The 55897-nt window shown below is 62.4% G+C and carries 53 protein-coding genes and 6 pseudogenes (1 of these 59 only partly in view); 28 read left to right on the forward strand and 31 right to left on the reverse strand.

Annotation, left to right across the window (positions count from 1 at the left end; all coding sequences use genetic code 11):
- Nucleotides 1–107, forward strand: the 3' portion of a protein-coding gene (locus GPJ75_RS21040) for a fumarylacetoacetate hydrolase family protein (RefSeq protein WP_163271017.1). The gene continues 853 nt to the left of window position 1, outside the view; 107 of the gene's 960 nt are visible here — the last part of the coding sequence; its start codon lies beyond the left edge, outside the window; its stop codon occupies nt 105–107.
- A gap of 674 nt (nt 108–781) precedes the next feature.
- Here the strand turns inward: GPJ75_RS21040 and GPJ75_RS21045 are convergent.
- The 5 genes from GPJ75_RS21045 to GPJ75_RS21065 form a co-directional block, all read right to left on the reverse strand.
- Nucleotides 782–1510, reverse strand: coding sequence for an SDR family oxidoreductase (locus tag GPJ75_RS21045; RefSeq protein WP_163271019.1), 729 nt, complete (start codon nt 1508–1510; stop codon nt 782–784).
- A 27-nt stretch (nt 1511–1537) separates the two neighbouring features.
- A complete protein-coding gene (locus tag GPJ75_RS21050) occupies nt 1538–2089 on the reverse strand; it encodes an AAA family ATPase (RefSeq protein WP_163271021.1) in 552 nt (183 codons plus the stop codon).
- Entirely contained in the window at nt 2086–2991 is a 906-nt protein-coding gene (locus tag GPJ75_RS21055) for an ROK family protein (protein ID WP_163271023.1), read from the reverse strand. The genes GPJ75_RS21050 and GPJ75_RS21055 overlap by 4 nt, the downstream gene beginning before the upstream one ends.
- On the reverse strand, nt 2975–3880 hold the full coding sequence (locus GPJ75_RS21060) for a tagatose-bisphosphate aldolase (RefSeq protein ID WP_163271025.1): 906 nt from the start codon (nt 3878–3880) through the stop codon (nt 2975–2977). Before GPJ75_RS21060 ends, GPJ75_RS21055 begins: the two co-directional genes overlap by 17 nt.
- Nucleotides 3881–4000: 120 nt before the next feature.
- Nucleotides 4001–4957 (reverse strand): sugar-binding transcriptional regulator, encoded by a 957-nt coding sequence (locus tag GPJ75_RS21065; RefSeq protein WP_163271027.1) that lies wholly within the window; start codon nt 4955–4957, stop codon nt 4001–4003.
- Nucleotides 4958–5120: 163 nt separating this feature from the next.
- On the opposite strand from GPJ75_RS21065, the gene GPJ75_RS21070 reads away from it, so the two are divergent.
- The 5 genes from GPJ75_RS21070 to GPJ75_RS21090 all read left to right on the forward strand — a co-directional run bounded on the left by GPJ75_RS21070 (nt 5121) and on the right by GPJ75_RS21090 (nt 10225).
- A complete protein-coding gene (locus tag GPJ75_RS21070; protein WP_163271029.1) occupies nt 5121–6092 on the forward strand; it encodes an ABC transporter substrate-binding protein in 972 nt (323 codons plus the stop codon).
- Nucleotides 6093–6130: 38 nt separating this feature from the next.
- Nucleotides 6131–7102, forward strand: a complete 972-nt coding sequence (locus tag GPJ75_RS21075; RefSeq protein ID WP_205602597.1) for an ABC transporter permease — start codon at nt 6131–6133, stop codon at nt 7100–7102.
- Nucleotides 7099–7839, forward strand: a complete 741-nt coding sequence (locus tag GPJ75_RS21080; RefSeq protein ID WP_163271033.1) for an ATP-binding cassette domain-containing protein — start codon at nt 7099–7101, stop codon at nt 7837–7839. Before GPJ75_RS21075 ends, GPJ75_RS21080 begins: the two co-directional genes overlap by 4 nt.
- Nucleotides 7840–7967: 128 nt before the next feature.
- Nucleotides 7968–8915, forward strand: a complete 948-nt coding sequence (locus GPJ75_RS21085) for a tagatose kinase (protein ID WP_163271036.1) — start codon at nt 7968–7970, stop codon at nt 8913–8915.
- Complete coding sequence (locus tag GPJ75_RS21090; RefSeq protein ID WP_163271038.1) at nt 8912–10225, forward strand: D-tagatose-bisphosphate aldolase, class II, non-catalytic subunit; 1314 nt, start codon at nt 8912–8914, stop codon at nt 10223–10225. The genes GPJ75_RS21085 and GPJ75_RS21090 overlap by 4 nt, the downstream gene beginning before the upstream one ends.
- Nucleotides 10226–10925: 700 nt before the next feature.
- On the opposite strand, the gene GPJ75_RS21095 is transcribed toward GPJ75_RS21090, so the two are convergent.
- The 7 genes from GPJ75_RS21095 to GPJ75_RS21125 all read right to left on the reverse strand — a co-directional run bounded on the left by GPJ75_RS21095 (nt 10926) and on the right by GPJ75_RS21125 (nt 17560).
- A complete protein-coding gene (locus GPJ75_RS21095) occupies nt 10926–11918 on the reverse strand; it encodes a Gfo/Idh/MocA family protein (RefSeq protein WP_163271040.1) in 993 nt (330 codons plus the stop codon).
- Nucleotides 11915–12799, reverse strand: coding sequence for a sugar phosphate isomerase/epimerase family protein (locus GPJ75_RS21100; protein ID WP_163271043.1), 885 nt, complete (start codon nt 12797–12799; stop codon nt 11915–11917). Before GPJ75_RS21100 ends, GPJ75_RS21095 begins: the two co-directional genes overlap by 4 nt.
- A 22-nt stretch (nt 12800–12821) precedes the next feature.
- Complete coding sequence (locus GPJ75_RS21105) at nt 12822–13661, reverse strand: ABC transporter permease subunit (protein WP_163271045.1); 840 nt, start codon at nt 13659–13661, stop codon at nt 12822–12824.
- On the reverse strand, nt 13658–14485 hold the full coding sequence (locus GPJ75_RS21110) for a carbohydrate ABC transporter permease (protein ID WP_246249166.1): 828 nt from the start codon (nt 14483–14485) through the stop codon (nt 13658–13660). The genes GPJ75_RS21105 and GPJ75_RS21110 overlap by 4 nt, the downstream gene beginning before the upstream one ends.
- Before the next feature lie 147 nt (nt 14486–14632).
- A complete protein-coding gene (locus tag GPJ75_RS21115) occupies nt 14633–15862 on the reverse strand; it encodes an ABC transporter substrate-binding protein (protein ID WP_246249167.1) in 1230 nt (409 codons plus the stop codon).
- Nucleotides 15863–15950: 88 nt separating this feature from the next.
- Nucleotides 15951–16862: an alpha/beta hydrolase fold domain-containing protein gene (locus tag GPJ75_RS21120; protein WP_205602599.1), complete on the reverse strand. Its 912-nt coding sequence runs from the start codon at nt 16860–16862 to the stop codon at nt 15951–15953.
- Complete coding sequence (locus GPJ75_RS21125; protein ID WP_246249168.1) at nt 16859–17560, reverse strand: GntR family transcriptional regulator; 702 nt, start codon at nt 17558–17560, stop codon at nt 16859–16861. The genes GPJ75_RS21120 and GPJ75_RS21125 overlap by 4 nt, the downstream gene beginning before the upstream one ends.
- 92 nt (nt 17561–17652) lie before the next feature.
- On the opposite strand from GPJ75_RS21125, the gene GPJ75_RS21130 reads away from it, so the two are divergent.
- On the forward strand, nt 17653–18759 hold the full coding sequence (locus tag GPJ75_RS21130; RefSeq protein WP_163271052.1) for an ABC transporter ATP-binding protein: 1107 nt from the start codon (nt 17653–17655) through the stop codon (nt 18757–18759).
- 425 nt (nt 18760–19184) lie between these two features.
- Here the strand turns inward: GPJ75_RS21130 and GPJ75_RS21135 are convergent.
- From GPJ75_RS21135 to GPJ75_RS21160, 6 genes and pseudogenes are all read right to left on the reverse strand, one after another.
- Nucleotides 19185–19289 (reverse strand): annotated as a pseudogene (locus GPJ75_RS21135) (transposase); the annotation flags it as partial.
- A 730-nt stretch (nt 19290–20019) separates the two neighbouring features.
- Nucleotides 20020–21146, reverse strand: a pseudogene (locus GPJ75_RS27760) (cysteine desulfurase family protein).
- Between the two features lie 3 nt (nt 21147–21149).
- A complete protein-coding gene (locus tag GPJ75_RS21145; protein WP_163271054.1) occupies nt 21150–21500 on the reverse strand; it encodes a DsrE/DsrF/TusD sulfur relay family protein in 351 nt (116 codons plus the stop codon).
- Nucleotides 21501–21531: 31 nt separating this feature from the next.
- The gene (locus GPJ75_RS21150) at nt 21532–21897 is read right to left on the reverse strand and encodes an SHOCT domain-containing protein (protein ID WP_163271056.1); all 366 of its coding nucleotides are present in this window, start codon (nt 21895–21897) and stop codon (nt 21532–21534) included.
- A gap of 48 nt (nt 21898–21945) precedes the next feature.
- Nucleotides 21946–22944, reverse strand: a complete 999-nt coding sequence (locus GPJ75_RS21155) for a VTT domain-containing protein (RefSeq protein WP_163271058.1) — start codon at nt 22942–22944, stop codon at nt 21946–21948.
- Nucleotides 22941–23789 (reverse strand): sterol desaturase family protein, encoded by an 849-nt coding sequence (locus GPJ75_RS21160; RefSeq protein WP_163271060.1) that lies wholly within the window; start codon nt 23787–23789, stop codon nt 22941–22943. The genes GPJ75_RS21155 and GPJ75_RS21160 overlap by 4 nt, the downstream gene beginning before the upstream one ends.
- 78 nt (nt 23790–23867) lie before the next feature.
- Between GPJ75_RS21160 and GPJ75_RS21165 the strand changes: the two genes are divergently transcribed.
- The 3 genes and pseudogenes from GPJ75_RS21165 (at nt 23868) to GPJ75_RS27470 (ending at nt 25364) form a co-directional block, all read left to right on the forward strand.
- The gene (locus GPJ75_RS21165; RefSeq protein WP_163271062.1) at nt 23868–24530 is read left to right on the forward strand and encodes an ArsR/SmtB family transcription factor; all 663 of its coding nucleotides are present in this window, start codon (nt 23868–23870) and stop codon (nt 24528–24530) included.
- 52 nt (nt 24531–24582) lie between these two features.
- Nucleotides 24583–24999: pseudogene (locus GPJ75_RS27675) on the forward strand (nucleoside phosphorylase-I family protein); the annotation flags it as partial.
- An 80-nt stretch (nt 25000–25079) separates the two neighbouring features.
- Nucleotides 25080–25364 (forward strand): phosphorylase family protein, encoded by a 285-nt coding sequence (locus GPJ75_RS27470; protein WP_246249189.1) that lies wholly within the window; start codon nt 25080–25082, stop codon nt 25362–25364.
- Nucleotides 25365–25458: 94 nt separating this feature from the next.
- Here GPJ75_RS27470 and GPJ75_RS21175 read toward each other — a convergent pair whose 3' ends face one another.
- Together GPJ75_RS21175 and GPJ75_RS21180 are read right to left on the reverse strand one after the other, a co-directional pair.
- The gene (locus tag GPJ75_RS21175) at nt 25459–25920 is read right to left on the reverse strand and encodes a hypothetical protein (protein ID WP_163271064.1); all 462 of its coding nucleotides are present in this window, start codon (nt 25918–25920) and stop codon (nt 25459–25461) included.
- Nucleotides 25910–26296 (reverse strand): hypothetical protein, encoded by a 387-nt coding sequence (locus GPJ75_RS21180; protein WP_163271066.1) that lies wholly within the window; start codon nt 26294–26296, stop codon nt 25910–25912. The genes GPJ75_RS21175 and GPJ75_RS21180 overlap by 11 nt, the downstream gene beginning before the upstream one ends.
- A 112-nt stretch (nt 26297–26408) precedes the next feature.
- Here GPJ75_RS21180 and GPJ75_RS21185 point away from each other — a divergent pair, with 112 nt between their 5' ends.
- Both GPJ75_RS21185 and GPJ75_RS21190 read left to right on the forward strand, forming a co-directional pair.
- Complete coding sequence (locus GPJ75_RS21185; RefSeq protein WP_163271068.1) at nt 26409–26888, forward strand: MerR family transcriptional regulator; 480 nt, start codon at nt 26409–26411, stop codon at nt 26886–26888.
- Between the two features lie 69 nt (nt 26889–26957).
- Complete coding sequence (locus tag GPJ75_RS21190) at nt 26958–27923, forward strand: arsenic resistance protein (protein WP_163271070.1); 966 nt, start codon at nt 26958–26960, stop codon at nt 27921–27923.
- Nucleotides 27924–28066: 143 nt separating this feature from the next.
- Here the strand turns inward: GPJ75_RS21190 and GPJ75_RS21195 are convergent, their stop codons facing one another.
- Together GPJ75_RS21195 and GPJ75_RS21200 are read right to left on the reverse strand one after the other, a co-directional pair.
- Nucleotides 28067–29272 (reverse strand): ZIP family metal transporter, encoded by a 1206-nt coding sequence (locus GPJ75_RS21195; protein ID WP_205602600.1) that lies wholly within the window; start codon nt 29270–29272, stop codon nt 28067–28069.
- Complete coding sequence (locus GPJ75_RS21200; RefSeq protein ID WP_163271072.1) at nt 29269–30399, reverse strand: multicopper oxidase domain-containing protein; 1131 nt, start codon at nt 30397–30399, stop codon at nt 29269–29271. Before GPJ75_RS21200 ends, GPJ75_RS21195 begins: the two co-directional genes overlap by 4 nt.
- Nucleotides 30400–30930: 531 nt before the next feature.
- On the opposite strand from GPJ75_RS21200, the pseudogene GPJ75_RS21205 reads away from it, so the two are divergent.
- Nucleotides 30931–31582 (forward strand): annotated as a pseudogene (locus GPJ75_RS21205) (transposase); the annotation flags it as partial.
- 108 nt (nt 31583–31690) lie between these two features.
- Here GPJ75_RS21205 and GPJ75_RS21210 read toward each other — a convergent pair.
- The 7 genes from GPJ75_RS21210 to GPJ75_RS21240 all read right to left on the reverse strand — a co-directional run bounded on the left by GPJ75_RS21210 (nt 31691) and on the right by GPJ75_RS21240 (nt 38490).
- Entirely contained in the window at nt 31691–32143 is a 453-nt protein-coding gene (locus tag GPJ75_RS21210; protein WP_163271074.1) for a universal stress protein, read from the reverse strand.
- 19 nt (nt 32144–32162) lie between these two features.
- Nucleotides 32163–33998: a glycine betaine ABC transporter substrate-binding protein gene (locus GPJ75_RS21215; RefSeq protein ID WP_163271076.1), complete on the reverse strand. Its 1836-nt coding sequence runs from the start codon at nt 33996–33998 to the stop codon at nt 32163–32165.
- A gap of 23 nt (nt 33999–34021) precedes the next feature.
- Nucleotides 34022–35575, reverse strand: coding sequence for a BCCT family transporter (locus tag GPJ75_RS21220; RefSeq protein ID WP_246249172.1), 1554 nt, complete (start codon nt 35573–35575; stop codon nt 34022–34024).
- Nucleotides 35576–35970: 395 nt separating this feature from the next.
- Nucleotides 35971–36471 carry a peroxiredoxin family protein gene (locus GPJ75_RS21225; RefSeq protein WP_246249173.1) on the reverse strand — a complete coding sequence of 167 codons (501 nt, stop codon included), beginning with the start codon at nt 36469–36471 and terminating at the stop codon, nt 35971–35973.
- Between the two features lie 37 nt (nt 36472–36508).
- Nucleotides 36509–37021 carry a peptide-methionine (S)-S-oxide reductase MsrA gene (gene msrA, locus GPJ75_RS21230; protein WP_163271080.1) on the reverse strand — a complete coding sequence of 171 codons (513 nt, stop codon included), beginning with the start codon at nt 37019–37021 and terminating at the stop codon, nt 36509–36511.
- Nucleotides 37021–37467 carry a peptide-methionine (R)-S-oxide reductase MsrB gene (gene msrB / locus GPJ75_RS21235; protein ID WP_163271082.1) on the reverse strand — a complete coding sequence of 149 codons (447 nt, stop codon included), beginning with the start codon at nt 37465–37467 and terminating at the stop codon, nt 37021–37023. Before msrB ends, msrA begins: the two co-directional genes overlap by 1 nt.
- A gap of 147 nt (nt 37468–37614) precedes the next feature.
- Nucleotides 37615–38490 (reverse strand): LysR family transcriptional regulator, encoded by an 876-nt coding sequence (locus GPJ75_RS21240; protein ID WP_163271084.1) that lies wholly within the window; start codon nt 38488–38490, stop codon nt 37615–37617.
- 244 nt (nt 38491–38734) lie between these two features.
- On the opposite strand from GPJ75_RS21240, the gene GPJ75_RS21245 reads away from it, so the two are divergent.
- The 3 genes from GPJ75_RS21245 to GPJ75_RS21255 all read left to right on the forward strand — a co-directional run bounded on the left by GPJ75_RS21245 (nt 38735) and on the right by GPJ75_RS21255 (nt 43346).
- Entirely contained in the window at nt 38735–39652 is a 918-nt protein-coding gene (locus GPJ75_RS21245) for an NADP-dependent oxidoreductase (protein ID WP_163271086.1), read from the forward strand.
- A gap of 1030 nt (nt 39653–40682) precedes the next feature.
- Complete coding sequence (locus tag GPJ75_RS21250; protein WP_163271211.1) at nt 40683–41756, forward strand: phenylacetaldoxime dehydratase family protein; 1074 nt, start codon at nt 40683–40685, stop codon at nt 41754–41756.
- A 69-nt stretch (nt 41757–41825) separates the two neighbouring features.
- Entirely contained in the window at nt 41826–43346 is a 1521-nt protein-coding gene (locus GPJ75_RS21255; RefSeq protein ID WP_163271088.1) for an FAD/NAD(P)-binding protein, read from the forward strand.
- A gap of 362 nt (nt 43347–43708) precedes the next feature.
- On the opposite strand, the gene GPJ75_RS21260 is transcribed toward GPJ75_RS21255, so the two are convergent.
- Complete coding sequence (locus GPJ75_RS21260) at nt 43709–44521, reverse strand: class I SAM-dependent methyltransferase (protein WP_163271090.1); 813 nt, start codon at nt 44519–44521, stop codon at nt 43709–43711.
- Between the two features lie 234 nt (nt 44522–44755).
- On the opposite strand from GPJ75_RS21260, the pseudogene GPJ75_RS21265 reads away from it, so the two are divergent.
- A pseudogene (locus tag GPJ75_RS21265) lies at nt 44756–45950 on the forward strand (IS256 family transposase).
- Between the two features lie 242 nt (nt 45951–46192).
- Here GPJ75_RS21265 and GPJ75_RS21270 read toward each other — a convergent pair.
- Nucleotides 46193–46351 (reverse strand): LysR family transcriptional regulator, encoded by a 159-nt coding sequence (locus GPJ75_RS21270; protein WP_163271092.1) that lies wholly within the window; start codon nt 46349–46351, stop codon nt 46193–46195.
- Between the two features lie 46 nt (nt 46352–46397).
- Between GPJ75_RS21270 and GPJ75_RS21275 the strand changes: the two are divergent.
- The 11 genes and pseudogenes from GPJ75_RS21275 to GPJ75_RS21325 form a co-directional block, all read left to right on the forward strand.
- Nucleotides 46398–46616 (forward strand): annotated as a pseudogene (locus tag GPJ75_RS21275) (response regulator transcription factor); the annotation flags it as partial.
- Between the two features lie 279 nt (nt 46617–46895).
- Nucleotides 46896–48641 carry a type I secretion system permease/ATPase gene (locus GPJ75_RS21280; protein ID WP_163271094.1) on the forward strand — a complete coding sequence of 582 codons (1746 nt, stop codon included), beginning with the start codon at nt 46896–46898 and terminating at the stop codon, nt 48639–48641.
- 26 nt (nt 48642–48667) lie between these two features.
- The gene (locus GPJ75_RS21285) at nt 48668–49969 is read left to right on the forward strand and encodes an HlyD family type I secretion periplasmic adaptor subunit (protein WP_163271097.1); all 1302 of its coding nucleotides are present in this window, start codon (nt 48668–48670) and stop codon (nt 49967–49969) included.
- Nucleotides 49970–50040: 71 nt separating this feature from the next.
- Nucleotides 50041–52230, forward strand: coding sequence for a M10 family metallopeptidase (locus GPJ75_RS21290; RefSeq protein ID WP_163271099.1), 2190 nt, complete (start codon nt 50041–50043; stop codon nt 52228–52230).
- Between the two features lie 17 nt (nt 52231–52247).
- Nucleotides 52248–52475, forward strand: a complete 228-nt coding sequence (locus GPJ75_RS21295) for a hypothetical protein (protein WP_163271101.1) — start codon at nt 52248–52250, stop codon at nt 52473–52475.
- A gap of 346 nt (nt 52476–52821) precedes the next feature.
- Nucleotides 52822–53247, forward strand: coding sequence for a MerR family transcriptional regulator (locus GPJ75_RS21300; RefSeq protein ID WP_163271103.1), 426 nt, complete (start codon nt 52822–52824; stop codon nt 53245–53247).
- Nucleotides 53186–53602: a carboxymuconolactone decarboxylase family protein gene (locus GPJ75_RS21305; protein ID WP_163271105.1), complete on the forward strand. Its 417-nt coding sequence runs from the start codon at nt 53186–53188 to the stop codon at nt 53600–53602. The genes GPJ75_RS21300 and GPJ75_RS21305 overlap by 62 nt, the downstream gene beginning before the upstream one ends.
- The gene (locus GPJ75_RS21310) at nt 53599–53868 is read left to right on the forward strand and encodes an SMP-30/gluconolactonase/LRE family protein (protein ID WP_163271107.1); all 270 of its coding nucleotides are present in this window, start codon (nt 53599–53601) and stop codon (nt 53866–53868) included. The genes GPJ75_RS21305 and GPJ75_RS21310 overlap by 4 nt, the downstream gene beginning before the upstream one ends.
- 188 nt (nt 53869–54056) lie before the next feature.
- Nucleotides 54057–54425: an SMP-30/gluconolactonase/LRE family protein gene (locus GPJ75_RS21315; protein ID WP_163271109.1), complete on the forward strand. Its 369-nt coding sequence runs from the start codon at nt 54057–54059 to the stop codon at nt 54423–54425.
- A 261-nt stretch (nt 54426–54686) separates the two neighbouring features.
- Nucleotides 54687–55310 (forward strand): hypothetical protein, encoded by a 624-nt coding sequence (locus GPJ75_RS21320; protein WP_163271111.1) that lies wholly within the window; start codon nt 54687–54689, stop codon nt 55308–55310.
- Nucleotides 55311–55339: 29 nt separating this feature from the next.
- Nucleotides 55340–55633 carry a hypothetical protein gene (locus tag GPJ75_RS21325; RefSeq protein WP_163271113.1) on the forward strand — a complete coding sequence of 98 codons (294 nt, stop codon included), beginning with the start codon at nt 55340–55342 and terminating at the stop codon, nt 55631–55633.
- Nucleotides 55634–55897 lie beyond the last annotated feature (264 nt).

Consider the following 55897-nt stretch of genomic DNA (forward strand, 5'->3'; position numbering starts at 1 on the left):
CGATCGGCAACGCTTGCGGCCTCGAACATGCCCGCTTTTTTGAGAAGGGCGATGTGGTCGAGATCGAATGTGAACCTGTCGGAGTGCTCAGAAACACCTTTGGGTGAGTGATAGCGGGTCCAGACCCTATAGAGGTGGACCCGCTTGGTGAGACAGTTTGGCGGCCTGGCTAAGGTGGATCGAGTTGACGGCGATACTGTAGGGCGGCAAGAAGATGAGCCAGCCCCGTCGCCCTGCTGACGGCTTCGCCCTTGAGGCTCCTTGGGGGTGGTCCCGGTTTCGTCGGCGAATACCAGCCTATGCAACTCACGCATCCGAAGATTGTGCTTCGGTTGCCACTCGCGGCGTTGTAGGTGCGAAGTGTGCAAAGTCGCGTACTCGAACCCGAACGACGAGTCTCGGTCGGCGTGACCCTGGCTAGCCTCGTCGCACAGGGTAGGGGACGCCAAGGGTCACACAGGAACTGCAAGCGAATGCCGGTATCGGTAGTTGCGAGCCTTGGCGACGACCGAGGCCGACATTCCCGAGCGATCCGTTGCGGTCCTGCCGAGCTTCGAGTTTGCGCAGGAGCTCCGTCAGCATACGCGTGTAGCCGCCGTCCTCGATGGCTTGAACGATCTCCCGCATGGCCTTTCGATTCTTCCCAGTTCGGCGCGGTCGGCTTCTCCGATGGAGCGGCGCTCGCGATTGAGCCGGTTGGTCTCCTCGGCATACGCTTTCGGGCAGGTTGGCGAGCGAGCCGGCGCTGAGGCGAAGAGCCTCCTTAGTTCCTCTCATCGGCTCAACAGGCGGTGAAGCCACCATCGATGGGCAACGATACGCCAGAGATCATCGAGGCGCCGTCGCTCAGCAGGAAGGCGATAGGCGCCGCTATCTCTTCTTCCGTCGCCCAGCGGCCGAGGGGCATCTGCTTCAGGAACGGTTCGCCGATCTCGGGGCGACCCCAGTAGAACGCCGACATCTCGGTCATCACCACCGTGGGATGCACGCCGTTCACCCGAATACCATGAGGCCCGAGCTCCAGCGCCGAAACGCGCGTAATGTTGTCCAGTGCCGCCTTGGACGAGCCATAGGAAATATGGCCCTTCAACGCGACCAGAGAGGCCTGACTGGACACGTTGACGATCGCGCCGCCCTTGCCGAGCCGGATCATCGTGCGTGAGGCGTATTTGGTGACCAGAAGAGCGCCACGGGTGTTGACCGAAATCACCTTGTCGAACACGTCGATATCGGTCTCCATCGGCGTTGCGATCTCGCCGCCGAAACCGCCGCAATTGACCACGCCCCACAGATCCAGGTCGCCTATCGCGTCCCGCACACTGTCCTCGGAAGTCAGATCGAAGGCTACCGTCCGGCAGCCGGTTTCGTCGGCAAGCGCCTTGAGCTTTGTTTCATCGCGGCCGCTGGCGATTACATCGGCGCCCTTGGCGACCAGATGCCTGACCGTTGCCGCTCCGATGCCGCCGGTGGCTCCCGTCAACAGAATGGGGCCTTTGTCGTACGATGCCATCTACGCTCCTCCTCCAGGTGGAATTTGCTAGGTGGGCGAGCTCAACAGGTCGCGGACCTCGCCAAGCACCCGCGGATCGACGGGCTTTTCCGTGTCGATCTCCACGACGGGGCCGATGGCGAAGGGCTTTGCGCGCTTGGTGAGTTCGAACAGTTCATCGGCGTAGGATGCAGGCAGATGCCCCGTGTGCCGGCCGGCAGTCCGGGCACGATAACGCGCGGCGGCGGTTTGCGGGGTCACCCGGCACCAGAGTTCGATCACCCGTTCGATCCGCGCGCACGCGATGTGATCGCGCAGAACGCTTTCGGGCTGAAACCCGTGCCACGCGTCGATCACCGGCACCAGTCCGTCGGGAAAAGCTGCCACCGTATTGAAGATGGCGTGATAGCTGGCCCGGCCCAGCATCCGGTTATGCTCGCGGTCGCCGGTTCCCACATGAACGAAGAGCCCCTCCTTGACCGTATCGAGGCTTAGAGGCACCGCGGCGATGCCCGCGTCATGAAGTGCCTGGGTCAAACGCGCGCTAACGGTCGATTTGCCGCTGGCTGGCACGCCGTTGACGATGATCGCCTGCCTCATGCCGCCGGTCCTCCTTCCGCACCGCGCACCGTTTGAAGAGCGCGAAAACCCGCTCCGATGACGCCCGCGTCGTCGCCCAGCGATGCCGCCTCGACAGGCATTTCGAACCATTTGCTCCGCCGGGGCAACCGTTCGAGCGCACGTGTCATCTCGGCACCAAGCCCGCCGCCGATGAGAACGAGGCGCGGATCAGCCACGGCGACAAGGGATTCGATCGCTCGCCGTAACGGGCTGGCCCACTGGTCGAGCACGACTGCCGCCAAGCGATCCCCCGTCCTGGAACGTGCGAGAAGATCGTCCGCGCGGATTCCTTCAGGCAGACCGGTCTCCGTGATCAGGCGGCCAAGCGCCGTGCCTGAACTGAAAGTTTCGACACAGCCGGTCCGCCCGCAATTGCACCGAGGCCCATCGCTGGCGACGACGATATGCCCGAATTGACCCGAAAAACCGCCCCCATACCACGGGGTGCCGTCCTTCAGCGCCGCGCCGCCGATCCCGGTGCCCACGGTTATCATGAAGATCAGGCCCTGCGCGCCTTCGGGGCGTGCTTGTCCTTCGGCGATCAACGCCATGGTTGCATCGTTCTCGATCCGGCAGGGCAGGCCCGTCCTGCGCGTGATCAGGTCAACCAGATCCAATCCTGCAATATCGAGGTAGCCTGCGGATCTGATCTTGCCCGAGTTGCCGTCCACCCTGCCTGGAATGCCGATACCCACGGCGGTGTCGCCGTCGGTTCGCAGGTCATCCACCAAGCGCAGCAACTGATCCGCAAAACCCTCCCGGTCCTGTCTGACAGGCTCGATGACGCGCTCCAGCAGCTTGCCCGCCTGGCTTATCCGGGCGACGCGGATGCGGGTTCCCCCCACATCCACACCGATGGTCGTTTCAGCCCCGGACCGCATGAGCGTCCAGAATCTTCTGGATCTGGCGAAGTCGATCGCTTGCGATCTGTTCAAGACGTGTTTCATGCGTCTTCGCGTCGAGCGAGATGCAGTCCTTCCACAAGGCACGACCTGCGATCACACCCGATGCCCCGTTGTTCATGGCGGTCTCCACCTGTCCGATAAAGGTTTCGTGGTCGACGCCGGCTGAAAGTACCGCCCAGGGCACGCCGTTGCAAAGCGCGGTGATCCGGCTGCATGCTTCGGCGGTGCCCGGATAAGGCAGTTTGAGAACCTTGGACCCCAGCTCCAGCGAGATGCGGGCGCAATCGACGATGAGATCCGGGAAGGCCTTTGCGTAGTCCGCGTCCGATTCACCGTCAAGCTGGTAGGTCAGGATTTCGACCACCAGCAGCACGTCTTCGCGCGCAAAATCGGCGATGCATTCGCGGATAATCCGGATGTTGACTTCATTGGCATCCGGGCGATCGGGGCGTAGGTACACCATCAGTTTGGCACCGGTGCCGCCTAGCACGCGCACGCGGCGGGCGTTGATACCTGGCACCAGCTTGGAGATCCGATAGCCGTTCGCGTCGGTATCCCAACCCGAGGCATCGAGTCCGATCAGAAGCCCGGTGTCACGGGCAAGAACGCCCTCATCGACGACCTTCGGCACGGCACATACCGCGTCGAGCAGTACGCAGGACGCCTTGTTCGCGAGGTGGCGGACGATGCCGGCCTTGATCACACCCAGGGTGGCCTCGTCGATCTTGGCCTGTGCCTCGGGTGTATCGGCCAGAACCTTGCGCATGCCTCCGCGTTGATCGCAGGCGACGACCATCATCAGACCACTGTCGCCGCAAATCTGCTGATAGCCGCGAAGCTCCGCAGTCGTCATTTTCGTATTCATACGGATGATCCTCTTTCAGAGTCTTGGCATGCCAACGGCCGATACCAAGGGAGATAACTTCCTCAGCACTTCCATTCAACAATAATTTACTGAAATATATTTCAGAAGTGGGCATTGATTTCACCTCCTGATGGCGGGATCCTTGCCGGTGCCTTCCAGATGGTCCAGCATCAGGCGGGCCACTCGTGTGTCGGTCACGAGCGCATTGATCATGCCGGACCGTGCCGCGCCGAGGATGGCGCGGACCTTTTCCTTGCCGATGGCCACGCCGATGCTCAGAGGGATCCGTCGCAACTGATCGCGGCTGATCGCCATGAGATTATCCTGGCCGCGCCACCGGATTTCCTGTCCGTTTTCATCGAAATAGTGCCGTACCACATCGCCCACCACGCGATGGGCGTCGTCGCTCTCGAAAGCGACATCGCGATTACTGGTTGCCCGCTGGAAATCGCCAATACCAAGGATCGCTGCATCGACACTTGACCAGTATTTCAGGATTCGCGCGATGTCGGGATCCTTCTTCAGCACTGCGCGCAGTTCCGCCGAGGCCAGCGAGGGCGCATGGAGAAAGTAGGCGTCGCCCTGCATCCGCTCGGCGGCGGTGCGCACGAACTCGTTGATCTGAAAATGCGAGGCGGTTTCGTGTATTCCTCCCATCGCCGGTACCACAATGACGTCCGGTATCCGGGGAAGCCCAGCGGCGATGACGCTCTGGACTGTGCGCCCCCACCCAATGGCGACGATCGATCCCACCGGCAGTTCAGCATCGCTCAAAAGAGCGCCCACGCTCGACGCCAACACGGCGACCTTGTCGCTTTCAACGACCCGGACGGCGCGCAGCTTCAATGCGGCACAAAGCTGATCGCCGATCTCGTCCGCCTCGTCCAGATCGGCGACATGGATCCGCACGATCCCGTCTTCGCGGGCTTGTGCCAGAAGCCGGGATACCGTTGCGGTCGAGACTCGCATCCGGCGCGAAACCTCCAATTGCGATGCGCCCTCCAGGTAATGTAGCCTTGCAGCTGTGTGCATCAGGCTTCGGTTCAAAAGCCGAGCGCCCCTGGAGCGTCTGGTCATCGTTGCCCTCCATGAAATATATTTCTGGAACTTAATTCTTGCGTCATAACTCGCGGTTGGGCAATATCAAACTCGTCGAACTTATTTGGTTCGCGGCGGGTGATGTTCCCCCGCCATCGATATTCCGGTTCGGAGGAGCCGGTTTCAAAGGGAGGAAATCTTTATGCTAAATCTCATCAGATCGACCGTGTTCGCTGCCGCGCTTGGCGTGGCTGGCGTGGCGCAGGCCCAGGAAGATATAACGATCACGCTCGTTCCGGGCCTGACGACGGATGCCTTCTACATCACAATGAACCGCGGCGCCCAGGCGGCGGCCGAGGCACTTGGTATCACGGTCGATTTCCAGGGCGCGGAAGAATTCGATCCCGTTCTGCAAACGCCGGTTCTCGACGCGGTCATCGCCCGCCAACCCGATGCGATCCTTATCGCGCCGACAGACAGCGTGCAGATGATCGAGCCGCTGCGCCGTGCGAACGATGCCGGCATCCCGGTCATCACCGTGGACACCTTCATCGAAGATGGAAAATATCAGGACGGTGCGGGAGACGGCGACTTCCCGATGTCCTACATCGCGTCGGACAATATTGGCGGCGGTCGGATGGCGGCACGCTTCATGGCCGAGCGGATCGGCGGAAAGGGCAAGGTCTACGTCTCAAACGTGCGTCCGGGCATCTCGACGACCGACCAGCGCGAGGAAGGGTTCAAGGCGGAGATGGCTGAGAACTACCCCGATGTCGAAGTCCTCGAGACCCAGTATAACGAGAACGATGCATCGCTGGCGGCATCGCAGTTCCAGGCCGTTCTGGCCCGCAACCCCGACATCGCGGGTGTGTTCGGTGCGAACCTGTTCTCGGCGCTCGGGGCAGGCAATGGCGTGGATGGCGCGCAGAAGTCCGAAGACGTGACGGTGATCGCCTTCGACGCACCTAAGAGCATCGTCGACAACATCTCGTCCGGCCTCGTCGACGCGGCTATCGCGCAGCATCCGGCGGAGATCGGCTACTATGGCGTGATGACCGCCTATGCCGTTCTGACCGGCCAGTCGGTGCCGACCTCGATCGGGACCGGGTTCACCGTCATCGACGCCGACAACGTGAACGACGAAAACATCGCCAAGTTCATCTATTCCGAATGAGGCCGAATTTGATGTTGGAGAATAATGGGACTTCATTCTTGAAGTCCCTACTCAACGCATGGTCGTGGTTGTTCCTGATCCTCATCCTCGGCTTCTTCGAACTCTATGCGCAGTTGGAAACGGGGGGCACGTTCCTTTTCCGTCTCTACACGCTTCAATCGATTGCCGTCGCTGCGTCGCAGATCCTGCTGCTGGCGCTTGGCCTGACGCTGGTCATCGTGGCGGGTCATATCGATCTTTCCATCGCGTTCACCACCGGGTTCTCCGCTGTCGTCATGGCGCTGGTCATTCGCTTCTTCGGGCCGGAGGGCGGCTGGTTGACGGTGATCCTTGCGCTTGGCGTCGGGCTCCTGGCGGCAATCGTGGTGGGGCTTATCAACGGCTGGCTTGTCGCTTTCATCAGCGTGCCGAGTTTCATCGGCACCCTCGGTACCTACGGTATCGCCCGTGGTGTCGCGCTGATCGTGGCGGGCGGCGCGACCGTGTCGATCCGTAGCGACGAGGCGCGCGAGATCGGCAACGGCATAATTCTGGGCTTCCCGGTCCCGGTATTGGTGGCGGCAGTGGTAGCGATCGTTTTCAGCTACCTGCTGACCCACACGAAGTTCGGCGTGCACACCTATGCTCTCGGCGCAAACAGGGCGTCGGTCGAACGGGCCGGAGTGGACGTCAAGAAGCATCTGGTCATCCTCTTCGTTCTTTCGGCACTCACCGCCGGCATCGGCGGGCTGATCTACACGGGCCGGTTCTCGGCCGGTGCAGCCAATGCGGGCGAGCCGATCCTGCTTTATGCCGTCGCGGCCGTGTTTATCGGCGGCGCATCCCTGACCGGTGGGCAGGGCACGGTGGTCGGCACGGTAATTGGTGCGATCATTATCGCGGTGATCCAGTTCGGCCTCGTCTTCTCCGGCCTGCCGCCCTACTGGCAGTTCGTCGCCGTGGGGCTGGTGATCATCGTCGCCGTGATTGTCGATCAGTCCAGAGACCGGCTGACGGGGGTGAGTTCATGACGGCACTCCTCAGCGCAAAGGGCCTGAAGAAACGGTTCGGAGGTAACGAGGCGGTCAAGGACGTCAGCTTCGACGTCAATGAAGGCGAATGTGTCGTGCTTGCCGGCGACAACGGCGCCGGGAAGTCCACCGTCATCAAGATGATCTCGGGCGTCTACACGCCGACCGAAGGGGAGGTGCACTTCGACGGCGTGCGCCTGACCGGCAAGTCGGCCGAAGCAATTCGGACCGCCGGGATCGAGACGATCTATCAGGATCTGGCCCTGGCGGATAATCTCGATCCTGGACTGAACCTCTATCTGGGACGGGAAAAAACCCGCCGGATTCTTGGGCTGCCGTTCCTTGCGCGGGACGAGATGCGGCGCGACGCGGTCGATGTGCTCCAGAGTCTTGGAATAGTCGTGCCGGACCCGACGGCGCCGGTTCGCGAAATGTCCGGCGGGCAGCGCCAGGCGATCGCCATTGCACGCGCGATCCATTGGCAGGCAAAGCTTGTCATCATGGACGAACCGACGGCGGCGCTGGGCGTGCCCGAGCAGCGCGAGGTTATGGCGCTGATCGAGCGGCTGAAGTTGAAGGGCGTGGGGATCATCCTGATCTCGCACAACCTGCCGGACATCTTCGCCGCCGCCGATCGCATCATCGTGCTCGCCCGTGGCGTCGTCGCCGGAGAACGCCGCCCATCCGAGACGAATGACGAAGAGATCGTGCGGATGATGATGGGCGCCACGTTGTGATGCTTCCTCCCGCATGAGGGCTGGACGCACTCGCGCCTTCGGTCGCCGAAGGCGCGGGGGCTTTTCCGAAGGCATGCTCCGCAGATGTTCGGGGCGTGCCGTGACATTCTGAACAGGCCAACGCTCCCATGACCAAGATTCTGACAGTCGGAGAAATCCTCGTCGAGATAGTCGCTGCCACTAGGGGTGACGGGTTTCGGGAAGTTCAACCGCTGACAGGCCCATATCCTTCCGGCGCACCGGCGATCTTCATCAATCAGGTCGGTCGCCTAGGGTTCGACGCCGCGATTATCGGTCGTGTGGGCGATGACGATTTCGGCCGTCTCAACATCGCGCGGCTGGCGGCAGATGGAATTGATGTCTCCGGGATAGACGTGGCTACGGGCGAGGCGACGGGCTGCGCCTTCGTCCGCTACCGTCCCGATGGATCGCGCGCTTTCGTCTATACGCTCGACGGGAGCGCCACAGCGACGCTGGCTCTGACCGATGCGGGCGAAGCCCTGATGGATAGCTGCGGGCATATCCACATCATGGGCACCGCCCTGTCGGTCCCGGGTATGGCCGGAATTGCGCTTCAGGCCGTCGATCGGGTGAAAGCGCGGGGCGGCACGCTGAGCTTCGACCCGAATATCCGCGCGGAAATGCTGAATAAGCCGGGCCTGCGCGAAAAGCTCGCGGGCCTGATCGACCGCACAGACATCTTTCTGCCTTCAGGGGACGAGATCTTCCACTTCACCGAAGCGACCGACGAAGAGGGGGCAATACACGATCTGCTATCTCGAGGGGTTGGCGAGATCGTGATCAAAAGGGGCGACAAGGGCGCGTCCTACGTCGCCCCCGGCGCACGGTTTGACGTGGCGGCCCATACGGTCGAGGAGCGCGACCCCACCGGGGCCGGCGACTGCTTTGGCGGAACCTTAGTCGCGCTGCGACTGGCAGGCGAGACGCCCGAAACGGCTCTGCGCTATGCCAACGCCGCGGGCGCGCGGGCCGTGACCGAGATCGGGCCGATGGAGGGAGCGTCCACCCGAGCCGAACTTGAAAGGTTTCTGGAAGACGCGGAGGCCCGGCGATGAGCCTGCATCCTCTTTCCGATATCGCTCGCTGGCGCGCGCGTCCCGGCCCATCCGGCCTGCCGTCGGTATGCTCGGCCCATCCGCTGGTGCTGGAAGCGGCGATGCGCGCGACCCTGCCGACCGACCTGCCGCTTCTGATCGAAGCGACCTGCAACCAAGTCAACCAGGATGGCGGCTACACCGGCATGACCCCTGCCGATTTCCGCGCGCGTGTCGAGGACATCGCGCGGGTGGCGGGCTTTCCGGCGGAACGGATCATCCTGGGCGGTGATCACTTGGGTCCAAACCCATGGAAGTCGCTGCCGGCGGCGGAGGCAATGGACAAGGCCGATGTCTTGGTTCGCGCCTATGCCGCCGCGGGATTCACCAAATTGCACCTCGATTGTTCGATGGGTTGCGCGGGGGAGCCGGTGGCGCTCGACAATGCCATGACGGCGCGCAGGGCGGCGCGGCTGGCGGCTGCGGCGGAAGAAGTGGCGCCAGGCGGCGGCATGGCCGCTCCTGTCTATGTCATCGGAACCGAAGTGCCGATCCCCGGCGGCGCGATGGAGGAACTGGGTGCCCTGGAAGTCACCACCGCTGCCGCTGCGACCGAAACGGTATCCGCCCACAGGAAGGTCTTCGAGGAGGCGGGGCTGGATGACGCCTTCACAAGGGTGATCGGTCTGGTCGTTCAGCCAGGTGTCGAGTTCGGCAATCACAACGTGATCGACTATGACCCCGCCGCTGCGCGGGAACTGAGCGCGGTTCTGGGCGATCTGCCCGGTCTGGTGTTCGAGGCGCACTCCACCGACTACCAGACCCGAGAGAACCTAGCCGCGCTGGTCTCCGACGGTTTTGCGATCCTCAAGGTCGGCCCCGGCCTGACCTTTGCGCTGCGCGAGGCGCTTTACGGTCTCGATTCAATCGCGACCGAACTTGTGCCGGAGGGCAGGGATCGGACGCTTCGGCAGGTGATGGAAACGGTCATGCTGGCCGATCCGTCGCATTGGGGGAAATACTACGAGGGCGACGCGGAGGCGCGGCGCCGTCTGCGGCATTTCTCTTACAGCGACCGCATTCGGTATTATTGGCCGAACGCCGAAGCCGAAGCTGCTGTCGCGCGGCTTTTCGATCTTCTGGAAGACCGGGGCATCCCGGAGCCGCTGATCGGCCAATATCTGGGCCGCCTGTTCCCCGCCGTCCGATCTGGCGAGGTTCTTTGCCATGCGCGGCCGCTCGTTTTGGCTTCTATCGAGTCGGTGATGCAGGGCTATATTGCGGCGTCGTTCGGACTCCATCGCGAGACGGGATCGCTCCGTCGAGGCTAGGCGCAATGAGAGCTGACGTGGACCGAGGACTCTCATATCTGGCGTTCTGCGGCACAGTGTTTGAACCAGCGGAACGCGCGAGTTGCGGATATCCCTTTCCGTTTGGATTCCGCCGTTTATACCGTGCCGGCCCGGTGGCTGACGAAATGCTTCTACGCCCTCATTGCGTCTATGTCCGCTCACGTGCGATCGCGCAGATCGTCCTCATCGGTCCGCGTCAGCTCTTATGACAGACGATGATGGCGATCTTTTCAGAGTTCGACCGGGACCACCGCGCAGCCGGCGAGGAAGTGCAAGTTAGGCGCACCGTCGTTCCACCGCAGGTGGAAGTCGCGGGCGCAAGGCGGCGACGATCCACGTCGCGTCCGCGGGCCGGCCGGAAGAGAAAGCGGCCGCTTCAACGCCCGCGGCCGCGGCGCCAAGCTTGTGGCGTCCCTCCCAAGGAAAGCCGCGCTGGAAGCTGTACGAAGAGGGTGTGCGCTATCGCTCGCGCCGGGTGATCGTGAAGGCCCGTGTCGTGAAGCTCAACACGCAGCGCGGTGGCCGCGGGGTTGTGACCAGCGCGAAAGCGGTCGGCGCGCATCTGCACTATCGCGACGCGACGGCGTCGCCAGGGACGGCGAGAAGGGCCGTGTGGCTCTCGAGGACGCTGCCGACGGCAAGGCGGCTCTTTAACCTTGTGGTGCCTTCGGCACTCATCTTAGGCCGGAAGGCTGGTGCGAACGGTTTCCAGCCAGCGCATCGCCGTGGCGCCGTCCTCGATCAGGGGCGCTGAGTTGCGCTCGCCACGGAAGGCGGAGAGCGTTTCCTTTAGAAGCGCATGGTATCCTTTGAAGTCTTCGTTCGCCGCGGCCGTGAAGTTCGGACGCCAGGTCAGGGTGTCCTCGCCATCGATCAGGCTCGCTTCCGGGTTATCGGACTTGAACGGCGGATCGCGATGGTAGGAGACCCCGATTATGTTGTCGATCTCGATGCGGCGGTGATCGCCCATCACCTGCACGAACTCCATGGGCGTGCCGCGGGACTGGACCGTTCCCATGATCAGCGTGCCGATCGCTCCGTTCTCGAACTCCATGGCGATGTGAAGCAGGATCTTGCCCGGCTCCTTTTCTATGACGCGGGGTTCCATCGCCGCGATGGGGCCGACGAGATGGGCCGGAAGATCCATGTAGTGCACGCAATGGTGCAGCAGGAAGTCGGTGTAGTCGGCACTCCCTTTGAAATAGGTGGGCGCCGTCATGTACGAGCCGTAGAAGCCGAGGGGGGAGCCGAAATCCCGGTCGATGACTGTCCTGGCGATCTTGTTGCCGACGGAGAAGCGCTTCATGAAACCGACCACGAGGGGCTTTCCGGCCTTCTCAGAGGCCTCCTGCAGGCGCAGCGCATCCTCATGGGAAGCGCCGGGCGGCTTTTCCATGAAGACGGGCAGACCGCGCTGCAGCGCCGCCCTGCCGATCTCGAGATGGGCGGCGGGGCCGATGGCAAGGCCTATGGCATCGAGCCCGGGATGGGCGAGCAGGTCACGGGCGTCGGAAAAGATCTCGCTCACCCCGTATTGCCGGGCGACGTCCGCCGCGCGGCTTGGATTGATATCGCAGACAGCGGCGATCCGCACGTCCTCACGAACGAGTTGAGGCAAAAGCATTTGCGAGGCGTGGCGCCCGCAGCCAATCCAGCCGATATTCAGCGTCATCTACGATAACATCCCATGGTTATTGCGTTCTTCAAAAAAGCGAGGCTTGCGGAAAGTCTTTCGGTTTCGTCTTCGTGAGGCGGCCGCCATTGGGCGATCGGCACGGCGATGCGGTCGTCGTTGCGGCGGAAGGGTTCGAGCGAGATGGGGCCTGTATAGCCGACGGCATTGAGCGCCCTGGCGACGGCAACCCAGTCCGTTGCGCCCGTGCCGAGGAAGCCGCGATGGTTCTCGTTCGCCTGGAAATGCGCGATGCGGGGACCCGCTTCGACGATCGCTTCGGGAATGCTCGCATCCTCCATGTGCATATGGAACGTGTCGAGCATGAGCCCCATGGACGGCTCGTCGACGAGATCAATGAGCGCTATCCCCTGCCGGGTCGTGCACAGGATGTCGGTCTCGAAACGGTTGAGGGGCTCCACGGCGAGGGTGATGCCTGCCTGTGCGGCGAGCGGGGCGACGGCCTTGAGGCCTTCCACGCACCAGCGCTCGCGTGCAGAACGCAGGTCCTCGTCGACCGGCTGTGGCGGGCGCCCCGCGAAGACAAGAGGATTGCCGTAGAGCGGGCCGCCGACGATGCGCGCGCCGAGTTCATGCGCGCAGTCGATGGCGTATTTCAGGTAATCCCGGCCCTGCTGGCGGCAATTCGCGTCGCTGCTGGTCAGGTTGCGCTCCATGTTGACGCGGGCGGCGAGCACGACGTCAAGGCCGGCCTCGGTGAGCGCCTTGCGCAGTTTTCCGAGTTCGATATCGCCCGGCTCCGGCACAAGCAGTTCGATGAAGTCGTAGCCCAGTTCCTTGAGCCGGCTCAGCCATGGAAAGTGATCTTCGGTGAAGGGGCGGGCGATCTGCATGGATATCAGCCCAACAGGATTGGTCATTGATGCGTTCTCCATGGTTCGGTCAGCCTTTGACGGCGCCCTGGGTGAGGCCCGAGATCAGGCGTTTCTGAATGAGCAGGAAGAGCAGGGTTGCGGGCATGGCGCCCAGGACGCCGCCTGCCGTCAGCAGGCCCCATTCGATCTGGTACTCGCCGATCAGCGTTTGGATGGCGACGGTGATGGTGCGCACGTTGCGGCCGCCGAGCGTCAGCGCGTAGAGGTACTCGTTCCAGGAGGTGATGAAGATGTAGATGCCGGTGGCGATGATACCCGGCAGGATGAGGGGGAGGATCACCTTCCTGAGCGCCCCCAGCCGCGAGCAGCCATCGATCATGGCGGCCTCATCGAGACTCCTGGGAATGGAGTTGATGTAGCTGGTCATCATCCAGACGGAGAATGGGATCGCTACGGTGGCGTTGGCGATGATGAGTGCTGCGTGCGTGTCGAGGAGACCGAGCCGGCGCATGATCACGAATAAGGGCAGAATCAGCAGGACGACGGGAAACATGTTGATGACGAGGAATTTGATCATCAGTACGCGCCGGCCGGGGAAGCGGAAGCGCGAGAATGCGTAGGCCGCGGTAACGCTCAGGCTCAGCCCAAGGACGACCGTTCCGATGGCGACGATGAAGCTGTGCACCATGTTGATGGGGAAGTCCGTGCGGCCCACCAGACGCTCGTAATTCGCCGCGGTCCAGTTCTGCGGATCGAGCGCGACGCCGGTCTGTAGCAGGTGGTCCTGCGGGGTGAAGGAAGTCAGCGCCATCCAGATATACGGACCGAGGGCGAAGAAGACGATCGCCAGGACCGGCAGGTGGGTGCCAAAGATCGAACGGAAGGTGGATTGGCGGCGTACCATCAATCCAGTGTCCTGTTCACGCGGGAGAGATAGACGAGGACGAGCCCGGTCAGCATGAGAGTGAAGATGACCGCAAGCGCCGAGCCGTAGCCGAAGTTCAGGCTGGAGCGGGCTTCGATGAAGGCGTAGAGCGGCAGCGTGTGGGTGGCGTAGCCCGGCCCTCCGCCGGTCATCACGTAGATGACGTCGATGGAGTTGGCGACCCAGATCGTGCGCAACAGGATCGCCGTGCCGAGAACGCCGGCGATGCCGGGCAGCGTGATGTTTCGGAATTGCTGCCAGTTGCTGGCGCCATCGATCGCGGCTGCCTCGTAGTAGCTTTTGGGGATGGATTGCAGGCCCGCCAGGATCATCACAGCAAAGAACGGAAACCCCTGCCAGGTGAGCGTTAGGATGATTGCGTAGAGCGCCGTGTCGGGATCGGCCAGCCAGGGAAAGGAAGACTGCATGATCCCGAGCCGGAAGAGGATGTCGTTCAGCACACCGTAATTGGCGTCATAGATCCAGCGCCACATCAGGGCGATGACGACACTCGGCAGGGCCCAGGGAATGATGATCAGGGCGCGCGCCAGCGGTCGCCAGAAGAAATCGCGGTTGAGCAGAATGGCGGTGATGAGCCCGAGCAGGGCCTGTGCCGGAATGGTGATGCCGATCCACAGCAGGGTGTTCCAGAACGATATCCAGAAAACCTCGTCCTGAAATGCGGCGATGAAGTTGCCGAACCAGATGAACGCACGATCCGCCGGGCGCCAGACAACGTAGTCGTGGAAGCTCAGGAAGATCGCTTCCGCCATGGGCAGGAAGACGATCAGCAAGGTAACCAGCACTGCCGGCGTCAAGAGGACGTAAGGGAATATGGAGAAACCCTCCCGGGATCTCCTGCGGCCGTGCGGTATTGTGCTGGCTGCTGAGGACATGATTGAAACCAATTTGCGGAGGGGCAGCCGGACCATTGCCCGGCTGCTGATGGGCCTTTATTCGGACGTGTAGAGTTCCTCGAACTGACGCATCATCTCTTCGGAGGTGATTTCGCTCAGAAGGGCTCGCTGCATGGCGCGCGGCCAGACATTGTCCACGAAATCCGAGGTCGCGCCCGTTGCCGGAAGGGTCTCTGCGAAGGGCAGAGAGTTCATGGTCGCATCCACGAAGCGCTGCTCGTGGTTTTGCCAGTTCTCCGCATCCGATTTGGTCACGGGCAGCTGGCCGGTCGCTTCGTTGAAGAGCGCATTGTTCTCGCTGGAGGATAGGAAGGAGATCCACTTCCAGGCCGCTTCCTTGTCTTCGGCCGAGGAAAACACAGCCAGGGACTCGTCGCCAAAGGCGGTCCAGCGCCCGCCGCCGCATTCGGGTACCGGTGCTGCGGACACCTTATCGCCAAGCGCCTCGACCATGGCATTGGAGGAGCCTATATGATGGATCGTCATCGCCGTACGGCCCTGCTGAAAGGCGGCGATGGTCTCCTGGAACCCGTCATTCGGAGCCGAAGGCGGGAACACGCCGTGCTCACGGTGCAGGTCGATGACCCACTGATTGGCCTCGATGGCGGTCTCGTTGGTCAAGCCGCCGTCACCGTCGAGCGAAACGGCCTCGTGGGACAATACCAGGCTCGCCCAATGGTCCTGGCCGCCCGGGCCGCCGCGGAAGCCGAAGCCGTAGACGTCGTTATTGCCGTCACCGTTGGTGTCTTGGGTCAGAGTCTTCGCAGCGGTAAGGAAGTCTTCGCAGGTCCGAGGCGGTTCGAGACCGGCCTCCTCGAGCATGTCGGCGCGGTAGTAGAGATAGAGCACCACATATTGCACCGGCAGGTAATACTGGTTGCCGTCCGGGCCCGCATTGACGTCCAGAATGTTGTCGAGCAGGTCGTCCTTGCCGTCCCATTCGGCCAGCCAACTGTCGAGCGGCTCAAGGGCGCCCATTTCGACAAGGCGCGGCTGTGCGAAGAGCTTGACCATGGCGGCATCCGGCGCACCGCCACCGACGATCGCCGTATACAGATTGTCGTAATAGCTGTTCCACGGCACGTTCTCGGCTTCGACGGTAATGTCCGGGTTCTCTTCCTCGAACTTGGCGATGAGCTCATCCATCGGGTTGTCCGGATTGTCGAAGTGGTACCAGAACCGGACGGTCGAATCCGCGTGGGCGAGACCCGCCATCGCCAATACCGACGCCGCCAGCGCCAGGGTTTTCAGGGTTCCTCTCATCATTTCCTCCCTTGGTTTGATAAATATCTGGCTGTTTCGAGCCAGTTTGAGGCCAGAGCAAAGGCTGTGCGCGCCTCCTCAAGCGCCACGGTCATCTGCATAAAGCCGTGCACGACGCCGCGATGCAGGTGGCAAGCGTCGTCACGCCCCAAGGCCTGAGACGTTCGTGCAGGCGGAGTGTGTCGTCCCGAAGCGGGTCGAGTTCGGCTGTGTTGAGATAGAGGGGCGGAAGGGCTGCCAGTTCCTCGTCCGGAGCGTTGAGCGGGGCGGCCAGGGGATCGCTGCGCATGGTGGGATCCGGAGCGTAACGATCCCAGTAGGTCTTCATGCGCTCGGCTGTGAGCCCATAGAGCGGATCCGGCATGCTGTAGGATGGTGTCGTGAAATTGACGCCGTAGACGCCATAAAACAGCATTGCGAAGTCGGGCAGAGGCCCGCTGTCCCGCCGGGCGCTCAGCATGGTCGCCATGCGAGGTTGGCGCCGGCCGAGTCTCCTGAAATGCCGGTCGGGCCCGCTTCGATGCCGCGTTCGGTGTAGGCTGCGTGCGCGGCGCGCCATGCCGCCTTGCGGTCCTCCAGTCCGGCGGGAAAGGGTGCTTCGGGCGAGTGGCGGTAGTAGGGGGACGATCACCGCCATCCGGCACGTCTTCACCAGATATCGGATGGCGCGTTCATGGGTGTGCGGCGAGCCGAACATCCAGCCGCCGCTGTGGAGATAAAGGATGAAGCCGGGCCGGGGATAGAAAGGAACGCGCAGAGTGGCCTTTATCTCGTCGGAGCCCGGGACGGCCGGCAGCGCAATTTCCTCCGCCGTTGCAATTCCCGGCAGTTCGAAGTTCCAGCGGCGGTTGTTCCGCTCGAATTGCGCGCGCGCCTGATTGAGTGGCAGCGTGAAAGGGTCCGGCAGGCCCTCGTCCTGCGCCTTGAGGCGCTCGATGAGGGCTTGCATCTGTGCCGTCGGCTCGGGGAGATGCGCACCCAATGGATCGGCCGGCCCGGTCATGCCTTTTCCTCGTCGGAAGGTTGCTCGAAAAGGGCGGGGCCGAAATCGACGATGGTCGCGACGTGATGGCCGATGGCCCGCACGGCGGCTTCTTCGTCACGGGATTCGAGCGCCTCGATGATCGTCTCGTGACGGCGCGCGGTGACGTTGAGGTCCCGCTGCTCGCCGCTGTGCAGGATCTTGAAGCGCTGGTTGTGCAGAATGCAGCGCGAAAGCAGCGGCTCGACCGCCGGCAGGCCGGCGGCCCGGAATAGAGACATATGAAAACTGCGGTCGAAATCGGCGAGGGCGTATTCGTCCTTCGCGTGGGCGGCTTTGATCATCGCCGCGAGGTAACGGCGCAGCTCCTCAAGCTCCCTGTCGTTGATTCGCCGAACAGCCCGGCAAATGCCGCGCGTTTCGATTCCATGGCGCAGGCGGAACATCTCCACGGCCTCGTCCCTCGTGCAGTCGGACACGCGTGTGCCCCTGTGCCCCATGCGGACCACGAATCCTTCGTCCTGGAGGTTCAGGAGGGCCTCGCGCACCGGCCCCTGGCTGCATCCGAAATATTCGGCGAGTTCCAGTTCTAAGAGAGTCTCCCCCGGCGCGATTTCACCGAGCATGATAGCCCGCTTTATACCCTCAAAGACCTCGGCGCTTTTCGACACCCGCGCGGTCGCCTCACGTCCCTTTTTGCCGATCATGGCAAGTGCCATTGGCCCGCCTATTGTCGCTTGCATCTCATTCCTTTATCATTATCAATAACGATAACGATAAAGCAAGTGCCAATGGAGGGAATGCGGCGCGCATGGCCACGATTGAGCTGAAAGACCTGATCAAGAGCTATGGAGGCGTGGAGGTTATCCATGGCGTGTCGCTTGAGATCGCTGACCACGAATTCATGGTGTTCGTGGGACCGTCGGGCTGTGGCAAGAGCACCTTGCTTCGCATGGTGGCCGGTCTGGAGACAGTCACCGACGGGGAAGTCCTGATTGGCAACAAGCTGATGAACGCGCTCGAGCCGCGCTACCGGGACATCGCCATGGTCTTTCAGGATTATGCGCTTTACCCGCACATGACCGTACGTGAAAACATGGCGTTTGGGCTGAGAATGCGGAAGGCGCCGGATGCGGAGGTCGAGGAAAAGCTGGCTGAGGCGGCGGATATCCTGCAGATCGCGCCGCTTCTCGATCGCAAGCCCGGCCAGCTCTCAGGCGGGCAGCGCCAGCGGGTGGCAATGGGGCGAGCAATCGTCCGGCGGCCTTCAGCCTTTCTCTTCGACGAACCGCTGTCCAACCTGGACGCGAAACTGCGTGTCGACATGCGCACACAGATCAAACGGCTGCATGCGCTTCTAAAAACCACGACCATCTACGTCACGCACGACCAGGTGGAGGCGATGACGCTGGCGGACCGGATCACGGTTCTGCGCAACGGCTATATCGAGCAGGTGGGCACACCCTTCGAGCTTTACGAGCGTCCGGCCAATCTCTTCGTCGCCGAGTTCATCGGCTCGCCGGCCATGAATATGGTCAAGGCCCGCTATGTGGTCGAAGGCGACAAGGCCAAAGCCGTCATCCACGGAGATTTACGCATCGCGCTGCCGCAATATCGGGTGCAGAATGGCGCCGATGTGGTTCTCGGTATCCGCCCCGAGCATCTAGAGCCGTCCCAGTTTCGTGCGCATGGAGACTCGATGACGTTTCCGGCGACGACCAAAATCCTGGAGCCACTGGGGTCGGACGTGATGGCGCTATGCGATCTTGCCGGTGTGGAACTAACGGCACGGCTCACGCCAGGACGGGTATCCCGGACGGGTGAAAGCGTTGACCTGGTGTTCGATACCGCGCATATCCATCTCTTTGAAGCACAAGGCGGGCGGCGAATAGAAGCTCTTGCGTACGAGGCCGTATAGCTCAGAACTTCAAGGCGCTGCAGTTTGGGGGCAAGGCGGGCATAGCCGAGTTCACGGAACTGCGTCGGGTCACGGTCCAGGACGGCCCTCTGCATTTTCCGGTCTGAGCACGAGGAAAACGAAGAACGGACCGGTGAGACTCGACATATAGGACGATGCCGGAGCCAAATACCGCCCGGGCTACTTAAGACTCGTCATCACGAACGAACTCCGTGATCGGCTTCCCGGAAGGAAGTCGCTTACCAAAGCTGCACGTTAGAGATAGCTGCTGTCGCCCACAGCGTCGCTTCTTCGCCGCTCCTACGGCAAATGCAAGCAGACGAGCGGAACGACAACAGATCGTGCCCACTGAGGTGGTGTAGCTGACGGCCTTGGTCGCCGTGCTCTCCGGCAGGGCCGGAATGATCAGCGTGCCACTGCTGGCAGGCTGAATTCGGGAAGATGCCGACGACGACGGTTCGCCGCTTGATCTCGCCATTGAGGCGCTCGATCGGGTTCGTCGAGTGCAGCTTCGCCCGGTGCTCCCCAGGGTGGGATCGAGCGCGGGCGCTTTGACGACGGGCGGATTGCCGTTGTCGAGCATGCCTATGGCGGGCCGTACCTTGCTCGTCGACACCATCCGGGCGTCGGCTATTTCAAGACGATAGGTGAGGCAAACCGGCGCTACTTCGCTAAGGCCTTTTCATGGACCGGAAAAACGCAGCATGTGCGTCTGTCGAATCCGTCCATTCAGGCACGGTTGCATGCGAGCGAGAATAGGAGGGCACTCTGGGTGGTCAACCCGACACGCGAACCCCAACGCGCAACAGTGGAGCTTGCGCACCAGCATGGACCGCTTGTTTTAGGTTGGGAGGGATTGATCGCAGTCGGGAGCGCTGGAGCGTATGTGGTTGCGGGCCCCGCAACCAGCTCGAGCCAGAAACTCCAGTAAACTCAATGGGTTGCTGGGGTTTTTGGCCGCGTTACTCGCCGCAAAACAAACATCAAAAAAATCAATCACTTAGCATTTAGGTTCAAATCAACCCGCAACCAACCACGAACACGCGCTTGGTTGGGCTCTGCCGCTGGAGTGACGGCCCGCGCGCCATCGCCGCATCCGACATCGAGGACATCCAACTGATCGACATCGCCCCAGCAGTCCCTGAAGGAGGCTCTCCTCAAGCCGGTCGGTAATCTGGCCGAGCGGGCTGCTTCGCCAGCGCGCATAGGAGCCGGCGAGAGAAGCGCTGTCCACCAATGCCTTTGGTTCCGCCACGCGCTTCAGGCTGACAATGCGGGTGCCCGCGCGAGCTGCGCGACGACGGTGTCGATCTCTGTATCCGTCGTTTGCCGACCGAGACTAAAACGCACGACGCCCATCCCGACCTTCTCCGGCACAGCCATGGCCGCAAGCACCGGCGAAAGCTCGATCCGCCCCGAATGGCACGCCGAACCGGTCGATGCCGCCACCCCATCGAGCCCCGCGAGCACGTCGGCCCCGATCACGCCGACGAAGGAGACGTTGAGCGTGTTCGGCAGGCGATGCTCAGAAGGGCCGTTCAGCACCACGCGATCGCCGAAGCGGTCCTGCAGCGCGCCCCAGAAGCGATCACGCAGCGCGCGAGCCCGCTCCATCGGCGCCAGGTCCTGCACCAATGCACAGGCCGCGCCCAAACCGGCGGCGAGCAATGCGCTTTCGGTGCCGGCGCGCCTGCCGCCCTCATGGCCGGCGCCGTGAATCAGGGGCTCCAATTCGACACCGCTGCGGACATAGAGCGCTCCGACACCCTTCGGCGCATAGAGCTTATGACCGGCGATCGTGAGCAGGTCGACGCCGAGCGTATCCACTCTGGTCGGGATCTTGCCCACCGATTGCGCCGCGTCTGTGTGAAAACAGGTGCCATGCTCTTGAGCAATGGCGCCGATCTCCTCGATCGGCTGGATCGTGCCGACCTCGTTGTTGGCATGCATGACGCTGATCAGGACGGTGTGCGGAGTAATGGCCCGTTGCACGTCATCGGGTCGACACGGCCCGTCGAGTCCACCGGCAGATAGGTGACCGTCGCGCCGAGCCGCTCGAGAAACCGGCAGGGGGCAAGGACGGCCGGATGCTCGACCGCGGTCGTGATCATGTGATCGCCCTTCTTGCGGAGCGCGAAGAACGTGCCCTTGATCGCCAGGTTGTTGGCTTCACTGCCACCGCTCGTGAACACGATTTCTCCGGGTGCTGAGCCGAGCAACGCGGCGACTTGAGAACGGGCCTGCTCCAACGCGGCCTTGGCCGGCGTGCTCGCCCAATGGCCGCTGGAGGGATTGCCGAAGGCTTCCTCAAGGAACGGCCGCATGGCGTTGGCGACCGCCGGATCGATTGGCGTGCTGGCGTTATAATCGAGATAGATTTTCCGCATAGCTCAGAACACCAGAACCTTGTCGGCGGCGAACGTCGCGTCCCCGAGTTCATCCATGGTGCTGTGCCTGGCGCCATCCATGACATCGTCGTCGGTCATGGCGCGCGCGTCCATGCAGGTGCCGCACAGCAACACGGCGCCTTTCGCGAGCACGCGCTTCGGTATGCGTTCCATGTCGTAATAGCCATCGGGCGTTTTCTGGCCCTTGCGCGCGGCGATCGCCGCATCGGCCATCAGGAACACCGAGACCTCCGCTTCCGGATCTTTCTTGAGCAGCGTATGGGCAAGGCGTAGCGCGTTGTAGCAGCGCTCGGTGCCGTAGGGCGGGTCGTTGAGGATGAACAGGGTCTTCATGCGCGTTTTCTCCGGTTTTGGGCGCAGGGGGTCATTCGCCGAGGGTGCGGCGGCGCTCCTCGAACTCCTCCCTGTCGATTTCGCCGCGCGCGAAGCGCTCCTTGAGGATGTCGAGCGGCGTGCGCGTGGGCGGCGGCTGGTGTGGCGCGGCGGCGGTATTCCCTGGTCCGCCGAGCCAGCGCACGAGGAGAACCGCGACCGCGATCACCAGGGCGAGCACAAGGATCATGAAGATCGGCCCGAAGATCATTCCGAACCATCCGCCGCCCCATCCCATCATGTGCGGTCCCCAGCCATAGCGGTCGAAATCGGGGGATCCTTGTGCCCACGCCGCACTTGGCAGAAGGGCAATGGCGGTGTCTGTGAGGGCTGCAATCGAAAGCGGAATTCGTGTCATGTTCCTGCTCTTTCGGGTGTTGTACCGGGCGGCGGCGACGGACAGATGCTACCGGGCCGGTTCGACTGCGCCGCCTTTCCCCACCGGCCTGCCGTCACGGTTCCACTGCTCCATTCCGCCGCGCAGGACGCTGACATCGCGGAAACCGGCGTCGCCGAGCATCACCGTGGCGGCCGCGGAACGCTTGTCCGTCTTGCACACCACAATGACAGGCCGGTCCCGAAATGCTCTGATCTCGGTCAAACGATCGGGCAGTTCGCCGAGCGGAATGTTGAGCGCGGTGTCGATATGACCGAGGGAGCCTATGAACTCCTCGGGCGAACGGACATCGATGATAGTGACGCCGTCGCCTCCAAGCCTGCGCGCCAGTTCATCCGTTACGATCCACCCGGGTCTTTCGCCGCGTAATCGACGGACCAGCCGTGGCAGGAACGCGATTGCCGCGAGCAGCCCGAGTGCCAGCAGACCGTAACGGATCGCCGAGGCGTCGCCGATAATCGCTTCGCGTCCGGCATGGCCGAGCCAGGTATAGGCAATTGCGCCCGGCGCCATGCAGATGAAGGACGTCATGACATAGGCAGTGAATCGGACGCGCGTGAGACCGAGCGCGTAGTTCGTCAAGTTGAAGGGGAACAGCGGCACGAGCCGCACGAAGGCGACGAAACGCCAGCCCTCAGCTTCCACACCTTCGGTCAGCCGCTTCAGCCGCCCGCCGGTCCGCGCCGCCACCCAATGGCCGGCGAGATAGCGGGCGATGAGGAAGGCAAGGCTCGCCCCGATCGTCGCACCCACCAGATTGAGGAGCGAGCCCCAGACCGGGCCGAACAGGGCGCCGCCCGCCAGCGCAAACAGGGCGCCCGGCAGGAAGGCGACCGTTCCGACAGCAAAGAGAGCGAGATAGGCCAGCGGGGCTAGGAGTCCGAGTCCGGAAAGCCAAGTGTCGAGCGCGGCAAGGTCAAGCCGATCGCGGTTCAACGCCGCCCAGATGATGACCGCCGCCAAACCGGCAAGAAGGACGAGACGCGGAAGAAGGCGCCGGGCGTTCACTGGTCCCCCTTTCTTCTCTCACGGTTGATCGGATAGCCGCTGGCCGGACCGATGAGCGGCTGGATCAACATCCGGTCGAGCCACAGGTCGCGGCGGGCGCGGAATTGCTCGATCCCGATGGTCATGGCCTCGTGGCCCTCCCGCGGCTGCGGCCGGTACGTGCCCAGCAGCCGGTCCCACCAGGGCAGGTTGAAGCCGAAATTGCTGTTCGTCTCACTCGGATGAATCGAGTGGTGAACCCGGTGCATGTCTGGCGTCACCACGATCAGTCGCAGGATGCGGTCGATCGCGGGTGGGATATTGATGTTCGAATGATTGAACATTGAGGTGGCGTTTAGCAGCACCTCGAAGATCAACACCGCGACCGCTGGCGGCCCGAGGGCAGCGACGACCGCGAGCTTGATGCCCATCGACAGCAGGATCTCCACGGGATGGAAACGCAGCCCGGTGGAAACGTCGAATTCTAGGTCGGCGTGATGCATGCGGTGCAGCCTCCACAGGGCCGGCACTGCATGGAGCATTACATGCTGTAGATAGATGGCGAGATCGAGCGCCAACATCGAAACGATGAAGGCGATCCAGGCGGGCGCTTCAAAGACATTGAACAGCCCCCAGCCGCGTTCCTGGGCGATGACGGCGAGCCCGACTGCGACGATGGGGAAGGTAAGCCGCACAAGGAGCGTGTCGACGACAACGATGCCGAGATTATTGCTCCAGCGGATGAGTCGGGGGATTTCCCGTCGGCGGCGCGGTGCTGCCACCTCCCACAGCACCATGGCCAGAAGGATGCCGAGAAACAGCCCCAAGCGGATCAGCGGTTCGTTGGCCAGGATGAGTTCGGTCATTGCGGCGCCTTGCGGGATACGGTACTCTATTTCATATTCAAATGATTATTTGAATGAACTATCGCAGGAACCATGGGAATGTCAATCGGCCCGAAACAGGCGCTTTACGAAGAATTCGCATCGGTCGCCCGCGCGCTCGGGTCGCAGCACCGGCTGGAAATACTGGAACATTTGGCACAGGGCGAACGTGCGGTGGAGACGTTGGCCGAACGCGTCGGCCTGTCGGTTGCCAACACCTCACATCACCTCCAGCAGCTCAGAAGGGCGGGGCTGGCCTCTTCGCGCCGGGACGGCAAATTCGTGCTCTACCGTCTTGCTGACGACGGTGTGCTTGCCCTGGTGGCGGCACTGTCGGGCGTTGCAACGCGCAACCTTGCGGAGGTCGATCGCATCCGGCAGATCTATTTCGATGAACGCGACAGTATGGAGCCCGTCTCGCGCGACGAGTTGCTGGAGAGAACGCGCGATGATCTGGTCACGGTGCTCGATGTTCGCCCGCCCGATGAATTTGCGGTTGGGCATCTGCCAGGCGCCGTCAACATTCCCCTGAGCGAATTGGAAGCGCGGCTCGCCGAGCTCGATTCGGATCACGAGATCGTTGCGTATTGCCGCGGTCCGTGGTGCGTGCTGTCGTTCGAGGCTGTCGCGGCGCTGCGTGCCCGCGGCTTCAAGGTGCGGCGCTTGGAGGACGGTCTGCCCGAATGGCGGGCGGCGGGCCTGCCGGTCGAAGCGGTCGGCTGAGGGGGAACAGGCGGTGAGCTCAACGGATCGGAAGTCGTCCGAATGGCCGATCGTGAACGGCAAGGACCACACCGCAGCCTCGGTATTCCGGCCGGAAGCGCTGCTGCGCGAGGCGCGGCGGCAGAAGGGGCCGCCGCTCGCAGCCGTTCCCGAAGTCTGCATCTTGGATCCCGATGGCGATGTAGCGCGGTACCTGACAAAAACTGGCAACGGGCGAGTCCACGAAGGGTGGGCCTGCTATCACACCGAGTTGCTGACGTTCGATCTCGATGGCGTCGGTGAGACCAGTGTCATCGGGTGCGCCGTCGGTGCGCCCTTCGCGGTGCTCGTGGCCGAACAGCTCATTGCGTCGGGCTGCCGGCTGCTGATCAGCGTTACGTCAGCCGGGCAGATCATCGACAACGGGCCAACGCCCTATTTCGTGCTGATCGACCGCGCCCTGCGCGACGAGGGGACGAGCTATCATTATCATCCGGCGGCCAAATTCGCCGAGGCTCCCGACGCAGGACTACTGGCACGCGTTGAGGTAGCCTCTCGGAGCTTTCGGACATTGCGGCTCATCGCGGCGCCACCTGGACGACGGATGCGCCTTATCGGGAAACAGAGGCCGCGATCGCAACCGCCCGTGCGGCGGGTGTGTTCGCCGTGGAGATGGAAGCCGCCGCGCTCTACGCCTTCGCCACGGCGATGAACCGCTCGGTCATCTGCTTTGCCCATGTGACGAACACCATGGCGCAGACGGAAGGAGATTTCGAAAAGGGTGAGGCGGACGGAACGACCGCCACGCTCGCCGTCGCGGCCGCCACCGCACGCGCTTGGTCGTCGTCAGAATAGGGGTGCGTCCGAGCGGGCTGGCTTGTTGCCCAGAAGGCTGACATCCGGGCATTGCTCGTGTTGTCATCAAATGGCGTTCTCTATCGATGGCCGGTCAGGACCGGTGTGAGTGCGCTGCGGCTTTTTTCGGTAGGTACCTATACAGTCCCCACAGGAGAAGCCCGAAGAGCAGATGGGGCAGGAAGGACGCCACGATCAGTTTCGGGCTGACTGACAGGCCGGCGAGGCCCCATCCGACGATGGGGAAGAACACCGCAAGGATTACAATCCAAAGAACCGCAGCAAGACCCAGCGCGGTCCAGATATCCCGTCGCGAAAAATATCGCACATAGACCACCGACCAGAAGGTCACGTAGACGGTGTGAAACAACAGCCCGACCGGCAAGGGCAAGGTTCGCCCGAGAATTGCCTCAGCGAAGGCGAGCGAAGGCGGCTTAGGGAACGGCGACACGCCCGTGGAAGCGAGTGCGAGCATGACCGCCGCGGTGATGATGGAGACCGCAACGCCGATCCCCACGGCTCGCAACCAGGATCTGCCCTCGGGTTCAACAGCCACGGCCTTCTCCTCGCGGACCCGAGGTTTCAGTGCATCCGCAGCCGCCGCTCCGAGCTGTGTTGATCAGGAACGGTTCGAAGATCGCATCGACGGCGTTGGCCATGCCTCGCGGGGCCTTGATGGTGAGCCTCACGCTCTCTTTTTCTTCCTTTAAGTCGAAGCCGAGAAAGGCGCAGCACTGCCGTTCCCGGCGGACCATCTCGCGGACGCGTTCAGCGTAATCAGGATGGTATGTCAGGACGAGCTGCGGCCCTTCCCGCCGACAGTCCAGCAATGCCGCCTGGTTCAGCTCCGCGATCCAGTCGAGCCGCTCCCTGAATTCGCCCGTCTCCAAGGTGCAGGCGATCACGGCTGCTTCAGAAATTGTTGCATCCATGGCTTCACTCCAGTGGTTGGCCGGGGCGCATCGGGCACGCCTCGGCAGTTGCTAGCGTAAAAATAGGACTTCAAGTAACTTGAAGTTCAAGGGGGTCGTGAGGAGATTGGCCATGCCCGCGTTGAAGATCGGAGACCTTGCCGAGCGTACCGGCACGAACACGCCGACCATCCGCTACTACGAGGAGATCGGGCTGCTGCCGCGCGCCGATCGCCAGGACGGTGGTCAGCGACGCTACGACGACGAGGACGTCAAGCGACTGACCCTGATCCGGCGTTGCCGAGAGTTCGGCTTTTCCATCGAGCAGGTGCGTTCGCTGACGGCGCTTGTCGAGGATCCGAACCGCTCCTGTCTGGAAGCGCGCGACCTGGCGCAAGAGCATCTCATGGCGGTGCGGGCCAAACTGTGCGAACTGAGGGCACTGGAACGGAGCATGGAAAGCTTCATCGCGAGTTGCGAGACGGTCTGTGCCGGCGGTCCGGGCCCGGAATGCACGATTCTGCAAGACCTCGCGAAGCCGACAGTCGGAGCGAAGGCCGCCGCTGCCAGGATGAAGCATGGGAGAAGCCCGCGCCGTGTACGCGGATCCTGATCCGGTTGGTAGGAGCGGTGTATGACAGCAGGCGTCGGCAGTATCGAGGCGGCGAGAAAGGAGGCGTGAGTGGAGCAGGTTCGGGCTAGTCTGGACAAACGGCAGGTCGCGATCTATCTGGGGGCGATCCTCATCGGGGTATTTGCCAGCTTCGGCGTGCCGAACGCAGGCACGCTCGAGGTCGCGATCAACCCGGCGCTGGCGTTCATGCTGTTCGTCACCTTCCTTCAGGTGCCTCTGGCGGAGCTCGGATCGGCGCTGCGCAACACCCGTTTCCTCGGCGCGCTCCTTGCGACCAACTTCCTGGTCATGCCGGTGCTGACGGCGATCCTGGTGCAGTTTCTGCCCGACGAGCCGATGCTGCGGCTGGCAGTCCTGTTCGTGCTACTCACCCCGTGCGTCGACTATGTGGTGACGTTCACCCATCTCAGGCGCGGGGATGCCAGGCTGCTGCTGGCGGCGACGCCGGCGCTCCTGCTGTTGCAGATGGTTCTGCTGCCGGTCTACCTGCGTATGCTGCTCGGCGGTGACGCGTCCGGTCTCGTCCATCCAGAGCCCTTCATCCACGCGTTCCTGTGGCTGATCGCCGTGCCACTGCTGCTTGCCGCGGGCTTGCAGCTCTGGGCGGCCCGAAGCCCAGCCGGCAAGCGCATCTCGACGGCGCTCGGCCTGCTGCCGGTGCCGGCGACGGCCCTTGTCCTTTTCCTCGTCCTGGCGGCCGTCATGCCGCAGATCGGAGATGCTGCGGGCGCGGCGCTGACCGCAGCGCCGATCTACATGGCCTATGCTGTCGTCGCGCCGATGTTCGGTTGGCTCGTCGCGCGTGCCGCCGGCCTCGACGACGGCGGCACGCCGGCCGTGGCATTCAGCGCCGCCACGCGCAATTCGCTCGTAATCCTCCCGCTGGCCTTCGCGGTACCGGGCGGGGTGCCGTTTGTTCCCGCGGTCGTGGTTACTCAGACCATCATCGAACTGGTCAGCGAGCTTGTCTATGTGCGGTGGATACCCCGTCTGCCCTTCAGGCCGTCGGCGTGACTTGGTCCTCAACTGAGGGAGACACATTACTCGTGGTTGCTCGCGCGAGCGGGATTGTCAACGAGACTGGTAGTCCTGGTCGAACGAGACGCCAGGCGACATTACTGCTCGCAGCACCTTCGCCCGTGTCGCGCGATGGCACCCTACACCTTCACGAGCATTGCCGTCACGTACATGAACGCCACGCCGAACGCGGCTCCCGACAGCGCAGGCCACGAGGATAAGGCTGCGACACCGCGCCCGTCCGATTTCATGAGGTAAACGGTGACCTCTACGACAACCTGGAGGATGGCGCCCGCGCCGATCGCAAGCGCCAACGCTGACCATTGCGGCGCATAGGCGAGGCTTCCGATCCAAAGCCCAAGCACAGCCGGGCCGCCGGCGAGCAGCGTCAGGGAGGGGAAGGTCCACAGCGCCGGGCGGACCTTCAGCATCGGTGCCGCGATGCCGATGCCCTCGGTGATGTTGTGGAAAGTGAAGCCGAGCACCAGAAAGGTGCCGAGACCCGCCGCACCCGACGCGAAGGCGGCGCCGATGGCCAGCCCCTCGCCGAGATTGTGCAGGCCGATGCCAAGCGCGATGAATGTCGCAAGTGTCAATCCGGCCGGTGTGCCGTCACGGCGGCCAATTACCATGAGCAGCAGAAAGCTTGCCGCAGCCGCCAGAACCACCATGGCCTGGCCCTGGAAGATAGCGGCCGCCTCACCCGCAAGTTCGAATGCCTCGCCTGCCGCGTCGATCATCAGGAAGGCGAGCAGGCCCACCGTCATGGCGAGAAGGAAATTCATGCCGCCGCGCCCGACGCCTCGCAGCGCCGGATAGAACATCAATCCAATGGCGATGGGCACGATGCCGACGAAGACGCCCAGAAGCGCCTGGCCGCCGAGGCTTGCCGCATTGGCAACCGGCGTCGGCACGGCAACGGCAATCTCATGCTCGAAGGTGGCGCCGGTATTGGTGATGACCTTCACCGCATGTGCCTCGCCGGGAACCCAGGGGTAGGATAGATGGATCCAGGCGGTCTCTCTCCGCGCGAGCGGGCCGGAGGGGCTCTGGGTGAACTGCCAGTAGGCGTCGTCAACCTGCACCTGGGCGATGGTCATCGGTTCCGATCCGCCAGCGCGGACGAGAATGTCGATGCCGTTGGACGACAGAACCGTCCGCTCGAATGTCAGGTTCTCCACCTGCGGCGCGCCGTTGTCGAAGTAGCGCAACGGATCGGCCGCAACGAGCCAGGCAACCGCAAGCGCCAGAACGGCGAGCGGCAGAAGAAGCCAGATGAGGGCTGCGCGGGATCGCGGTGCTTCGACCGGAACTGCCCCGGCCGTAAGCGGACGTGCCTCGTTCATGCCACCGTCTCCCGGACATCGAAGAAGCTCATCCAGCCCAGTTCGGCGAACTCCGACTGGTGTGCGTGGAACATGTAGAGCCCCGGCTCGTGGTCCTTGAAGGAAAACTCGAGAATGCCGCGCTGCGCCTGGCACAGCATGACCGTATCGACCGTGCGAAGCGTCGGTGTCAGCGTCGTGCCGTGGTCGTAGTAGTCGAAGAAATTGGCGTGCAGGTGGAAGGAATTGACCGGATCGAACTCGACGGCGTTGGTGAGGTAGACGCGCACCGGCTTGTCACGCTGTATCGGGATCGGCCGCTTCATATAGGCATGCGCGACCGTGTTGACCGCATAGACTTCGTTCTCGTCGTCGAAATTGGTGTCGAAGCCGTTCATCACCATCGCCAGTTCCTGCCACTCGGCGTTCTCCGGCGTGCCCAGCAGGCGGGAGAGGGCGACTTGCGTGTGCTCGGGGTGAAGCGCGGAATCGGGATCGACCACGAACAGCCCGTAGAGCCCCTTGTGGATGTGCCGCTTCAGGGGCAGCGCGTGGCAGTGGTAAATGTGGCAGCCGAAGGGCCTGGCGTCGAACTCATAGGCGAACTCCTCACCCGGCGCGATCACACCGGCGCCGGGGATTCCGTCCATGCGCGCCGAATGGATGCCGTGGAAGTGGATCGAGTGGGGGTGCGAGCCGTGGTTGCGGAAGACGACCTTCAGCCTCTCGCCCTCGGTCGCCCGCAGTGCCGGGCCCGGCACCCTGCCATTGTAGGTCCAGGCCGGAAACATGATACCGGGTGCGATCTCGATCTCCTTGTCGACGGCCTCGATCTCGAAGGTGCGCAGAACCCGCCCATCGGACAGGCGCGAGGCGGTCCCTCTCTCCCATTCGGTCAGTATGTTCGCCGTATCGAAGCCGTTTCGCTCTTCGTCGACTTCCCCTACGGTCATCATCGCGCCGTGGCTGGAGCCATGGCTGGCACCACTCATCTCGCCGTGCCGGTTGGCGCCGGCATGTTCGGCCCGCGCAGGTTGCCGTGCGGTGCCTGCGGCTGCAATGGCGGATCCACCCGCTGCCGCAATCCCCGCGCCCAAGATGCTGCGCCTGCTCAGTCGTGCTCGAAGCCAATCGGGAATCTCAAGCATCTATGGTTCCTGCAAATGAGAATGAATTGCAATATAGCATTAAACGGGGCGGGCTTCAACAGCGACGCCTCGTCATTCATTTACGGTCCTGAAAAGCACGCACGTCCAGTTTGACCTGGACATGGCCGGCGCCAATCTCGTCCGCAGCGACGAACCGGCGGGATTTGGCATCATATCGTTCGGGAGGAATAGCGTTGTAGTGAACTATCAAGATTTCATCGGCGGTGGGTTCAAAGAACTATAAGTAGCAGATCGGCCAATGGACGACTTCTACAGGACAACAGGACATTAGCTTGTGTGCTGTCTGCAATCCCCGTCCGCCCCAACTGCGGTGGCTATGACAGATCGGATGGACGACTGCTTCGGGGCTGATTCCGTTGCCCATCTGTCTTCCAGAAGATGGGGTATTCGGCTTGAGCCTCATCTTCTGTGAGCGTGGATGGTGGCTATGTTGAAGGTGCTGCGCTTCGAGCTGATGGTAAAACGTGGTCTGCGTGGAGCAGCCACAAGCATCAGAGGGAGAAGCGCAGCATGAAACATTATGCCGGATTGGATATCGCGTTGAAAGAGACCGCGGTCTGCATTGTCGACGAAACAGGTCAGATTTGCCGCGAGTTGAAAGTGCCAAGCCACCCGCAGGATCTGGCGCGAGTGCTCAAGGATCCGGCCTTGCGGCTTGAGCGCATCGGGCTTGAAGCCGGGCCGTTGTCGCAATGGTTGTTCGAAGGCCTGGCCCGGGCCGGCTTGCTAGTGATCTGCATCGAGACCCGCCATACCAAGGCGTTCCTAGCGCCGAGCGCTGCTGACCGCCCGCAAGCTCTTGCAGGAAAAGGCCATTGCCGTTGAGAACGACATCCGCGGCCTGCTGCGCAACTTCGGGCTCAAGGTCGGCCCTGTTGGTGCGGTCAATTTCGAGGCGCGCGTCCGCGAGCTCATCGAAGGCATGCCCGATTTGGTCGAGATCGTTGAGCCGCTGCTGGGGGCGCGCGGCAAGCTGCGGCAGAATTTTGCCGTCCTTCACCGCAAGCTGCTGGCCATCGTCCGTGACGATGCGGTCTGTCGGCGGCTGATGACGATACCCGGCGTCGGTGCGGTGGTGGCGCTGGCCTATACCGCAACGATCGACATCCCGCAGCGGTTCAAGAGCGCGAAGGCGGTCGGGCCAGCGCTGGGATTGACGCCGACACATTGCCTGCTCCCGCTCTGTCGTTTCGCTCTCTCACCTGGGCCGGTCATCCTTCGAGATCAACCCGCGCTCGCTCCGTGTGCGGCTTCCCCGAGCGGCCCCCTGTCATATCCGCACCACATTGACCGAACATTTGGCGTGGCGGACCACCCGGGCGGTGTTCGGACCCAGAAGATAGTCCGATATCTGCGGCCGGTGGGCGCCTATGACGATTTGATCGGCTCCGATCTCCTCGGCGACCTGCAGGATTTGCTCGTAGACCGTTCCGTGGCGCGCGATCGTGTCCACCGACATGCCCTCAGGCGTGGCGTCGCTGACCACCTGGTTCAACCGTCCGAGCGCCTCGCTGACGATCTCCTTGATATCATAGTCGGCCGAACCGCCGGTCTCGCCCCGGATTGCATATCGGTAGTCGAGGCCGGTCATGAGATCGGGCACGACGGTCATCACGGTCAGCCTGGCGTTCGAATTGCGTGCCTGGTCTACGGCCGTGCCGAGCACCTCCATCGACGTTTCGAGGTCGGCAAGGTCGACCGGAACAAGGATGCTGTTGGTCATTGGACGGTCCTCCCGGCAATCAGCGACGTTCGGGGCGTATGTAGAGCCAACCTAGCCACAGCATCAGCAGGACGAGCGCCAGATTGAGCAGAGAGACATCCATGGCCGGATTGATCGACGCGGGCAGTTTCGGCTCGGGCGGCGCCAGCGCCGCAGCCTGCTTCAGCGTCGGGTCGATCAACGTCGTGCCGGGGATCGCCTCGACGAGCGCGGTCACCGCCGAGCCGGGCAGGGGCGACACGGACTCCGCCGCCGCCCCGGGTCCCTGATTGCCCACCATGTCCGAGGTGTCGGGGGCGACGCTTGCCAGCACAACCTGCTCGCCGATGGTGTCGGCGGTAGCGAATTGCCGGGGATAGGTGTTGGAAGGCACCCGAACCTCGCGCAGGAACGGGTAGCGCACGAGATTGGCCTCCTCCTTCCAGCCTTCAAGGGTGCGCAAGGTGAGACCGGCCTGCCCGGCAAGCCCGGCGACCGTCTCGTGCCCGATCGGGGCGACGACGAGGACGGCATCGGCGCCGGCAGCTTCCAACGTCGCGAGCATCGCCTCGGCAGTCTCGGCGTCGGCGGCCTCGATCGTCGCCTCGAGCCCCAGTCCCCTGGCCATCACCGGTCCCAGCCGATTGCTTGCCGAGCCGGACGGGCCGACGACGATCGACCCGATATCCTTGATCGATGTGCGGCTCAGGAGATGCACGATCGACTGGCCGACGGCGGCGACCGCCTCGAAACGTTCGCTGCGGGCAGGCTCTGCGCCCGAAAGATCGAAGAAGGCGTCCGCCTCGACAAGCGCCATGCGCGCCTCTCCGGCGCCGACACGTGCCAACGGATCGTCGCTCGGGACAAGCTCTGTCTCGCGGCCCGTGAAGGCACGGCGTGCCGCCCGCAGGGCCGCGTTGCCGAGACCCGTCTCAGTCAGCAATGGAGAAGCCGATATGGCCAGCGGCGCCTCGTCGGAGACATTCCCGCCCGTTACGAGGCCCATTTCCGCGAGCGCTGCGCGCGCCACGGTTTCGGCCGACCGACCGTCGATGTCGACGCGGCTGTTGAGCGCGGCCATGGTTTCGGCGTCGATCCGCCCGCCCAGTGCTGTAATGGCCTCGCGCATCTCCGGCAGCCGCTCGAGGCTCTCCGTGCGGGCCAGCGGCGCCGCCTGGTAGACGGGGAAGAAGGACAGGTCGTCCTCCAGGAGGACCATGCCGTAGTCGGCGATCTGGCCGTCCGTCGTGTACACTTCGCCGACGTCGGCATCGCCGTCGAGCAGCTTGTCGTAGATGATGCCGCGGTCGTCGAGCGGGACGACGTCCAGCGCGCCGAATTCCATTCCGTAGCGGGCGCTCAGCGGCTGCAGCCCGTCAAGCGGCCGGGTCTGGAAATCGGCCTCGATGCCGAGCGTCAGGTCGCCCGCGATTCCGGCCAGTTCGGAAATGCTGGTCACGCCGAGTTCCTCGGCGCGGTCGGCGCGCATGGCCAGGCCGAAATTGTTGGCGAAGCCGAGACGTGGCAGCCAGGTCAGGCCGAGCGGCGCGTAGAGTTCCTTCACCCTGGCCGTGGCCGCATCGCCGTCCGATAGCGGGTTCTGGCCGATCATCACCAGTCCGGTGCCGTTGTAGTCGGGATAGATGTCCACGTCGCCGCGTTTGAGGGCTTCGAGGATCGATTGTGTGTTTGGATACTCGATCGGCCCGGCGGCAGGGATGCCCTGCTCGCGAATGAGAATCGTGAACATATGGGCCAGGATGTTGCTTTCGCCGAAATTCTTGGAGCCGACGGTGATCGTGTCACGGCTTTCGCTGCAGGCGGCTGCAAACAGGCAGGCCAGCGAGACGAGGATTGCTGACAGGCGGTTGGACATATCCGTTCCTCCCTGTGCCGTCGTCAGGCCCTGGCGCGGCCGACCGTTGTGCCGCGCGCCTCGATCGGTCGCGGACGATCCTTGCGCTCATGGCGTATCTCGCGCAGGAAGCCGACGATCTGGATCAGAAGAATGACCGAGAACGGCAGGGCGCCGGCAATCGCCATCGCCTTGGCCACCGGCACCGACTGGGTGAAGATCGTGCCCACGGTGATGGCAGCGATCAGCGTGCCCCAGACCATCTTGTGGCTGACCGGCGGGTTGAGGTTCCCCTCCGACGTCATCATCGACAGAACGAATGTGCCCGAATCGGCCGATGTCACCAGGAAGATGAAGACCAGGGTCACGGCAAGCGTGTTCAGCACGATCGTGCCGGGGAAGAAGTCGAAGAAGATGAACAGCGCTTTCGAGACATTCTCGAAAACCACGTCGGACAGGCCGCCGGCACCGTAAAGCTCGGTATAGATGCCCGCGCCACCGAAGACGGCAAACCACAGCATCGAGAACAGGGTCGGCACGATGATGACGCCGAAGCAGAATTCACGGATGGTACGGCCGCGCGAGATGCGCGCAACGAAGATGCCGATGAACGGCCCCCAGGCGATCCACCAGATCAGGTAGGTCAGCGTCCAGCCGGTCATCCAGGTGGTCAGCCCCTCATAGGGAAACAAGCGGAAGGACAGCGCGACGATGCGGGTGAAATATTCGCCGATCGTGTTGAGGAAGGTCTCGAAGATGAATGCGGTCGGACCGGCGAACATGACCATGACCATCAACGCGATGGCGATGACCATGTTGAGATTGGACAGGATCTTGATGCCCTTGTCGACGCCGGTAGTCGCCGACAGCATGTAGCAAATATAGAGCACCGCCATGATGCTGAACGACGTAGTCAGCGTTTCCGGAACGCCGTAGGCGAAATTGAGCCCCGAGCGCACCGACAGCGTGCCCATGGCCAGCGATCCGGCCAGGCCGAACACCACGGCGAGCACGCCGAGGATGTCGGCGACATGGCCGATCGCATTGCCCGACGGGCCCGTGAACACCGCCTTGATCGGCGTTGAGATCATCGATTTTTCGCCGCGGCGGAAGGTGAAATAGGCGATCACCATGGCGCACACGCCATAGATCGCCCAGGCGTGCAGACCCCAGTGAAGATTGGTGATGACCATCGCCTCGCGCGCGGCAAGCGCGGTGCCGCCTTCCATTCCTGGGGGCGCCTCGAAATGGTAAACGGGTTCGGCAACGCCCCAGAAGAGAAGGCCCGACCCCATGCCGCCGGCAAACAGCATGGCGATCCACGAGGCGGTCGAGAATTCCGGCTCCTCGTCGTCGCGCCCGAGCCGGATATGGGCATAGGGGCCGAAGGCCAGATAGACGCTGAGCACGAGGAAAGCGGTGCAAATCAGCAGCCAGTACCAGGCCGCGCCGTTAAGCAGGTAATTGGTGAAACCCAGCATGGTGCCGGTCATGCTGTCGGGATCGATCAGGCCCCAGGTGCCGATGATGAGGCAGAACATCATGGAGACCCAAAAGACGACATTCATCTTGCCGCCGGATTGCACGTGTGCTGACATCACAGCCCCTCCTGCTATGAATGGTCGGGCGCAGTGTCCGTCACATACGCTGCCGGCGCAACCCTTGGCCGGTGATTTCCGCGATACACCACAGCAGCCCTGAAGAGCCCGGCGCGGGTCCCTTGCAAATAGCCCCTTTCGAAACGGGCGTTGAAATTGAAAGTCAGGGAACGGCACCTTTGGGTTGGCGGCTCTCGCCAGTCACAGGCTGAAACCGGACCTTCCGGAAACGGCCCCGATTCGGAAATTGATCTCCGGAAAAACCGCATTGGCGCGCGTGCTGGTTCAAGGCGCGGCATTGGGTGGGACGCCGGCAGTCTGGTTGTGCGGTGACTTCCCAGAAAGCCGACACACGGCTACGGCGAGCCGGCAAGCTGCGTATCCAGGCTCTTTTGTTAGGCGGCAAGCGGCCGAAGTGTCTGGATGAGACTTTTCGCGTCGAGCCGAAACCCGTCGTACACGACGCGGCCATCGGGCGCGATCACGACGAACCAGGGGGTTCCACCGGAGCGGTATGCCTCCATTATCGCAGGCACGGCGTCCGCTGAGGCCGGGTCAGCGACAGCATGCCCAAAGGGAACACGCAGTCCATATCGTCGTTGATTTTCCCGTAGACGGTCGAAGGTGTTAACGTCCGAACCCTCGAACACAGTCTGGATGGCTGCCAGGCCAACTCCCTTATCGCGAAGGTCCTCGGCAAGGACCACGAATGTGGGAAAGCCTTGCGCGTGACAACCCGCACACCAATCCTGAAAGAAGTACAGGATATTGAAGCCCGTCCCCAGTTCGGCCAAGGTCAACGGGCCACGCTCATCGCCATCTTCATTGATCCACCGGACGTTCTCCAGCGGCGGGGCCGGCAAGCCCACAATTCCCGGTTCCATGAGTTTCTCCATTCCCGGCTCGCGGCGCTATACCGCGAGCCGCTTGCTTCTAGGCGGCAGCACCTGTCCTGCGCGGCAACACCCAGTTGGGACGTGGAAAATGGCAGGTATATCCCTGCGGATACCGCTCGAGATAGTCCTGGTGTTCGGGCTCTGCCTCCCAGAAATTGCTGACCGGCTCGACTTCGGTGACCACCTTGCCGGGCCACAATCCCGACGCATCGATGTCCGTGATCGTATCCAGCGCAACGGCCTTCTGTTCGTCGCTGGTGAAATAGATCGCCGAGCGGTAGCTCGTGCCTAGATCGTTCCCCTGACGATTGAGCGTCGTCGGATCATGAATCTGGAAAAAGAACTCGAGCAAACGGCGATAGGTGGTCTGCGAGGGATCGAAGATGATCTCGATCGCCTCGGCATGGGTGCCGTGATTGCGATATGTCGCATTCGGCACGTCGCCACCTGTATACCCGACCCGGGTCGAGATCACACCGGGCAGCTTGCGGATGAGATCCTGCATGCCCCAGAAGCAGCCGCCAGCGAGAACAGTGCGTTCAGTCGTCATCAGATGTCCTCCACCTGGTTGAGAAATTCACCGTAACCCTGCTCCACCATCTCGTCGCGTGGCACGAAGCGCAGCGAAGCCGAATTGATGCAGTAACGCAGGCCGCCACGATCGGTCGGTCCGTCCGGGAAAACGTGGCCGAGATGACTGTGGCCATGCGTCGAACGCACTTCCGTCCGGATCATGCCGTGGCTGGTGTCGCGCAGCTCGTTTACGTTTGCGGATTCGATCGGCTTGGCGAAGCTCGGCCATCCGCAGCCCGACTCGTATTTGTCCGACGATGCGAACAGCGGTTCACCTGAGACGATATCGACATAAATGCCGGGTTCCTTGTTGTAGAGAAGCGCCCCGGTTCCAGGCCGCTCGGTCGCACTCTGCTGCGTCACCCGATATTCCTCAGGCGACAGCTTGGCGATCGCAGCTTCCGTTTTCTTGTAGGCAGCCATGGTTTTCTCCTTCGAATTCCTGCGATTGAAGATGGATATTCGATCGGAAGGTGTCCAATACGCCGCAACTATAGTTTCGATGCTACCACCGACATGTGATAGGAATGCTTGTGCGGCGACCGCATCATAGGTCGGCTCTCCCGGAGTTCACAACCACACATAACGCTCGATCAGCACGCGAAGCTGCCGCAGCGCCGCTGCCGTTCCAGATCCCGAAATCGATTGGAATGCGACCGTGCGCGACAGGTCCAGCGTATCGACCGGGCGCAACGTCAATCCCTCTACGATTGCCGAGCGCTCAGGCAGCATGCAAACGCCGGCGCCCGCTGCCACGGCCTGTTGAATCAGATCCTCCCGTTCGGATCTGAGCCGTGGAATCATGATCACCGCACGCTCATGCAGATGGTTTTGCACGCGCGTGCGGAATTCGCACTGAAGCCGATCGAGGTACGGTTGCTCCGACAGGTCCGAAAGAGACACCGAGGCCTGGCTTGCCAAGCTGTGTCCGTGCGCCATCGCCAGTAACAGTCGCTCGCGAAACATTTCGATGGTGGCGATCTTTGAGTTTCCGGCTGCTGGATCCGTGCAGAAGCACCCATCAATTTGGCCGCTGAGGAGCAGCTCCATTCCTTGGTCGCGCGTGATTGGCTGAAGAACCAGTTCGAGCATCGGCATCTGTCGAAGGGCGTGCGTAACGAACCCGGTAATCAGCGCCGGCGCGATGGTATTCACGACGCCCAGCGTCAAAGTCTCGCGGCGACCGCGAACCCGATTGAGGGATATCGCCCGAACCCGCTGCTCACGGTCCGCGATCGCCGTGAATTCGGATCGGATGTCGCGGCCGAGCGCTGTCAGGCGACTATCTTTTCCATCGCGATAGACCAACGTTCCGCCCAGTTCTTGTTCGAGCCGCTGTATCGCGCGGGTGAGCGTGGGCTGAGACACCCCGCTCCGCATGGCTGCTTCGGTGAAGCTGAGGGTGTCCGCCAGGTTCAGGAAATATCGAATCTGGTTGAGTTCCATTGTTCTTCCTTCGTCGCTTCCTCAAGCATCGATTTCAGACCGGGCAAGCGCTGTCGGCCGGAGCAATTGCCGTTGTATGGAAACTATACACGCCAGCTATTGGAAAACTTCGTTCCGCGCTGCCACAACTGAGATCATCAACGAACGCTACGGCTCGCTCCCATGCCCGGCATGAGATGCCGAACGGACGTTCCATCCATGCAACATTTCGACCAAACGGAAAATGACCAAGGAGATAATTATCATGAAAGCAATCGTTGTGACGGACCAGGCTGCGGGAACGGCCGGGATGAAGCTGGTGGAGCGTCCCGAGCCGCAGGCGGCGATAAACGACGTCGTCGTTCAGGTTCATGCGTCGGGATTCGTCCCGACGGAACTGGCGTGGCCCTCGACCTGGACCGATCGCCGCGACAGTGACCGAACACCGTCCATCCCTGGGCACGAGCTGGCCGGAGTGGTCACCGCTCTCGGCTATGGCACGACGGGGCTGTCGGTGGGACAGCGGGTGTTCGGCCTCGCAGACTGGCATCGCGACGGCACGCTCGCGGAGTATGTAGCCATGGAGGCACGCAACCTCGTGCCACTGCCGGGCGACGTCGACTTCACGGTGGGCGCGAGCTTGCCAATCTCGGGCCTGACCGCGTGGCAGGGACTGTTTCAGCACGGCCGCCTTCAGGCGGGGCAGAGCGTCCTCGCGCACGGCGCGGCCGGCGCAGTCGGTTCGATGGTGACGCAGCTCGCACGAGAGGCTGGCGCCTATGTCATCGGCACCGGGCGTGCCGCCGACCGTCAGAAGGCGCTCGACTTCGGCGCAAATGAATTCGTCGACCTCGAGAACGACGCCCTGGAAGACGTCGGCGCAGTCGATCTGGTGTTCGATGTCATCGGCGGCGACATCCAGAAGCGGTCCGCAGCCCTGATTCGGGCCGGCGGAAAGCTGGTGACCGTCGTCGGACCGGCCGAGGCGCGGCCCGCAGATGGCCTGGCGGTCGACTTCGTCGTCGAGTCCGATCGTGCCCAACTGAGTGAGATCGTCCAGCGGGTGCGGGACGGACGACTGCGGACGAACATCGGCAAAGTCTCGACCCTCGACGATGCCGTCGCCACCTTCAACGCGACCGAGCGACGCGCGGGGAAGACGGTTATCCGCGTTCGTCCGTGAGGACTTGGGGGAGAATGAGGGTATTCGCAGTCTCGCACCTGCAACGCATCTGCTTGCCAGATTGGCCCCGCGCGCGGGCCTTGGATGAAGCGCTTCATCCAAGGACCGCGCCGATACGGTCATTTCGGCCTGCTAGGAGCGTCTTATCGTCTGGCCGAACGGCAGTTTCCCGCGATCAGACACCAAAACCGGACAGTCTGGTTTCGCGAAGAGTTTCGGGCGCCGGCAGGCGTACGAAAGTCCCCGAGGAAGGAACCCGCGGGCCACAGGCGATGGCTATGGGGATTTCGATTTTCGGCAGATGTTGGCGATGGCGCGACCGGTGTCGGGAAGTTCTGGGGTGAATGCGGACAGACTGCTTCATTGCGCCTGCACGCGGTGTTGTCGGGACGGTTGGCGGCTGGGCGCGGCTCTGTCGGCGTTGATGATCACCATGGACACGCGTGGATCCGGTGCCGGAGGCTGTGCGCCTACGGCTTGGGACTGGATCATGCCATGCCGGGTCATGGGGCGTTCTCCGGGTTCGGTGTCGTTTTGTCCGGGGGGCCGCGCGGCTGCCTCCATCGTTCGAAGGTCTCGATGATGATCATGCGGCCGCCACAGACCTCGCGCCAAAGATGCGCTCTGCGTAGCTCGATTGTCGAGGGGCGCGGAAATATTGCAACAACATCTCGATTAGCCAGCCGCGCTCCGTGATTTCCTGACATACACAGCAATATCCTGAAATACTCCATCTGAAGGCTGTGTTTAAATCACTGTTACAATTCTTCGATACATAACGGGACGTAAGGGGTTGTGCGGGGATTCACTGTAGCGGGTGTGTAACGCATCGAGCGGAAGCGGATTGACCACTCATGATTATGAAACCAGAGGTCATCGATGCACGATCTTGCTGCGCTGTCGATTGCGGTGATTGGTGGCGGACCGACGGCCGTCGCCTGCTCGAAAGTCTCATCCGATCGCGTAACGCCATCGGCCCCGATGTGCCGCTGGACGTCACCGTTTCCGATGATCAAGAGGGGGCGGCATGATGGAACCGGCAATCCCCGGCCACCTCGTCACCGCGCGCACGCGCCATCCTCGCGTAGGAGCCGACTACGAGCCGCCATACCCGTCTTACGTCGCGCGGCACCGGCCCTCGGTCAAAAGCGTGGTGATGGCCTATTTCGGCTTGCAGTTCCGCCCCGAGAACGCGGCTGCCTCCGTCGCACCGCTTGCAGCCATTGCCGAAGCCTTCGCGGCTGAAAACGGACCCGGCCACTGGGACCGCGCCCGCTGCGACGACGCGGAAGGTTTCATCAACGTCCTCTCCATCGCTTATTGGGACGATCCGGCACGCTTCGAGCCCTGGTTCGCCGCCCGCGGAGCAAATTGGACGGGCGAGGAACCGGCCGGTGAAAGGCTCGGCTTCTTTACCGAAATCCTGAAGCCCGCTGTCGAACGCTACGAGACACTGTTCTCGGCCTCCGACCGGGCAGAGGGCGTGGCGGTGGTCGCCGACGGCATGAGTGGCACCATACGCGAACACGCTTATTGGGGTGGCATGCGCGATCGCATCCCGCTCTCGCAGACCGACGCGATGGACTCCGCAGGCGGGCCGCGCATCTTCGCGGAGGGCGGCCGTCTTCGCGTTATCCCGCATGAGAATATCTGCCTCATCCGCTCCGGCCAGGACTGGACAGACATGGAACCGGAGGAGAGGCGCATGTATCTGGAGGAGGTCGAGCCGGTGCTTAGGGCTGGAATGGACTTCTTGAGCGACGAGGGGCTCTCCTGCGGCTGCTTTGCAAACCGCTACATGCAGGTGATCGACGCTGAAGGCCGGCTGGTCGAGAAATCCTTCGGCATGAGCTGGTGGAAGAGCCTCGCGGCGCTGGAGCGATGGGCCGAATCCCATCCTAGCCATGTCGCGATCTTCGGAGCGGCAATGCAGTACCTGTCCAAGCTTGGGCCGGCCGCCAAACTGCGCCTCTATCACGAGGTAACGGTCGCGACCGCCGATCAGCAGTTTTTCGAGTATAGAAACTGTCACCCAAAAACTGGCCTGCTAAGAACCGAGAGAGGCGTGATCGCGGATCAGGCCACCGCACGGGAGCCAAAATAGAGCCCGCCTAAGGCGGCACCCCGGTGGCGCTTTTTGGGCAGCCTAGTTCATCAAACTGAGGGGTCTTCGATGGACGATCTTGCTTCCCTATCGATCGCAGTAGTAGGGGGTGGGCCGACGGCCGTCGCCTTGCTCGAAAGCCTTATCCACTCGCGCAACACCATCGGGCCCGACGTGTCACTGGAGGTGAGCGTGTTCGATCCCACGTCAAACCCCTGGTGCGGCCGCAGCTTTGCCCCCGATCGACCTGAGGCTCTAACGAATACCTACACGAACACCATGTCGGTTCGTCATTGGCAGCCTGAGCATGTTGGCATCTGGCTCAAGACCCACGGCTACGCTGAGTTCGCAGGCAACAATTTCGCGCCGCGCGCACTCATCGGCCGATATTTCAAGGAATCCGCCCGGCAAGCGGCTTCGATAATGGAAGATTTCACGTTCATTCGCGAGCAGGTCACGGGCTTGACGGTCGTCGACGATCGCGTGCGTGTCTACACACAGAATGGAAGCCATGCCTTCGATTACGCAATCCTGTCCGTTGGCAGTTCGGACAGGTTCGATCCCTACGGATTGGAGGGTCAGGAGAGCTTCTGCATCCGGCCCTATCCCCTGAAGGATGCCCTGGCCGGTGTGGATCTCGACGAACACATAGGGATCATCGGCACCGGACTGACCGCGGTTGATTTGGTCATGGCCTTGAAGGCGGACAAGCATCGCGGCCGCATTACACTCTTCTCCAGAAACGGTCTGCTGCCTGCGGTGCGTCCGCCGTCGCTCAATTACGAACTGCAGCGTTTCACGGTTAAGGCCATCGAGGAGAGGGCCGCTGTCAAGGGCGGGCTCACTTTGGCGGACCTCGTACACCTCGTCCACGAGGAACTCGACCAGGCTTGCACGTCCCCGGAACCAATCAAAGATGAGATTTTTTCGACACGCTACGGGATCGACCGGTTGCGGCATCAGTTGATGCATATCGACGATGGCAGGGTAGCCTATGCAATTTTGATCAAGACGCTCCTGGTCCTCCAGGACGCATGGTATTTCCTTAACCCGGCAGACAAGGCGCGCGTGGCTGGCTTTCGGCACATCTACTGCAGCTTATGCTGTCCCATGCCACGGACTCGTGCGGCACAGATACTCGACCTCGCCGAGGCGGGCCAACTTGAAGTTGTCCGTGGAGTAAGCTCGGTGACCAAGGATGAGGGCGGTCAATTCGTCGCTGTCGCAGCAGACCATCCGCCGTTCCACTTCGACAGGGTTTTCTCCGCCGGTTCCAGCGGGAATGAGCCCGACCGCAAGGCAATCCCACTCGTCGACACCCTGCTGCGGTCTGGAGAGGGGCGTGCCCACCCCTTCGGCGGCCTCGACATCGAACGCACCACCAGTCGGCTCCTGGATGTAAACGGTCGCCCACAGCCGCGCCTCTATGCAGTCGGCACGATGACGAGCGGAGCGTTTCAGGTCCTGAACGGCTACATCGTGCTAATGCGCCGCACTGCCCATATCGCCGACACCATACTCCAGCATCATCAGGAGAGGCGCAATCGCAGTTCAGGTCACCGCGCCGGAGACGTGGTAGAGAACGCCTAGGGTGGTGGCGCCCTGATGACGCTTTCGGGTATCCAAACGGCTCGAGAAAGGCGGCTTGGCGTCGACTCAAGCCATAGCGCCAATGCCGGCTCTCAAGAAATCCAGCGAGTGTCGGTCAGCCAGCGCGGAGCGGCTGTTCCGCGCGTTCGCGTTGAACTTCCTGCTTCCACCCGGTCCAGACGTTCACGCCACACCTTAGGAACGACCGCTGTGCGCCCCCAATTCAGCCGTTCGTACTGTCTATGCCACCGCCCAATAGGCGCCATTGCCGACGGTGAAGCGTAGGTCGCGGTTGCGGAACTTTCGCGACGTTGGCCCAACCGACGCTGCCGCACCCGAGTGGAAGTTCACCCGCGAAACTTCTACGGCAACTCTGCGAGCCGGACCGGGCGTTCCGCCATTACCAGCAAGAGGAACGCCGCGAGGTCTCGCCAGCGAGCAAATCGAGGAACTGCTTCGCATGCTTCGGGCGACGGCTGCGGCTCTTCAATGCGGCTGATCCGAAAACCAGCCGCAGCGACAGCATTGAGGTAGTCGCTGAGCGTCCGCGGAAAGCGCGGCACGGCGAAGGGAGACACTTCCTCTTCTTTGGGGCGATTTCCAAAGCGCCAATGCTCGGTGAATCCGATCCGATCAAAGTAACGCGCCACGCATAATGCGGTCGTGTGTCCTTGCTCATCCTTCTCCCACCGCAGGCCCGGCGTGATGAAGCAAGGATGGAGGATACTGAAAACCAAGAAACCACCGGGGCGCAGCAGCCGATAAGCCTCTCGCATAGCGGCATCAAAGTCGGGACCATCCATCAATGCCATTGTGGAAATGACGGCATCGAACGAGGCGTCGGGAAACCCAGTATCGCCGCTATAACACGACACCTTGTACGTGACGCCGAGGGGGTCTTCCTGCTCAGCCTTGCGCGCGTGATCGATAAATCTCCCGGAAATGTCTATGCCCGTCACCCGTGCACCCATTTTCGCCAGTTGCCGCGTGTTCGTCCCCTCGCCGCACCCGAAGTCTATGACCTTGAGGCCATCTAATGGCGGCACGAATTCTTGAAAGGCAGGGAAAGTGAAGAGGTCACGATAGACGTCGTAACCACTCCGGACATCGCGGGTCCACTGATCTGCGTTCTGGTTCCAACGTGCTGCTACTTCGTCGTGAGATACGTCAGTCATAGAGTTTCCAGGCCTCCCACATCATCCAAAACAGAATTCGTGCAATATCGACGTTGTTTCGTCTGATAACATAAAAGGGTCGTGCCCCGCTGAGTGGTGTAGCTCGGCGGCGACGAAGCCGCTCGCGAGCGCGCTCTCAACAGCGCTGTAGCGAGCGAGCGGTGTAGCGGCGGTCATCGATGTTCTCCGGTAGGGTTGGGTTGCTCACACCAACTTGATTCGAAGGAACCACCGATGACCAACGACATGATGAACCTGCGCACGCTCGTAGAGAAGACCCCTGACGCCGATATCCTGCGCGAGATGATCGGCTTTGCCGCCGAACGGCTGATGGAGATGGAGGTTGGCGCTGCCACCGGCGCTGGCTATCGCGAGAAGAACCCGCTGCGCACGGCTCAGCGCAACGGCTATCGCGACCTGGGAGACACGGGCCGGCACGGTCGAGCTGCGCATCCCCAAGCTCAGGATGGGGTCCTATTTCCCCTCGTTTCTGGAGCCGCGGCGAATGGCCGAGAAGGCGCTGACGGCGGTGATTCAAGAGGCCTATATCCAGGGCATCTCGACGCGCTCGGTCGACGACCTGGTCAAGGCGATGGGCATGAGCGGTGTCTCCAAAAGCCAGGTCAGCCGGCTGTGCGAGGAGATCGACGGCAAGGTGAAGGCTTTCCTCGACCGGCCGATCGAGGGCGACTGGCCGTATCTCTGGGTCGATGCCACCTATCTGAAGGTGCGCCGTGGTGGGCGCATCGTCTCCGTCGCCGTCATCATCGCCGTCGGCGTCAACAGTGATGGCCGCCGCGAGGTGCTCGGCATGGAGGTCGGCACGTCGGAAGCCGAGCCGATCTGGACGGAGTTCCTGCGCAAGCTCACCCGGCGCGGCCTGCGCGGCGTCAAGCTGGTCGTCTCCGACGCTCACGAAGGCATCAAGGCGGCGGTTTCCAAGGTTCTGTGCGCCACCTGGCAACGCTGCAGGGTTCATTTCGCCCGCAACGTGCTCGCCCATGCCGGGAAGAGCGGCCGCCGCGTCGTCTCGGCCTTCATCGCCACCGCCTTCGCCCAGGAGACAGCCGAGGCGGCAAGCCTGCAGTGGCGCGCCGTCGCCGACCAGATCCGCCCGAAGGTGCCGAAGCTCGCCGCCATCATGGACGAGGCCGAGCACGACGTGCTGGCCTACATGAGCTTCCCCAAGGAGCACCGCGTCAAGCTGCACTCGATCAATCCGATCGAGCGGCTCAACGGCGAGATCAAGCGGCGCACCGAGGTCGTCGGCATCTTCCCCAATGACGACGCCATCGTCCGCCTCGTCGGCGCCTTGCTGCTTGAACAGAATGATGAATGGGCCGTGCAGCGGGCCCGATACATGACGCTTGAGACCATCAGCCAGATGAGTGATGATCCGCTCATCAGCCTGCCGGCAGTGGCACGCTGATCATTCCGGCCCTGCCGGAGAGCACGGCGACCAAGGCCGTCAGTTACACCACCTCAGTGGGCACGATCCATAAAAGAGCGCAAACTTAGGAGACGAGTCTGTGGCCAAAGCAGACCCTTCGATACCCTAGAAGTTGACGAATCAGAGCCGTTTCGGCAGCATTGGTTCTGGCGCGGCCTACCGCCGAACCTCCCAAGACCCTCCCCAGCACGGTCTTAAACGGAGGCAAAGGGACTCAGGTCTCAGGTCGCTGTCTTGGTCCGATCGTTTCGGATGTGGTTGCTGGGGAACTCCGTCCGAGACGTGAAAGGCTTATCCGTCAGTGCCTTGATGTGCGCCGAGACGACCGGCTGCGTGATGTTCAGCTTCTGCGCGGGGCGGGCGTCGTCCGCGACGGACATAGAGGTGGTGTCCTCAGGAAACGAGTAGCCCGGCGAACCCGACAGCAAGGCGATCGATTTCCTCACTCCCCGACAGCGCGAGGTGCTCGTGCTCCTGGTCGAGGACCTCTCGAACAAGGAGATCGCGCGCAGGCTCCACCTCGGCGAGGGAACGGTGAAAATCCACATGGCCGCCCTCTTTCGTGGCCTCGGAATGAGGAACCGGCAATCCGCCGCCGCAGCCGGGGCAAGACTGTTGCCGGATCTCAAGAAAGAACAGGATTGATGGTTCTAGTCCGCCTCACGCTCGCCTGACCGGAATCGGAAACTCGCCGCCGGCCAGAAAGGTCGCAGTTTCCCACAGGCAATCCCGTGAAGATTTGTTGGCGTCCCTGCATCTGCCAACCGACATAGACCGTCAGGCCGAATGGATTTGCGGGGCCGGAGAATTCATATATCGCGCGAGAGGCAGGACCGGGGCGCTCGGGCAATTAGCCCTTAATTGACGCTTTTGCAGCAACACTTCGCGACGGAACCGGGCCGGTCTGCAGAACGGAGCTTTTCAGTGCCACGCCACAACAGCCTTTCGCCTGCCATCCGTGCCTGCGGCCGGGGCGTTCTGGTCGCCGCATCCTTTTCGCTCGCGCTCAATCTGCTGATGCTGAGCGTGCCGCTCTACATGATGTCGGTCTATGACCGCGTACTGACAAGCAGGAGCGTTGAGACCCTCCTCATGCTCACGGTCATCGTTGTTGGTGCCCTGGCGGTGGTCGGCGTGCTCGAGGCCGTGCGGCAGCTCGCGCTCACGCGCGCCGGTGCACGGCTGGAAACGGTTCTCGGCGCGCCGATCCTGGCCGCGTCGCTGCAAAGCAGCCGGCGCGCAGGCACCGATATCCAAGGCCTGCGCGACCTCGCCCAGTTGCGCCAGTTCATCGCCTCGCCTCTCGCGAGCGCGCTCTTCGATGTGCCGGTTACGCCGCTCTACCTGGCGCTCGTCTATCTGATACACCCTCAACTCGGCTGGGTCGCGCTCGCGGCAGCTCTGCTAATCCTGCTTGTCGCTGGCATCAATCAGATGCTCACGGAAAATCCGCTCGCGGAGGCTTCCCGGCACGGCGCGGCCGCCTTCCAGAAGGCGCAGGCCCATGCGCGCAATGCGGAGGTGATCCGTGCAATGGGCATGTTTCCGCAAAGTGTGGAATCCTGGGGCGGCGAAAACGCCAGGGCGATGGCCGCTTCCGACAGGGCGGCGCGGCGCAACGCGGTCGCCAACGGCATCAGCCATTTCCTGCGCCTCTTCCTGCAGGTCGCCATCCTCGGCTACGGCGCCTATCTCGTTCTGTCGGACCACAGCTTGAGCGCCGGCATCATCTTTGCCGCCTCGATAATCTCCGCGCGCGCCCTCGCGCCGCTCAATCATGCGATCGGTGGCTGGAAGGCCGTCGCCTCGGCCCGTCAGGCCTGGCGACGCATAGGCACTCTCCTGACGGCCGAGCCTGCGCTGCCGATGGCGCTTCCCGCTCCCGTGGCCACGCTTGCGGCCGAGCAGTTGGTCTTCCAGATCGATGCCGGCACGGAGCCGATCCTGAAGGGGCTTACCTTTGCAATAGAGCCCGGCGAGATTGTCGGCATCATCGGCCCGAGCGGTGCCGGAAAGTCGACGCTTGCGCGGCTGCTCGTCGGGGCAGTATCCCCGACGGGGGGCGTCGTGCGCATCGGCGGAGGCGATCTCGCCAATTGGCAGGCGGAGGCGCTTGGCCCTTTCATCGGCTATGTGCCGCAGGACGTCGAGCTGCTCCCCGGTACGGTAGCCCAGAATATCGCCCGCATGAGTGGCGCGCCGGACCCCGAGAAGGTCGTTGCCGCGGCGCGCCTTGCCAACTGCCACGACCTCATCCAGCGGTTCCCCCAAGGCTACGACACGCTCCTCGGTACGGACGGGCATATGCTTTCGGGTGGCGAGCGCCAGCGCGTGGCACTCGCCCGCGCCTTCTATGGAGATCCGAAAGTGGTCGTGCTCGACGAGCCGAACGCTTCTCTCGACAGCGAGGGCGAGCAGGCACTTATTGCGGCGCTGCACGAGGCGCGTGCGGCCGGTATTACCTGCGTGGTCATCACACAGCGGACCAGCGTCTTGCCGGCGCTGACCAAGATGATGATGCTGCGCGACGGGAAGATCGAGGCTTTCGCCCCGAAGGAAGAGATCCTGCATCGGCAGATCCGCCCGGCGCAGCAGGCTGAGACCGCAGCGCCGCCGCCCGCCGACAACCAGGCACGCGAAATTCCCGCGGTCACCGCGCGGTTCGGCTGAACAAGGCGACGAGGGAGGCAAAAGAGATGGCATGGCATGATGGCGTCAGGACCGGTCTTGCTGGACCGATGGTAGCCGGTCTGATCACGCTGGTGGGCGGCTTCGGTGGCTTTGCCGCTTGGGCTGCGCTTGCGCCGATGTCGGGCGCGGTGATCGCGCCGGCAAAGGTCACCGTCGAAGGCCGCAACAAGATCGTCCAGCATCTGGAGGGCGGTATCGTGAAGGAGATCCTTGCCGGTGACGGGCAGAAAGTCAAGGCGGGGGAACCGGTGCTCGTGCTCGACGGCACGGCGGCGCGATCGGAGGCGGCCCGCCTCAATGCGCAGCTCGCCGCCATAAAAGCGGTCGAGGCACGCACCCTCGCTGAGCGCGACGGTGCTGCCGAGCCAAGCTTTCCCGCCGGGCTTCTCAGTGCTGAGGATGCGGAGACCGTGCGCCTGCTGGACGACCAGCGGGCGGAGTTCCGGGTGCGCCTGCGCAAGCACCAGGCTGAAATCGCTGTTCTCGAGCAGCAGATCGCCGCACTTCGCGAGCAGATCGCCGGCCATGAGCTCCAGGAGGGCGAAACTGCACGGCAGATAGTCTTCCTCGTCGAGGAGCGCCAGGACTTCGAGGCCCTGCTTGCAAAGGGGCTGACCCGCAAGAGCCAAGTGCTGGCGCTGAAGCGGGCCGAAGCCGAGCTGAAGGGTCGGCAGGGGCAGCTTTCGGCAGCGATCGCCGAGGCCAGGCAGTCGATCGCGGAAATCCGCGAGCGCATCGAGCAGGCGCGCTCGGTCCGCATCAGCGAGGCCTCGGCCCAGCTAGCCGAGTTGCGCTTCAAGCGCACGGAAATCCTCGAGAAGCTGCGCACGGCCGAGGATGTGAGCGGACGCCTGATCGTGCGGGCGCCTGCTTCCGGAACGGTCATCAACCTTTCCAAGCACAATACCGGTGCTGTGATCACGCCCGGCCAGGAGCTGATGACCATTGTGCCTGAAGGGGCCAGCCTTCTGGTCGAGGCGCGCGTGAGGCCACAGGATGTCGACGAGGTGCGGATGGGGCAGGAGGCTTGGCTTAACTTTTCGGCCTTCGATGCACGCCAGACGCCGCCTGTCACCGCGCGTGTCGTCTATGTGTCGGCTGATCGTCTGGAGAACGAGCGGACCGGTGAACCCTACTATCTCACACGGCTCAAAATCCGGGCCGATCCGGCCTTGGGCTTCGATCTCTCGCGCATTGGCCCCGGCCATGACGTCGAGGTCTTTATCACGACCGGCGAGCGCACCTTCTTTGAATATCTGGCGGCGCCGCTGACGAAAACCCTCGCCCGCTCGTTCCGCGAAAGTTAACAGATCGGCGGCTTTGCCGCCCAGGCAACACCGACGCTACAGCGTCAACAGCAGAATGGATTGGAAAGCCGATGCCCGCAACGACGACCTACACCTTGAGCGGGGACGCCTATATCGACAGCCTTCTCGGCGGCGTCAAATGGGCGACCCTCGAGCTGACCTACAGCTTCCCCGCCAGTGCCTCTTATTACGGCGCGGGCTACGGCTATGGCGAGCCGGGCGACAATTTCGGGGCCTTGAATGTGGCCCAGCAGACCGCTGCGCGCGCCACCTTCGATCTTTTCTCTTCGGTTTCCAACGTAATCTTTACCGAGATCGCGGAGACCGTCACACAACACGGGGATCTACGGCTTGCCATGTCGGATAAGCCGAGTACTGCCTGGGCTTACTTCCCCACCACGCTCGCCGAGGGCGGTGACATGTGGTTCAACAAGTCCCGGGGCTATTACGACAATTCACAGAAGGGCAACTACGCCTTCACCACCTTCCTGCATGAAGCCGGCCACGCGGTGGGCTTGGAGCACGCGCATGAAGACAACGTCATGCCGGTGGAGCGGGATTCCATGGAATATACCGTGATGAGCTACCGTTCCTATGTCGGAGCCTCGACCACGGGTGGCTACACAAACGAGCAATGGGGGTATGCCCAGTCGCTGATGATGTACGACATCGCCGCGCTGCAGCACCTCTACGGCGCCGACTACAGCACCAATAGCGGCAGTACCGTCTATTCCTGGAGCCCGACCACCGGCGAGATGTTCATCAACGGCACGGGCCAAGGCGCGCCGGGCGCAAATCGCATCTTCCTCACAGTTTGGGACGGTGGCGGAAAGGACACCTATGACTTTTCCAAATATTCAACGGATCTCGCGGTTGACCTGAGGCCAGGCAAATGGACGACTACCTCTTCCGAGCAGCTTGCCAAGCTACACTATGACGGTTCGAAGATTGCTGCCGGGAACATCGCCAACGCGCTGCTCTACGGCAACGATACGCGATCACTGATCGAGAATGCCAAGGGCGGGCCGGGCAACGACAAGATCGTCGGCAACGGCGCAGCAAATAAATTGTGGGGCGGCGCCGGCAACGACGTTCTTTCGGGCGGCAGTGGTGAGGATGTGCTGGTTGGCGGTGCCGGCGCCGACAAGCTCTATGGCGGCGCAGATAACGACACGCTCTACGGTGGCGGCGGCAATGACGCGCTGATCGGCGGTGCCGGAAGAGACCGCCTCTATGGCAGTGCCGGCAAGGACAGCCTCTCCGGCGGCGGCGGCAACGATGTGCTTGTCGGTGGGGCAGGGGCGGACAAGCTCGACGGCGGCACTGGCTTCGACTACGGCAGCTATGCCGGCGCCACAGCTGGCGTGACGGCGCGGCTTAACAAGCCGTCGCTGAACAGCGGCGACGCATTGGGCGACAGCTACGCCTCCATCGAAGGCCTGATCGGCAGCAGCCACGCCGACTTGCTGGTGGGCGATGCGGCGGCCAACCGCATCAATGGCGGTGCCGGCAATGACCGGCTCTACGGTGCTGGCGGCAACGATACGCTGATCGGCGGTCTGGGACATGATCGGCTTTATGGTGGCGGCGGCAATGACAGCCTCTCCGGCGGCGGCGGCAACGATGTGCTTGTCGGTGGGGCAGGGGCGGACAAGCTCGACGGCGGCACTGGCTTCGACTACGGCAGCTATGCCGGCGCCACAGCTGGCGTGACGGCGCGGCTTAACAAGCCATCGCTGAACAGCGGCGACGCATTGGGCGACAGCTACGCCTCCATCGAAGGCCTGATCGGTAGCAGCCACGCCGACTTGCTGGTGGGCGATGCGGCGGCCAACCGCATCAATGGCGGCGCGGGCAACGATCGGCTCTACGGCGGTAGCGGCAATGACCGACTCTACGGTTCCGGCGGCAATGACACCCTGATCGGCGGTGCTGGTTCAGAACTTCTGGTTGGCGGCGCCGGCGCCGATATCTATGTCTTTCGGAAGGAAAGCAACTCGCTGCCCTCCGCCCACGACAGGATCAACGACTTCGTCTCAGGTGGAGATACGATTGACCTGAGGGGCATGGATGCGGACAGCACCGCCAGTGGCAATCAGGCCTTCTCCTTTATCGGGGGGAAGGCATTCACTGGCAAGGCCGGCGAACTCAATTTCGTCAATGGCGTTTTATCAGGCGACACCGATGGCAACAGCACCGCTGACTTTCAGGTCGAGATCCTCAACGTCTCGGTCCTTGTCGACAGCGATTTCCACCTCTGAGGTGGGGGAGCAAAGTCATGGGTGAATGGATCGATTTCGACCGCTGGCCTGAATGTGCCAGCATGGAACGGCCGGGCATCGTGTTCGAAGTTCAGAACGCAGAGGGGCAAACGATGGCGACCGGTTGTGTCGCCCCCCTGCCGCTTCCCTTCGACTGGACATCAGATCCGGTGCGTTTCCGCATCGTCGAGCAGGAAAAGCCGCGTCACTCGGAGCCGCTGCCGCAGCCGGGGTCTCCCCAGTAACAAGCCTGGTCGTGTATGGCTTCCAACAGTTTCGTTGCGTCGATCTCGTCGAGCACAATCCTTTGGACAGCCCATAGGCCGTAAACTCATAAACGGGTGACATGGTTGCGTGTTTTGATTCAAGGCTCCTGGTTGAGAAGGAGCCTTGGGATGCGGCGCCGCCCTTGACCGATTTTGAATGTCGCAGAAGTCTCGCGCGAACGCGATTTTTGCGCCTGACTTTTGCGACAGGGTGTCCCCCGAAATCAGCGCTTCCCTAGTTTCGAATTTCCGCGATATCACCTCTTGATTTAGAGTGCACTCTAAGTTGTAGCTTCCTGTGCGTCGTGACGAAAGAAGGGCGTTCATGAAGATTGGCGAACTGGCGAAGCGTTCGGGACTGTCAGCCCATACCATCCGTTACTATGAGCGGATCGGGCTGCTTCCCCATGCCGACAGGGACCAATCGGGCCAACGTGACTACGACGCATCAATCCTGATCTGGATAGAATTTCTCGACCGTCTCAAAACGACCGGAATGCCTATTCGGGAGATGCTGCGCTACGCGGCTTTGCGGGAGCGCGGCGTCGGCACGGAAGCGGAACGCAGCGCGTTGCTTGAACAGCACCGCGAGCGTGTCCGCGCCCATGTGGTCGAACTGCAAACCTGTCTTCTCGTCCTCGACACCAAGATTGCCGGATATGCCGGCAAGGATCAGAGGATGAAAGACTATGACGCACCAATCCCCCAACGTCGGAAGCCGGCTGGAGCGCGGCAAGCGGGCGCTCGCTGAAATCGACGGCGAGGCAGGCAATAACGTCATTGCCGCTCTGGCCGACATCGCCCCAGACTTCGCAAGCTACCCATTCGAATTTCCATTTGGCGACATTTACAGCCGTCCCGGCCTTGATCTGCGTGCCTGCGAAATCGCCACAATCGCGGCGCTGACCGCGATGGGAACCGCAACCCCGCAATTGAAGGTCCACATAGAAGCGGCCCTGAATGTTGGGCTGACGAAGGACGAAATCACCGAAATCATCATGCAGATGGCGGTTTATGCGGGCTTTCCTGCGGCGCTCAACGGACTGTTCGCGGCCAAGGAAGTATTCACCGCCCGGTTTCCCGCCCAGCAGCAGGGAGCGGCATGATGAACTTTCTTCGCACCTTGACCGCCACCGGCGCTCTCGCACTCGTCGCGATTTCCGGCTTGCCGGTTGCAGCTCCGACCGCTGCATGCGCAAACCCCGCCACACCTGAAAAGCTCTGGGACGGGTTTAGCTCGCCGGTCGGCATGACCTTCGACGCTGCGGGGAACTTATTCGTGGCGGAATGGGGCGCGGGCCGTGTCTCACGCATCGATCCTGCCGGAAATCGCACCACGTTCGCAGATGGGCTTTCCGCCCCTCCGGGCTGACGGTAGGCCCTGATGGCGCGATCTACGTTGCATCCTATTCGCGCGATGAAGTCTATCGCTTCACGCCGGCAGGAGAACGCAGCGTCATGTGACCGGCCTTGTAACGCCGGCCGGGCTTAGTTTCGACAGGTCAGGCCGGCTGCTGATCGCCAACCGCCGCACCAACCAGATCCTCACCGTGACCGGGAATGGCAATCTGGAACCCGTCATCGACGGAGCAAACGCCGGTCGGGGCGGTCCAGACGCCAGACAATGGCTATGTCGTGTCCAACATCGGCGGCGGAGTTACGATCCTGCGCGCGGACGGCGCGCGCATGGAGGCCGGCGAGGAGTTTGGCACGCCCGGCCCCGGCGTAGCAATGACGACAGACGGCCGCGTGTTCGTGGTAGATTATGGCGGAACGACCGTGCGGGAAATTCTGCCGAATGGGCAATCTCGTGCCATCGCGGACGGGCTGCGAAGCCCGGTCGGCTTGGTAGTCGCTCCTGACGGGGCCTCTTTGCTCACCGCCGCTTGGGGCGATGGAACGATCTATCGGATTCCGATCTCAAACTAGGTTGGATGGTCGCAAGCCCCCCCAAAACGTGCGACAATTCTGCGCCGTTATCTACGATAAACGTGATCCATGCCACCAGGTGCCTGCAACGACTACCCCAGGAGGGAACACTCAGACCCATGCCGCGTGTCATAAGAAGCAGAGATCCTCGTCGCTACTTTGACTTGCAGCGATTCATATAACGCGGTAGCGGTGGATGTAATCATTGGTGATTGCTGCCCCTTCGGACCGGAACCTCGATCAACGATATCGCAACCCCATATGAAATCCGGTTTCACGCTCCTGTTGCTCCTTCCCCTCCTGCTCCTCGCAGCTTTCGTGTGGTTGCTGTATGGGAACCAGCCGACGCCCCTGGGCTACAGGACGTCTGTCGCGCTTCACAACTCGGATGTGAACTATCCCATATTTGGCGCAATCGTACCGACGCAGGGAGACAACGGCAGTGCCAATGCGTATTTTGTCGACCTGACGGATGGATCGCGGCGGTTGCTTCGGCGGAATGCCTCCGCGTTTACGGCGTTGAGGGCGGTTCCGAACCGACCAGGCCATTTTCTCGTCGTTCAAAGACGATATAACAAGTACCATCTGATCGACTACGAGGTTGAAACCGGCGTAACCACGAACCTCCATGAGTTCGATTTCGAGATAAGAAGTCCGTTCATGCTCGGGGACCAAGCATACGCCCTGGATCCCACCCACAAGACTACGAAGCAGGCTTTGAATTACGAGGTTGTCTGCGGTGGCAAGATCTTGACGGAGCCGAGGATCAAATCAGCGTTTGACGCGGCCTCAACCAGCCGCTCAGCAGCATTTTTTGGACGGATTGTACAAAGACGTGACAGCTCTATGCTGTCGGGCGTGAGCCAGATGGCGAAATTGTCCTGACGGCGATCCCGCTGCCATTCGATTGGGTCATGGACGTATTTTCCTATCAGGACGAAATTTATGTCGCGCGTTGGAATCGTGCTGAACCCGTGACGCTGCATCGCTTGATCGGGGACCGTGTGGAGCCACATTCGGGTCTTCTTACCGAACGTCTCCGGGCGGCCGATCCAGGTGCAGGCAACATCAGCTGGACTGGGGACGAGGCCGTCGTGATCACAACCGGCGATCGAAAGGAAGGCGTCATCAACATCTCGGTTCGCTATGATAGTGGTCAAGCGCTCAAGTCCTTTTCCATTGATCTTACGGATCCCATGCTCCGTTGAGCCTATACGTTGGGCCAAGCTGCCTGCCATGTACGGCCCGCCTTCCCCAGGCTGCGGTTATAGCGACCGGCAGCTAACCTGGTGCAAAGTCCGAAAGCGGTAGGACCGATCGGCCCCGATCAGGCCGAAAATACACCCGCTCCTCTGGAAACGTCGGCACGTGGGTGCGTATAATGGTTCGGCGAAAGGCCGGCCCTTGCGGAGAGCAGAAGTTCCCACAGGGGTGCAGACTGGGCGGCGAACCCGCTGTCTGTGTCAATAAGG

Source organism: Chelativorans alearensis (assembly GCF_010993735.1).
Taxonomy (GTDB): domain Bacteria; phylum Pseudomonadota; class Alphaproteobacteria; order Rhizobiales; family Rhizobiaceae; genus Chelativorans; species Chelativorans alearense.

Excerpts from the sequence above, each read along its gene's own strand:
- GPJ75_RS21065 (WP_163271027.1), bottom strand. The coding sequence starts at position 4,957 with ATGACCAGACGCTCCAGGGGCGCTCGGCTTTTGAACCGAAGCCTGATG.
- GPJ75_RS21130 (WP_163271052.1), top strand. The coding sequence starts at position 17,653 with ATGGCCACGATTGAGCTGAAAGACCTGATCAAGAGCTATGGAGGCGTG.
- msrA (WP_163271080.1), bottom strand. The coding sequence starts at position 37,021 with ATGACGACTGAACGCACTGTTCTCGCTGGCGGCTGCTTCTGGGGCATG.
- GPJ75_RS21060 (WP_163271025.1), bottom strand. The coding sequence starts at position 3,880 with ATGAATACGAAAATGACGACTGCGGAGCTTCGCGGCTATCAGCAGATT.
- msrB (WP_163271082.1), bottom strand. The coding sequence starts at position 37,467 with ATGGCTGCCTACAAGAAAACGGAAGCTGCGATCGCCAAGCTGTCGCCT.
- GPJ75_RS21045 (WP_163271019.1), bottom strand. The coding sequence starts at position 1,510 with ATGGCATCGTACGACAAAGGCCCCATTCTGTTGACGGGAGCCACCGGC.
- GPJ75_RS21165 (WP_163271062.1), top strand. The coding sequence starts at position 23,868 with ATGTCAATCGGCCCGAAACAGGCGCTTTACGAAGAATTCGCATCGGTC.
- GPJ75_RS21160 (WP_163271060.1), bottom strand. The coding sequence starts at position 23,789 with ATGACCGAACTCATCCTGGCCAACGAACCGCTGATCCGCTTGGGGCTG.
- GPJ75_RS21180 (WP_163271066.1), bottom strand. The coding sequence starts at position 26,296 with ATGGATGCAACAATTTCTGAAGCAGCCGTGATCGCCTGCACCTTGGAG.
- GPJ75_RS21215 (WP_163271076.1), bottom strand. The coding sequence starts at position 33,998 with ATGTCCAACCGCCTGTCAGCAATCCTCGTCTCGCTGGCCTGCCTGTTT.
- GPJ75_RS21055 (WP_163271023.1), bottom strand. The coding sequence starts at position 2,991 with ATGCGGTCCGGGGCTGAAACGACCATCGGTGTGGATGTGGGGGGAACC.
- GPJ75_RS21300 (WP_163271103.1), top strand. The coding sequence starts at position 52,822 with ATGAAGATTGGCGAACTGGCGAAGCGTTCGGGACTGTCAGCCCATACC.
- GPJ75_RS21050 (WP_163271021.1), bottom strand. The coding sequence starts at position 2,089 with ATGAGGCAGGCGATCATCGTCAACGGCGTGCCAGCCAGCGGCAAATCG.
- GPJ75_RS21285 (WP_163271097.1), top strand. The coding sequence starts at position 48,668 with ATGGCATGGCATGATGGCGTCAGGACCGGTCTTGCTGGACCGATGGTA.
- GPJ75_RS21270 (WP_163271092.1), bottom strand. The coding sequence starts at position 46,351 with ATGTCCGTCGCGGACGACGCCCGCCCCGCGCAGAAGCTGAACATCACG.
- GPJ75_RS21305 (WP_163271105.1), top strand. The coding sequence starts at position 53,186 with ATGACGCACCAATCCCCCAACGTCGGAAGCCGGCTGGAGCGCGGCAAG.
- GPJ75_RS21085 (WP_163271036.1), top strand. The coding sequence starts at position 7,968 with ATGACCAAGATTCTGACAGTCGGAGAAATCCTCGTCGAGATAGTCGCT.
- GPJ75_RS21255 (WP_163271088.1), top strand. The coding sequence starts at position 41,826 with ATGGACGATCTTGCTTCCCTATCGATCGCAGTAGTAGGGGGTGGGCCG.
- GPJ75_RS21115 (WP_246249167.1), bottom strand. The coding sequence starts at position 15,862 with ATGATGAGAGGAACCCTGAAAACCCTGGCGCTGGCGGCGTCGGTATTG.
- GPJ75_RS21325 (WP_163271113.1), top strand. The coding sequence starts at position 55,340 with ATGGACGTATTTTCCTATCAGGACGAAATTTATGTCGCGCGTTGGAAT.
- GPJ75_RS21095 (WP_163271040.1), bottom strand. The coding sequence starts at position 11,918 with ATGACGCTGAATATCGGCTGGATTGGCTGCGGGCGCCACGCCTCGCAA.
- GPJ75_RS21320 (WP_163271111.1), top strand. The coding sequence starts at position 54,687 with ATGAAATCCGGTTTCACGCTCCTGTTGCTCCTTCCCCTCCTGCTCCTC.
- GPJ75_RS21195 (WP_205602600.1), bottom strand. The coding sequence starts at position 29,272 with ATGAACGAGGCACGTCCGCTTACGGCCGGGGCAGTTCCGGTCGAAGCA.
- GPJ75_RS21125 (WP_246249168.1), bottom strand. The coding sequence starts at position 17,560 with ATGGCACTTGCCATGATCGGCAAAAAGGGACGTGAGGCGACCGCGCGG.
- GPJ75_RS21260 (WP_163271090.1), bottom strand. The coding sequence starts at position 44,521 with ATGACTGACGTATCTCACGACGAAGTAGCAGCACGTTGGAACCAGAAC.
- GPJ75_RS21250 (WP_163271211.1), top strand. The coding sequence starts at position 40,683 with ATGGAACCGGCAATCCCCGGCCACCTCGTCACCGCGCGCACGCGCCAT.
- GPJ75_RS21290 (WP_163271099.1), top strand. The coding sequence starts at position 50,041 with ATGCCCGCAACGACGACCTACACCTTGAGCGGGGACGCCTATATCGAC.
- GPJ75_RS21295 (WP_163271101.1), top strand. The coding sequence starts at position 52,248 with ATGGGTGAATGGATCGATTTCGACCGCTGGCCTGAATGTGCCAGCATG.
- GPJ75_RS21245 (WP_163271086.1), top strand. The coding sequence starts at position 38,735 with ATGAAAGCAATCGTTGTGACGGACCAGGCTGCGGGAACGGCCGGGATG.
- GPJ75_RS21200 (WP_163271072.1), bottom strand. The coding sequence starts at position 30,399 with ATGCTTGAGATTCCCGATTGGCTTCGAGCACGACTGAGCAGGCGCAGC.
- GPJ75_RS21240 (WP_163271084.1), bottom strand. The coding sequence starts at position 38,490 with ATGGAACTCAACCAGATTCGATATTTCCTGAACCTGGCGGACACCCTC.
- GPJ75_RS21100 (WP_163271043.1), bottom strand. The coding sequence starts at position 12,799 with ATGACCAATCCTGTTGGGCTGATATCCATGCAGATCGCCCGCCCCTTC.
- GPJ75_RS21090 (WP_163271038.1), top strand. The coding sequence starts at position 8,912 with ATGAGCCTGCATCCTCTTTCCGATATCGCTCGCTGGCGCGCGCGTCCC.
- GPJ75_RS21315 (WP_163271109.1), top strand. The coding sequence starts at position 54,057 with ATGGCAATCTGGAACCCGTCATCGACGGAGCAAACGCCGGTCGGGGCG.
- GPJ75_RS21070 (WP_163271029.1), top strand. The coding sequence starts at position 5,121 with ATGCTAAATCTCATCAGATCGACCGTGTTCGCTGCCGCGCTTGGCGTG.
- GPJ75_RS21225 (WP_246249173.1), bottom strand. The coding sequence starts at position 36,471 with ATGGAGAAACTCATGGAACCGGGAATTGTGGGCTTGCCGGCCCCGCCG.
- GPJ75_RS21080 (WP_163271033.1), top strand. The coding sequence starts at position 7,099 with ATGACGGCACTCCTCAGCGCAAAGGGCCTGAAGAAACGGTTCGGAGGT.
- GPJ75_RS21150 (WP_163271056.1), bottom strand. The coding sequence starts at position 21,897 with ATGACACGAATTCCGCTTTCGATTGCAGCCCTCACAGACACCGCCATT.
- GPJ75_RS21210 (WP_163271074.1), bottom strand. The coding sequence starts at position 32,143 with ATGACCAACAGCATCCTTGTTCCGGTCGACCTTGCCGACCTCGAAACG.
- GPJ75_RS21310 (WP_163271107.1), top strand. The coding sequence starts at position 53,599 with ATGATGAACTTTCTTCGCACCTTGACCGCCACCGGCGCTCTCGCACTC.
- GPJ75_RS21220 (WP_246249172.1), bottom strand. The coding sequence starts at position 35,575 with ATGTCAGCACACGTGCAATCCGGCGGCAAGATGAATGTCGTCTTTTGG.
- GPJ75_RS21185 (WP_163271068.1), top strand. The coding sequence starts at position 26,409 with ATGCCCGCGTTGAAGATCGGAGACCTTGCCGAGCGTACCGGCACGAAC.
- GPJ75_RS21145 (WP_163271054.1), bottom strand. The coding sequence starts at position 21,500 with ATGAAGACCCTGTTCATCCTCAACGACCCGCCCTACGGCACCGAGCGC.
- GPJ75_RS21120 (WP_205602599.1), bottom strand. The coding sequence starts at position 16,862 with ATGACCGGGCCGGCCGATCCATTGGGTGCGCATCTCCCCGAGCCGACG.